This is a genomic window from Mesorhizobium sp. ANAO-SY3R2 (assembly GCF_042466635.1).
GTDB lineage: Bacteria > Pseudomonadota > Alphaproteobacteria > Rhizobiales > Rhizobiaceae > Aminobacter.
Window position 1 is genome coordinate 115,343 of record NZ_CP159953.1, and the last position, 57,671, is coordinate 173,013.

Consider the following 57,671-nt stretch of genomic DNA (forward strand, 5'->3'; position numbering starts at 1 on the left):
ACGCGGCGCGCAAATCAATCTACGATGTCGCGCGCGAAGCCTATTCCCACGGTCGCCGCACCTACTATACCCTGACCGCCGCCGATTTCCGGTGACGGCCCATTTTGAAGTGACACCAGCGACCGCCGGGCAGACATAGCCCTTTGCGCCTGCTATTGACCTCCAATGCTTGGCCAAGGTTCAGCGCACGACCTGTCTCCAGGCCTCCTCCACGAAAAGGCGAGGGACGAGACGTATGAGCTGATTGACCTTCAGCTTCTCCCTTGGGACTGAGAGCCATCGAAGTCCTCGGTGTGGGTTCGGCCCCCATCGAGACTCGTTGTCCGCCGTGTACAACGTCCGCATCTCCGTTAGGCGACCATCTCCACGATGTAGTTCTCCATGGGGTGGCCGCTCAAGCACCTGCTGCACTGCGGCGCTGGTCCGGACACGGATTCAGCGTTAAGATCGAACGTCTCAGCCGAGAGCCCATGATCTTCCATCAGACGTGCGCGTGCATGCGTGCCTTCGAGACCAGCGCGCGCCATGGAGAGCTTCTCGGGTGCCGGCGCGAAGCTGAACGTTCCCGCGGCGGCAGTGGTCAGAAAGGCCTGTGACGATCTAGCCAGACCGGTTTTCGTCGACACGACGAAGTTGGAGTGGGTTCCAAGCCCTGCTGCGGGGGTGGAGCGTCGCATGCTGTTTCGGGTCGGTGATGAGGTGGCGCACGCCACATCCATCGTTCGCTACGCGCCGGAGTCGGCCTTTCCGCGACACGTCCATGGCGGTGGCGGGGAAATCCTCGTGCTGGAAGGGACGTTCCAGGATGAGCATGGTGACTACCCGGCAGGAACCTATTTCCGCAATCCGCCGGGAACCTCGCATGTCCCGGCCGCGAAGGATGGCTGCACGATCTTCGTTCGCCTGTGGCAGTTCCGCGAGGGTGACGACATGCAGATCGTGCGAAGGCCAGGAGACGGCGAGCGTGACGGTCAGCGTCTTGGCGCATCACAGGCTGTCATCCTCTTCGACGACGGCCACGAAGAGGTCCGGATCGAGACCTGGCAGCCCGGCGCGACCGCTTCCATTGGGAACGAACGGGGGTTGGAGTTCCTCGTCCTCGCAGGCACCGCAACGATCGACGGTGAGACGCTGGGCCCTCAGAGCTGGGGCCGCCTGCCGGCAGGCGTAAACCTGACCGCTAAAGTCGGCCCCGAGGAAGTGCGGGTCTGGCTGAAGCACGCTCCGCCGCTCCATCCGGACGTGCTTGAAATGCCCGCACGGCGCTGAACATCTGGCGAATGAACTACAACGGCGCGCGCCCGCACTCGAAACTCGGATGGCAGACACCCAACGAGTTCGCACTGACCTTCCCCACGCGTCGGGCTTTGGCGCTGCGCAATGCGAAAAGCTCCGCGCCAGCGCCAGCCGCTCCACCCGCCATCAGGGCAAAGCCACGCCGGGTACGAACTTAAAATTGGATAAATCTGGGGCAACGTCAGCGCACCATACATTTCAGGGGGCAGGCCAGCGGCTGGCAGACTGTCGGCTGATCCCGCTGCTGCTGCGGCGCTGCCTGCGATACTCATTGCCAACTGGGCGATGAAAACGGACCAGCGGAGTTATTGAGCCTCACGAGCTTCTTCAAGCCGCTCGCTACCACCAAGAGCCCAGCGGGTAAGCGGGCGAGCAATGAGGATAAGCACGACGCCGAAGGCGGCGCTGGTGAGGAAGATGCGCATGAAGGCGTCCGGGAGGCCGGCCGCGTTCCCGGTGTCCATGCCGGATGCGAGCAGTCCGGCCATCAGGTTTCCGAGCGACGAGGCGACAAACCAGAAACCCATCATCTGGCTGGTGAAGCGCTCGGGCGCGAGGCGGGAGAAGGTGGACAGGCCGACCGGGCTCAGCAACAGTTCACCCACAGTGTGGACGAGATAGGTACCGATCAGGAAGAACGCGGAGACCTTCACGCCTGTTGCTGCGGTCTGCGCCGCCGGCACGAGGATCAAATAGCCTAAACCCATCGCGACAAGCGCCAATCCGAACTTCACGAAAACGGGGATGGTCCAGCGGTTTTCGGCATAGATCCAGAACGCGGCGAAGGCCGGGGTCAGCAAGATGATAAACAGGGCGTTGAGGTTCTGGAACCACGAGGTGGGCACGGTGAAACTGCCGAGTTGGCGCCGGGTGAGGTCGTTTGCGAAGAGGTTAAGCGATGAGCCCGCCTGCTCAAAACCCGACCAGAAGAGCGCTGCGGCGACAAAGAGGAGTGCAAGGGCGATCATTCGCCTCTTCTCCGGGCCGGTCAGGTCGCCGGCAAAGTATATGTTCAGGAAGAAGGCGCAGGCCACGGTGATGATGACCATTCCCATGGCCTGCGCGAGGCCCTGTGGGCTGGTCAGGCTGATCTGACCGGTCAGTGCGGCTGCGGCGACCAGCAGCACGACCGCGCCGCCGATCATGCCGGTGAAGATTTGGTCACGCTTGCCGGTGACCGCGTCGGGGTGGAGGTGGACGGCGGGTGCGCCGCCCTTGTCGCGAAGCGAGGTACGGCTGGCATACAGGAAGTTGACGAGCCCGAAGAACATCGCGACAGCGGCAGCGCCAAAACCCCAGTGCCAGCCCCAGTTCTCGCCGAGGTAGCCAGCGATCAGCCCGCCGAGGATCGCACCGATGTTGATGCCCATGTAGAAAAGCGAGAAGCCAGCGTCGCGGCCACCAATGTCGTTCTTGTCATAAAGCAGGCCAACCATGGTCGAGATGTTGGGCTTGACCAGCCCGGTGCCGATGGCGATGCAGACGAGACCAAGGAAGAAGATTGAAGCGACGGAGCCGGAGAACGCGAGCAAGGCGTGCCCGACCATGATGGCGACACAGCCGACGATGATGGCGCGCCTGCAACCCCAAAAGCGGTCGGCGATCCACCCACCTGGCAGCGCCAGTATGTAGGCCGAGGCGGTATAGAGGCCGTAGATTGCCGCAGCGTCGGGGGTTGTAATGCCGAGGCCACCGTTTTGAAGCTGGTCGACGAGAAAGAGGATAAGCAGCGCTCGCATGCCGTAGTAGCTGAAGCGCTCCCACATCTCGACAAAAAAGAGGGCAACTAGCCCCGACGGATACTTCCCGGACATCGGACTCTCCGCGGTCGGCATTCGTTAGAACTATAGCGCGGATCGGATGAAAAAGCGCGTCAGAGCTTTCTGGCGACGAGAGGTCGCGACATCAGGGACTTGCTCGCAAGCCGCCTGCATTCTGACCGAATACAGCGCCGCGCGACTTTCGAGACTCGCCAAGGCAGCTGTAAATTCTTGAAATGCTGCACAATTCCTCAAATTGATTCCAATATGAGGTATTGTATAGCAGGGCCAAAATCCAAAGCTGGTGGCATTTTCTAAATTTTCGTATCTCACGCATGCGCGGTGTCGGTATACCAAACGTGACGGTGGCGGTTGACCGTGACGAGGTCACAGAACCTGCCTGCAGTCCGGTTGTGGGTCGTACCCAGATGTCCAACTAAGAAATGGACAGGATCTCGAGTTCGCGCTGCCCTAGCTGGACAACATCGCCAACTCTTTTGCCAATCAGCGCGATGGCAACCGGTGAACCATGCGATATGGAAGCTTGAGACGGGTCGGCCTCATCTTCACCGACGATGCGAAAGGTCTGAGTTCGGCCATCGTCGCGCTCGAAGGTAACGGTGTGACCGAAGGCGATCACGTCATTGGACGTGGGCACCGGCGTAAGCTGAGCCGTACGGACGCGCTCGGCATAATAGCGCATATCTCGAACGGGAACCGCTGACTGACGTCGCCTCTCGTTGACATCTTCCAACTCGTTGGCGGCCTCGAGAGCCTGTCGAGCGCTGACCAGTTCATCCTGCAGCATCTTGAGGCCTGCCTCCGTGACGAGGTTGATCCGATCGGAGATGGGGCGAGCTGGCAGGATGGTCTCCGATGCTGCCTCGGCGCTTTCCTCCTTGGCAAATGCTACGCTCAATTGGTTGGGACTCCCTGCCGAACACTGTCAGTAATCGGATAACCTGCAGCCGATAACAAATCCGAAAAAATTTGACCGCTGGCTTCGGCAGCAGCGTAATCCCACAAAAGGTGGTTGGTTCTCGGCCCGCTTTCGAGGCAAGGCATCGGCAAAGCAGCTGGTCGCATAGCAATCGTCGCAAATGTGCATCGAAACAGCCGGCCGCCTGCTTTCATCGCGTTCTCGCCCCACCCAAGGCAGGTGCGGACCGATGATCACAATCTGCTTTCCAGCATCGGCGTCTCTTCGCGGCGCAGGGTCAAGACTTCGACACCCATCCTCGTGACGGCAACCGTATGCTCGAATTGGGCGGAGAGTTTCCGGTCGTTGGTCACGACCGTCCATCCGTCGCTCTCGGTCGAGACCTTGCGGGTGCCCTGGTTGAGCATCGGCTCAACGGTGAAGACCATGCCCTCGCGCAGCTTCAAGCCCGTTCCCGGCCGTCCGAAATTGAGCACCTGCGGTTCCTCGTGCATCTCGCGACCGATGCCATGCCCGCAAAATTCTCGCACAACCGAATAACCGTTCCTTTTGGCATGCCGTTCGATCGCGAAACCGATGTCCCCCAGATGTGCTCCGGGACGGACCTGTTTGATGCCTTTCCACATCGCCTCCTGGGCGACCCGCACGAGCCGCGTCGCGGCGGGCGCGGCATGGCCGACCAGGTAGGTCTTGCTCGAATCGGCGATGAAGCCGTTCTTTTCGAGGGTGATGTCGAGGTTGATGATGTCGCCATCACGGATGATCTCGCCCGGACCGGGCACGCCGTGGCAGACGACATGATTGATCGAGCAGTTCAGGACATATTTGAAGCCATATTGCCCCTTGCTCGCCGGACGTGCGGCAAGATCCACGGTGATGAAGCGGTCGACCAGATCGTTGACCTGCAATGTCGACATGCCGGCCAGTTCCTGCCCGTCCAGCATCTCGAAGACGGACGCTAGCATCTTGCCCGATACGCGCATGAGCGCCAGCTCGTCCGGGGTCTTTACCATGTCAGGCGACCGCTAAATCCTGGACATGCACATGCGCCGCTGCGAACTGCATCTTCACGATTTCGTTGAAGGACAGGGTTGGGTTGGCTTCAGCCAGCATGCCGATCTTCATCCAGAACTCGGCCTGCGCATTGATAGACCGGCACATCACTGTGCTGGCCCGGCGGGCTTCCTCATGCAGGTCCTCGTCGATTTTTACGATGCCCATCGACAGCTCCCAAAGCTAACGGATATGCGAACCGTATATGGTTCGTATATCATTCGGTCAATGGGATGCTGAACTGAACCACGCCGGATTTGAGCCGCGTGGGGGCGGAGCGTGGATGACCTACTCAAGGTCGTGAGCTGAATGGCTGCTATTTCCAACTGGATGCCCGATAGCTGCCGATCTGCTTGCGGTGGACCCTTACCCTTTGTCTTGTCTATCGCGACGAACAATTATCGCCACAACGGGACATTGTTACGCCTCTCCAATCGGACCTTTGCGCCACAGTCGGAACCTGCCCAAAGGCGGGTACTCGGCTTGCCAACTGACACTATCTCGCCTGCGTGGCGAGCCAAGCACGGCCGAGAAGGATCGACAGTACCGCATGAAGCCCAGGAGGCCGGCAAACCCACCCGCGAGGCCGAGATAGGCGATCCACGATGTAGAGCGGCCCCGGCCGGCACGCGACACCCAAGGCGATCAGGGCGATGCCTGCGGCGCGCGCAACTGGTATGGCGATGCCGACAAGCTCCTCGCCGAGCAAAATGTACCCGATGATCGATGGGACAATGGGCAGGGCCGCGCCCGTCGCGGCTTCGACGGCAGCGGCGAAAATGAGCACTCTGTTCATCGCATCGATCCGCCCGGTCTTACCAGGAACTTCCGCGACAGCTGAGGGAGTCCCGGGGTGAATTGTCTTTTCAAGTTCCAGCTATTTCAGTTGGAAAGTCAGCTTGTCGATCTTGCCGGTGAACTTGAACGGAGGTTCGTAGCGATACTCGACCATCGCGACCCCAGTGCGGGTGTCCCGGCCGATGTCGAAGGTTTCGTCCTCCGGGAATGTTACTGGAGTGCCGTGTTCCAGCGAGTTCTTGGCCACTTCCTTGCCGTCCACGGAAAGGATGCCCGTGCCTCCCTTGCCCAGATCCGAACCGTCCGACTTGAAATCGAAGACGATGGTGTGCTTGCCTGGTTCCAGCTCGGGCCCTTCCCACATCGTGCGCTTGAGGTCGAGGAGGTTGTAGAGGAACACGACCCGGCCCCTGCCGACGCCGAAGTCGCCCTTGCTCAGGAAAAGACCATAGCCGCCAAACCGCCCACCCTCTGTGACGATCATGCCTTCTGCACCGCCTTCCGGTATCTCGACGTCGGCCGTGATGGTGTAGGACTTGTTCAGGATGCTCGGCGCAGCGCTGGCTGGCACGCCGCTCAGCTCACCCGAATATGTGAACTCCGTCCGTCCTGCCGTGAGGTTCGGGCGCGGGGTGTTCCAGCGCGCGAGCGTCGAATTGTCGAGCGGCAGGACGTCGTATTTTTTCGCCTCGGAATAGAAGAGGTCCTGCATCTGCTTGAGCTTGTCGGGCATCTTGGCGGCGAGGTCGTCGAACTGGGTGGGGTCGTCCTGCACGTTGTAGAGTTCCCAGTTGTAACCGGTGATTACATCCGGGGGCGTCTTGGTGCTCAGTTCCCACGGCAACGTCGCTGGCGTTGTGGCCGCTACCCACCCGTCATGATAGATGGCGCGATTGCCCAGCATCTCGAAATATTGCGTCGTGTGCCGGGTTGGAGCATCGGCATTCGCCTTGTCCCACGTGTACATCATGCTCACCCCTTCGATGGGGCGTTGTTCGATGCCGTTGATCGTATCGGGCTGGGGGATGCCGGCGGCCTCGAGGATCGTCGGCACAATGTCGATGACATGATGGAACTGGCGGCGGATGCCGCCTGCGTCGGTGATGTGCCCGGGCCAGGACATGGCCACGCCCTGTGCGGTTTCCACCGAAGTGTGACGGCACCTGCTTCACCCCCTTGAACGGCGTGTCCATCGCCCACGCCCAGCCCGCCGCGTAGTGCGGGAACGTCCGTTCCGATCCCCAGAACGGATACCACAGGAACTGGTCCTTCACAGGCACGGAAACGCCGTTGAAGGTAGTGAACTCGTTAGGCGTGCCGTTGAGCATACCCTCGGCACTCGCGCCATTGTCGCCGCCAATATAGATGATCAAGGTATTGTCGAGCTCGCCGAGATCGTCGACCGCCTGGATAACCCGGCCGATCTCGTTGTCGGCATAGGCAAGGTAGGCCCCGTAGACATCCACTTGCTTGATGAAAAGCTTTTTCTCTTCAAGATTAAGCGAATCCCATTCCGGCAGCCCCTTCGGCCATAGCGTCAGCTTGGCGTTCTCCGGCATGATGCGAAGGCGCTTCTGGTTGGCGAAAATGGTCTCCCGCAGCTTGTTCCAGCCTTCGTCGAACAAATGCATGTCGCTGATCTTCTTGACCCATTCCGGCGTCGGATGGTGGGGCGCATGGGTGGCCCCCGGCACGTAGTAGACGAGCCAGGGCTGGCCGGGCGCGATTTCCTTGAGTTGCCTGATGTACTGGACGGCTTCGTCGGGCTGTGTCGCAAACTCGTGTTTGGGATGGCATGAAGCCCATTGCGGACAGGACTATGCAGCGAGGATTTCGAACTGCTCGGCAAGGGATGGTGCGGGATTGTAGGCGTACCTTGCCTGTCGTTTCCGCATCATGTGCACCATCTCAACCCCAGACAGGATCGTCGCGGCGCAGGTCATCGACTTGAACCCGAGCATGGATCGGATCCGGCGCTTGACGCGCCGATGGTCCTGTTCAATGCGGTTGTTGAGGTATCGGCTCTTCCGCATACGGATTCGCTTCAGCCGCCGGCGCGATCGATCCTGCAATTGATTTTCGCCGTCGCAGGCAATGATTGCTTCCTGGTTCGTTTGGCTGCCGTCAACGACAACACGATCAGGTCTTCCATGACGCTTCAATGCCTTGCAGATGAAGCGCTTGGCGGCCAACAGGTCACGATGCTCGCTGAAAAAGAACTCGACCGTGTCACCGACGCTGTCGATGGCGCGGTGGAGGTACATCCACCGGCCGAGAACCCGGATGTAGGTCTCATCGATATGCCACTTCCCGGTGACACCTCGCTTGCGCGCGTTGAACCGCTCCAGCAACAATGGTGAGAAGCGGATGACCCAGCGGTGGATTGTGAAGTGGTCGACGCTGATGCCACGTTCGGCCATCATCTCTTCCAAATCACGCAGGCTGAAATTGTAGGCAAGGTACCAGCGCACGCACAGCAGGATTACCGAACGGTCGAAATGACGGCCTGAAAACATGGAACTCTCCAAGGCAAAAGGAGCAGCATCCATATGTCAGCCTTCGTTGACACGCAGTGTGCGACACAACCCTTCCGTCACACCTATCGATCGGATCGCCTCCGCCACCGATTTGCCCTGCGAACTCAGCACGTCAACCTGCCGAAGCTTCGTGACGATCTCTTCCGCAGCGTGTCTCTTTCTGGCCAATTCTTCAGTCCTCCATCGGGCGGCGGGCGCGTACATCAAGGGCCTTGTTAAGTATCCATCGCAGTTCAAGATAGAGTTCCTCAACAACAACCCGCCGATATACGATCTTCTTCCGAAGGTGAAAGGAGCTATCGAGAAGTTGCAGGAGAACCAGGAAGAAAGGTATCCGCGGCCGCAATAGTCGCCGAAACATGGCCAGGAGCACCGGCATTCGCTTAATCGGCGCTCCTGGGTGTGAGACGAGCCGTCGGCCTGTCTGGTTCCGCGGGGCATGTGCTTCTTCGGATGCGGGCAGAACCGCCGGGAGATGGCACCGCAGTTGTCTGGCAGCAGACATCGACTTGCAGTATCGGTAATGGCCGCTTTCGGGCAGTGGCAAAGGCGCACTCAGCGACCGACTTGGGGCGCGAAGCTGTCATGCCGCGGACCTCGCCACCGGCCACCTCGTCCGCATACACCGCCTTTCCAACGCTCCCTAAGCCAAGACTCCAACCACAAGCCGACTGCAGCCCGACATCGCATGCGCCTAGCTCAGTTCGACGAGGTCAGTATCAAGTCGGACTCTGACGTGTATCTCTCAAGAGCGGCGGCCCCTCCGAGGAGCGTTGTTGGGCCGGCGGACGACCCGTACCTTTCCGCTGCTTTCGCATCCGCAGTGGAATTATCGCCACCATCTGTCAATCGGCGCGCAAAACTGGGTCTGACGCAATCTCGATGAAGTCCGGGTCATGCAGCGCCGATCAGCCTGGCTTGCAGGAGATCGAGCTTTCCGCGGCCATACATCTGTCGCTTCACCAGCTTGAGTTTGGTGATCTGCCCCTCTGTCTGCCATTTTGATTGAGGTTCGGTGATCGCGGCGCGGACGGCTGCGCGGTCGCGCGTGATGCCGCTGGCGAAAGACGCGATGAGGCTCGTGCCTGCGTCGGTGATCCACGATTCCAGATCGCACGCGGCCTTCTTTCGGATCATCGTATGGAACCTGTCGATCAGACTGCGGGCGTCGACCAGCGCGGGCACCCCGGCCTCGATAGCAGCAATGGTCACCGTGTCGGATCTGCTCAGATGATCACGCGCCGTCGGCATCAGGCGCGCGATCGTTCTGGCTGACGGTACCTTTTGAAGTTGCTGGTCGGAAGCCCGCTCGGCGCGGCGACGGCGGGTCGCCTATTCGCCCACAACGCGCAAAGAGCCACGAAAGCCCCTGGCTTTCAGGAGTCGCCAGAGTTCAGCGCCATTGCGGCAGCCTGCGCTCGGCAGAACCCCGTTGCGTCATATGGAATCTGTAAGGTAAGGATTATTGTCGCAGAGGGGTTCTTTCCGAGCGTTACAAAAAAATACAGATCAATCCGCCGCCGTCTTCAATATTTTTATGGAGTATTAAATTTTTGATACAAACTGTGTTTATTTCTTTTGATGGAAATTTGCCTTTGAATGATCGGATACATGTTTGTTGTCTTGAAAATATTGTTGGTTGAGATGGATTCGATACTGGTTGCCGATACATGACAATGCAGAATCGAAGCGATCAACCATGCGATAAAAGCGATATACGTGCAGTCATCTTGATCCCGGCATATGGGCAACCCGCCCTGACTGCTGAGACCTTGCACACCGCAATCGGACAACAATGCGATTTTCCATTTGCGGTTGTTGTCGTAAATGACGGTTGTCCTGTGCCGGAAACGCATGAGATTTGTCAGAACTTTGCCGCTTCATATCCCGGCAAGGTCTTCTATCTCAGCAAGGCAAATAAGGGGCTAAGTGCTGCGCGCAATTCCGGACTTGAGTTCTCCCTTCGTGCCTTTCCGGCTCTCGAAGCTGTTTTCTTTCTCGATTGTGACAACCATATCGGTCCTCATCTACTGCGGAGACTGGTGCACGCTTTACGGGCCGGAGATAATCACGCGGGCTGGGTCTATACGGACGTAGACAAATTCGGCTTTGCAAGCTTCAGCGACATGTCGGGACCATATTCTTCGCTTGAACATCTTTTCCGCAGCTTCTGCGAAGCGGGTAGCATGGTTTCGCGGCGCATGCTGGACGCTGGCGCCCGTTTTGATGAAGCAATGCGGAAAGGTGTCGAGGATTGGGATTTTTGGTTGCAGGGCCTTTCGATGGGCTTTCACGGCATTCATGTTGCCAACGCCGGCTTTCATTACAGGCGGCGCGGCGAGAGCATGTTGACTGAGGCCGAGCGGGATATTGCTCCTATTCTCGATTACATCCGTAAAAAGCATACTTCCCTATACTCGATACAGGCGGTTCAGGAACGTGAGATAAGGGGACGGGTCCGTTACGCGGTCTATCATCCGGATACGAGGCTCGTGCGGTACATGACGGCGACTTCCGATCCGTCTGCGCCGATCGTGCTGGAAGAATACTTGCGGTGCCTGCTGCGGGCCGCAGAGAAGCCCGATTATGGAAGCTGCCCCGGTCATCTCATCGTTCTGGAGCAGAATACATATGATCTGCTGTCGGACATGAAGTTGCTGGCTGGTGTTTTCTGGATCCTGGAATGCGCGCTTCAGCAGGCGGCGAGCACGAGTTGCACGATTGATGTGCGGACGTCAGTCTATGTTTCTCTTGCGTGGACATCCGCCGATTTGCCCAGGGCCGATAAACTCTCCGTACCATTCCCGTCACAACCCGTTCATGTATGGGCAGTGGAGGCTGGTGCCTTGCTGGCCGAGCAGTTTCCCGAAGGCGGTTTTGCTTTCGGCAACCACTGGCATACGGTCAAGCCATTTGGCAGCCGTCATTTCACGCTCGAAATCGCAGCTCCAAACGTAACGCAGATAGACGCGTCGCCGATCGCATCGGACGCTTTTGCCGCCTTATCTTCGGCATTGGCAACTGTCGCCGAACAGGGGAGCCGGTCTTTCTGGCATAATGTTCCCTATGATCGCTATCGCGCACAGGCTGCGATGCCTCGAGACTACTATCCGGAGTTTTTTCGAATCTATTCGTCGCTTCCTGTCATGCAGGCCGGGAATGCCATAGCGTTTGTGCTGGATCGGGCCGAACACGACGATATCGCGAAAGCGATACAACTTGCGATATCAGTTCGCGCGCATGGTCTGGTCCCGCATCTCCTATGCTTCGGTTCTACCTTTGCCGGGCCGTCCGCCGATCTGGATGTATTTGCGGAAATCATATCCCTGCCGCTGCCGTCACTGGGTAATCATTCGGACCTTACTCAGAATTACATGGGAACGGATTTACCTTTGCTTGACGGACGAGATCGTCAGGCAGCGCTCGGCACTCTGGCCGCCTTTTCGAAAGTGGTATCGGTTCGAGGCCGTGTGCTGCATCTCTTGGCCGGTTCTTTACGAAAACTGGGTGTGAGGACATGGGCCTTTATTGAAGATGCTAAAGCCGGGGCAATCAATGCGGCTGTTGCCGGCTCGGCTTTTGAACAGGCATACGACGCCATATTTCCGGAAACCGCCGATGTCCTCCATTTGTGTCGGGCCATTGGTTATCCAGCGGGAAAATTGAGGGTTTGGGAAGAACATTTCCCAACTCGGACGATCACTACCGCCATGCATAATTTTCAACAAACAGCTGATGTTTTCTCATGATCGCTGCTTCTTCAAAATTGTTGTCGACCCTCTTTTCAGGGGGCCCAAAGATTGTGATCGTCAGGACAGAGGCCTGCAATGAAGATATCCGCTTGCCCGACCTTCCTGTTGAGTGGCTCGCAACAACCACTGCTGATGGAAGCGTCTTCCGTTTCTCCGAGGACGATGAGCCTGCCTGTCCGGTAGAAATGCCGCCAAGCAACGTTCTGGCGGTCTGGGTCCCACATTCGCATCCATCCGTCGATGCTTTGAAACAGTGGTGGGAGCGCGCCAGCGGAACCAGTCGGGGGCCGGTTTTTGTACACGGTGACGCAACGCATCTTATCGGCGCAGTAGCGGGCCAAACCTTGCGTGAAAACAATCGTTTGACCAGAATGAACCAGACGCTGCTGGAAGATCTGGCGGCACTGCGAGAAGGCCTTGCGCATCACGTACGAGTCCCGCCGGAACTTGAAGTTCTGTTGAAGAATTTACGTGCGGCTCCGCCGCGCCTGATTTTTGAAACGCCTTTCTTCTCTTCAGCTGCCTCCGTAACAGGAGCGATTATTCAACCCTTGCTCACTGGTGCGCGGGGCATTCTCGGGGTCGATCTACATGTGTCGAATGCTGGACTTGGCGCAGGCCATCTACTTGTGAAGTTGCAGGTACCAAGTTCGGGGCTTGAGTTGGCGCTGTGGCGCATACCCTACTCGGAAACCTTTCCCGGATGGCTAGCCTTGCGTCTCCCGGCCGTTTCGGCCCGGATGGATTCGATTGTCGAACTTGCCGTTGAGCCACACGGTGACGGGCAGCCTCCAGAATTGACCTGTTCGCCTGCGGGACTGATGAACGAATATGCGTTCATCGGTTCTGATATCACCGGAAGCATGCTGCGAATGAGAATGTGGGGCGGATTTCCGGGGCTTAGCTATCAATCGCCATCGTCAGACACGTCATTCTCGCCAGCTCTGGTCAAGATTTCCGACCATCTGGTTGCCGCGGCCCAAACAACACGACCGCTGACATGGACTTATCCATATTTCAACTATCTCGGAGCGGGGCGGTTGCTTTTGCGCCCGCTGAAGGTGACCCCCGCGTCGTCAGCCCGCATTTCTCTGCCTGCTCTTCCTGGACTTGCGGCTTTGAATTGCACGGTAAGGATCGATGATGCGCTTTGCACGACAAAGATGCTCGTTCGTTTGGCGGCAAGTCTTCCAGGCCGGAATATCGACGAGGTTGAAGATGGGACGGCAGCACTTGCCGTTACGGAGTGGACAGAATTGTCCGAACCTTTACGAATTTTCGATTTGCGGTTGGCTTTGCCAAGTGTGGTAGCCGAGCCTATCGAGTTGCATCTTTTTTCGCGGCTTCCGGAAGGTGGAAAGCTCGATCATGGCAAGGTCGTTTTCGGTGGTTTCGAGGCGACGCTCAACGAGCGGGCCGCTTTTTCCCATCTTCCTTATTTGCCGCAGGCGGATACTGAAAATTCCTGAGCCTTCTTCGGATGGATCGCCTGATACGGACGTTGTGCCAGGCGCCACGCCACATAGCGGGAGATCCCTTCGTCCAGGGATATGCGTGGACGCCAGCCAAGGTGCGCTTCAGCACGGCTGATATCCAGCACATTTCGCGACACGTCGAAGGAGCGTGTCGGTTTATGATGGATTTCAAAGGGAACGAGATGATGGGCTATTCGCGCGCATATCTCATTGATACTAGTTCCCTGACCTGAGCCGATATTGAAGACGGTTTCCATGCCGGAATAATTCAACGCACGGATAATGGCATCTACGACGTCGTCGATGAACAGATAGTCGCGAACGATATTACCGTCGCCCCATATTTCGATCGGCATTCCCTGAATGATTCGTTCGACAAAAACAGCAATTGCCCCTTGTATTTCTTTATCGGCCTGTCCGGGGCCGAAAGGGTTGGCTAGCCGCAATGTGATGGATGGCAACCCATGCAGGCGGTGAAATAGACGCAGATATTTCTCAGCAGCGAGTTTGGTAATCCCATAGGCGGAGATCGGATCAGTCGGATGATCCTCGGGGATACGGTCCGCATCGGATTGCCCGTATACGGTGCCGCCGGAAGAAATATAGACCAGTTTGGGCAGGCTGTGGCGGCGAGCCGCCTCGAGCAACCTTACAGTTCCGGCAAGATTGACCTGAATGTCGGCAATCTTGTTCTCAATGGAAGCTGCCGGAACCATCGTCCCAGCCAGATGAATACAAGACGAACAGATTGGCAGGATCGAATCCAGCAGACATTCGTCGTCGAAGCTGCCTTGCACGATTTTCAGTTGGTCGGTTGGTGCGATACCTGCGAACCGCCTGCGAACCCGGTCGACCGGAGACCGGCTTAGAACCGTGACTACGTTCCCGTGTGACAGAAGAGCCTTGACGAGATGGGTGCCGATAAAGCCGCCTCCGCCAAGCACGAGACAATGTTGTGGGTGATCCATTTAGCCATCCGCAGCACGATGTTTTCCCATCCAAACGCCAATAATACAGCGGCTGTCAAACGGCGTTCAAAGCTGGGTCTGACTCACATTAGATGATTTTCCATGACGACGTGGTGCTGTTTTCTGAGGGGAATCAGCATCATGGCGAGCATTTTGCGTTTGTCGTCCTTGATCCCAGCCGGATTGATCGTCGAGAGCACCGCCGAGGATCGGGGAGTGGTCGCCTAGTATCGCCTTCAGGGCGGAAGCAGCCTTGCTATCGACGGGCGAAAGGAGGTTTTTCTCAACCTCTTGCGAGATCGAACCGTCGAGACCCTCGATCGCATACAGCCTATCGATGTAGCCTGTGGCGGAGGGGTGCTTGCGAAGGGGCTTCACGATGTTCTTGTACAGGCAACTGAATTCAATATGATTTTCGGTATCATCGATCCATCTCTTGAAATAGAATCCTAGCAGGAAGTGTCGTTTTTTTGGATATTTTATATTGAGCTGGGCGCCTACCAGAAAGTCTTCATCAGATTCAGAAATATTTGAAGAAGATTTTCTCGCCGTTCATCGCGGATGCCTCGGAGACTCTCTCCATCCTATACAACGAGTCTGCCTAATTGTTCCACCGCCAGGTCATTGAAGGTCGACATGTTCGTCAGGGATATTGTGGCTTGTCAGCCGGCTGTGTCGCAAACTCGTGTTTGGGATGGCATGAAGCCCATTGCGGACTGGACTATGCAGCGAGGATTTCGAACTGCTCGGCAAGGGATGGTGCGGGATTGTAGGCGTACCTTGCCTGTCGTTTCCGCATCATGTGCACCATCTCAACCCCAGACAGGATCGTCGCGGCGCAGGTCATCGACTTGAACCCGAGCATGGATCGGATCCGGCGCTTGACGCGCCGATGGTCCTGTTCAATGCGGTTGTTGAGGTATCGGCTCTTCCGCATACGGATTCGCTTCAGCCGCCGGCGCGATCGATCCTGCAATTGATTTTCGCCGTCGCAGGCAATGATTGCTTCCAGGTTCGTTTGGCCATGAGCGTTTCTGACTCGACGTCGTCAGAATACCTCGACACAGGCCGCATAAGCTTGTCGAGCCGCCAACAAATCTGCCCCGGTTACGTGATCGGGGAACCGGGGCGGATCGTCTGACCGTGGCGCTGTGCCGGGGCATCGGCTCGGGCATTATCAACAGCCAGCTAGACCTCAGGCTACACGCCACCGCCGATCGGGACACATGACCCCGCCACGCGTTTCGGCGAAGTGGCCGTCAGCCTTTCTTGGCCATCAGCCGATGCTTAAGCTCTCCCACGATCCCGCGCCGGAACACCATGACGCAGATGACGAAGGTGACGCCGATGATGACCGGAACGGGCAGGTTCGTCATTGCCAGGTAGTTCTGCATCGTAAGTACCAGTCCCGCGCCTACAACCGGTCCCAGAAGCGTGCCCATGCCGCCCAGGAGCGTCATCAGGACGACCTCGCCGGACATTTGCCAGGTCACGTCCGTCAGCGTGGCCATCTGGAACACCAAGGCCTTGGTCGAGCCGGCGAGGCCCGACAGGCCGGCAGACAGGACGAACGCGAGCAGCTTGTATCGCTCCGTGTGATAGCCTAGCGAGATGGCGCGAGGCTCGTTGTCGCGAATGGCACGCAAGGTGTGCCCGAAAGGTGACTGCATGGCACGCCAGATCAGTCCAAAACCGAACAGGAAGATGGCGAGAACCGTGTAGTACATTGCGTATGTGTCGTTAAGATCGATGATGCCGAAGAGGTGACCGCGAGGAATGCCCTGAATTCCATCCTCGCCATGTGTAAACGGCAACTGAAGCGCCATGAAGAACACGAGTTGCGACAGGGCGAGCGTGATCATTGCAAAATAGATGCCCTGGCGGCGGATTGCCAAAAGGCCAAAGGCAGCGCCCAAGGCGACGGCTGAGAGCGTGCCGAGCAGTATCCCGATCTCTGGCGGCAGACCCCAGATTTTGACCGCGTGGCCGGTTATGTAGGCGGCCCCGCCAAAGAAGGCGGCATGTCCGAACGAAAGCAGGCCTGCATATCCGATCATCAGATTGAATGCGCAGGCAAACAGCGCGAAGCACAAGACCTTCATCAAGAAGATTGGGTAGATTGCCAGCGGAGCGACCAGGGCTGCAGCCAGGAGAACGACGGGTACAACCCGCTTGTAGGACCAAGTCGCGGTGGCCGGCTCGATGGCAGGTGCAATAGGGGAGGGTGTCATAGGATCAAGTCTCCGGCTGCCCGAACAGGCCCGCGGGCTTCAGAATGAGCACGATGGCCATGGCCAAGAAAATGACGACGCTGGATGCTTCGGGATAGAACACCTTGGTCAGGCCTTCCAGGAGGCCTAGTCCAAGCCCGGTAACGATGGCGCCGAAGATCGACCCCATCCCACCGATGACGACCACCGCGAACACGACAATGACGAGGTTCGATCCCATCAAGGGGCTGACCTGATAAATCGGGGCGGCAAGCACGCCGGCAAATCCCGCCAGCGCCACGCCGCCCGCATATGTCAGAGCCAGCATGAGTGGCACGTTGATGCCGAAGGCCTGGACCAGCGCAGGGTTTTCGGTCGCCGCGCGCAGGTACGAGCCGAGACGTGTCCGCTCTATCAGGTACCAGGTGCCGAAACAGACGACCAGCGAAACGATGATGACCCATCCGCGGTACACCGGGAGGTACATGAAGCCGAGATTGTACCCGCCTTTGAGGACGTCGGGGATTGCGTAGGGGAGGCCCGACACGCCGTACTGTTGCCGCAGCAGCCCCTCGATGATCAACGTGATGCCGAAGGTCAGCAGCAGTCCATAGAGGTGATCCTCCTTGTAGAGGTGGCGTAGAAGTGCGCGCTCGAATGCGATGCCGATGATGCCGACCATGATTGGCGCGAGCAGCAGGGATACCCAGTAGGAAATGCCGACATAGGTCAGCAACATCCAGGCTACGAACGCGCCGAGCATGTAGAATGCGCCGTGCGCCATGTTTACGACCCTGAGCATGCCGAAGATCACGGCGAGCCCAAGACTGAGCATTGCATAAAAGGATCCGTTGATCAGACCCAGCATGAGCTGGCCGAACAATGCCTGCGCTGGAATTCCGATGATCGTCATCTTGGAAACTCCCAAAGTTCGGTGTCAGAGTCCGAGGTAATGGTTCAGGAGATCGCGCTTGGCGTCGATCTCCTCGTTGTGGATCATGTCGACGATGTGCCCCTCCTCCATGACGTAGTGGCGGTCTGCGATGCTGGAGGCGAAACGGAAGTTCTGCTCGACCATCAAGATCGTGTACCCGCGCTTCTTGAGCGCCAGGAGCGCGGCACCGATCTGGTCGATGATCACCGGCGCCAGACCCTCGGTCGGCTCGTCTAGGAGGATGAGATCGGCTCCCGTGCGCAGGACGCGGGCCATCGCCAGCATCTGCTGCTCGCCGCCCGAAAGCCTTGTGCCCTGCGTCGTGTTGCGGCCCTTGAGATTGGGAAACAGCGCGAAGATCTGCTCGACATCCATGCCGCCGTTCTTGACCACGGGCGGAAGGAACAGGTTCTCCTCGACATTGAGCGAGGAGAATATGCCGCGTTCCTCCGGCACGTAGGCAATGCCCAGGCGCGGGATCCTGTATGGGGCCATCTTGATAAGCTCGGTGTCACGGAACCGGATGGAACCGGATCGCTTCGAGAGTATGCCGAGGATCGATCTCATGGTGCTTGTCTTGCCAGCGCCGTTACGCCCGAGCAGGGTTACGACCTCGCCTTGGTGCACCTCGAAGTTCACGCCATGCAGAACGTGGCTCTCTCCATAGTAGGCGTGAAGATCCGAAACCTTCAGCATGCAATTGTCCTGCGAAACGTCAGACATGGGCATTGCCTCCCGAGCCTAGATAGGCCTCCATTACCTCGGCATTCTTGGACACGACGGAATAGGGTCCTTCCGCGAGGATCTTGCCGCGTCTCAACACCGTGATCGTGTCCGATATGTCGGAGACCACCGACAGATTGTGCTCGACCATTAGGACGGTGCGGTTTGCCGAAACATGCTTGATCAATGCGGCGATCACCTCGATGTCCTCACGCCCCATGCCCGCCATCGGCTCATCGAGAAGCATGACGCTCGGATCGAGCGCCAGCGTCGTGGCCAGCTCGAGCGCCCGCTTGCGCCCATAGGGGAGTTCTCCCGCGACGTGGTACATCCATGGCCCGAGGTTCACGTCTTCCACGAGCTGTTGCGCACGTTCGTGCAGCCCGTGCAGGCTCGCCTCGCTCTTCCAGAAATGAAACGTAGTCCCCAGCTTGCGTTGCAGGGCGATCCGGAGGTTTTCCAGCACGGTGAGGTTAGGGAAAACTGCGGAAATCTGGAATGACCGGACGAGGCCCAGCCTCGCCACGTCCGCCGCTTGCATATTGGTGATGTCGCGTCCTTCAAAGAATATGGTGCCTTTCGTTGGCGCCAGGAACTTTGTCAGCAGGTTGAAGACGGTTGTCTTTCCTGCGCCGTTCGGCCCAATCAGGGCATGGATGGTGCCGCGTGCGACGCGCAAATTGACGTCGTTTACCGCAACGAATCCACCAAAGCTCTTCGTCAAACCGCGCGCCTCAAGGACGATATCGCTGCTTGATCCCATTCCGCTCCTCCCGTCCCACTGACCGGCATGCACTCGCCGCGCCGGCTGCGGACATCACACCCGCGCTCAAGGGATTTCCTCGGCGCGTGCTACTCTCGATTGGTCGGCATCTCCCCACTATGCCGAGCCATTGTTGTCCCCCCCCGTCCCGTCGGTGCATCGTCCGTTTCAAGGGGCAGGATCTGCATAGTCGCAACGGGGTGGAAGGCCCAATAGTGTTTCTGGATGCATCCATAGGCCTAAGTTGCGTCGCCTGCCCCCGAGGTGGGCATCAGGCTCCGCGGAATACCGGCACCTGCATGCCGTTCTCACTCGTGTCGAATGCGACCACCAATGGACTGCCGATGGCGATCGAACCGGGGTCGGTCTCCACGATGTTGGTCAGCAGGATCGGGCCTTCTTCCAGCTGGGCGTATGCCACGATCTGGGGCTGATCCTTGCCGACTACGGTGAAACTGTAAACCGTTGCGCGCCCCGAGGCCTCCTCTAGCTCGACGTCATTGCTGTAGCAGTGAGGGCAGAACGGGCGCGGATACCAGTGGACGCGGCTGCAGCTGTGGCAGCGCGGCACCATGAACACCTTGCGTGAAGCAGCCTCCCAGAAGGCCTTGGTCTGCGGGCTCGGGATAGGCGATGGCCGGCTTTCCGACATGTTTATTCCCTCTCAAGGATAAGCGTAGAGGCAGCGTGTCGGCTGCCAATGATTGCGCCGATGCCGTTGGCCAGCGCGATGTCGCAGTTCTTGACCTGTACCGCTTCATGCGCCTCGCCACGCACCTGGCGCACGGCCTCGATGATCTTGGTGATGCCGCCGCGATTTGCCATGTGGTTGTTGCAGAGGCCGCCGCCGTCGGTGTTGAAGGGCAGCGAGCCGACGCCAGAGATCAGATTGCCATCCGCGACGAACCTGCCGCCTTCGCCCTTCTTGCAGAACCCGAGATCCTCGAGCTGGAGCAGGACCGTGATGGTGAAGCTGTCGTAGATCGACGCATATTTGATGTCGGCTGGCGTACGCCTGGCGTCGGCGAAGGCTCTTGGGCCTGAGACTGACGTTGCCGTGGTCATCAGGCGCGGGTCGCCGGCGCCCATGTGCAGGATCGCTTCGCCTGCGCCGGCCACCCTGACGAGAGGGCGCTTCAGCGACTTGGCGATTTCAGGCCGCGCAACGATCACGGCGGCGCCGCCGTCGCTGACCACGCAACAGTCCAGCCGGTGCAGTGGCGATGCCACCAGAGGCGACGCAAGCACGTCGTCGACCGTCACCGGCTTGCGCAGCATCGCATGCGGGTTGTGCTGCGCATGCTGGGAGGCAGCCACCTTGATCCATGCCAGCTGTTCGCTTGTAGTTCCGAACTCGTGCATGTGCCGTGCGGCCGCCATTGCGTAGAACGCGACCACGTTGGTGTTGTAGGGGATTTCGAACTGAGCGTCTGGTTCAGACATGTCCGCCGAGTTGACCGGCTTCACCGCTTCCTTGGAGGCACGGGGCCTGCCTCCGCAGGTGATAAGCGCGACGTTGCAGCGCCCAGCACGAATGGCATCGCGTGCATGCGACACATGGGCGAGATAGCTCGAGCCACCGACATCGGTCGAATCGAAATGGGTCGGCGTGATGTTCAGGTAGTTGGTCATCGGCAGGGGGCCGAGGCCGGTTGCATCCCCGGCGCAGTAGTAGGCGTCGACGTCGGACATCGACAAGCCAGCATCTTCAAGCGCGCCAAACGCTGCTTCCGCATGAAGCTGCGGAACTGAGATATCCGTCGCCAATCGCGTCGGGTGTTCGTGGATGCCTACAATGTACGCGTCGTCAGTCATGCCTGTTCCCATCAGTAGCGTCGCGTCTGGCCTCGTCCGTGAGGAGTCGCAAAGTGTTATTCGAGTGCCACAGCACTCGCGATATTACAATATGTTGACATATCTTCTTGGTGTGATGCAGGGGTCATCGGCCCTGGCGTTCGTCGGTGGGGTGCGTGGATTACTTTCGGGTGAACTGGTTGGCGAATTCCTAGAAGCGAGTTTTGATCAAAATTTTGATTGTAAAATCAATCGCTTAGTATCTTTGACGGGACGCTGGTTTGACGATCCTGCAATGACGCCGGGGTGGTGCGGTTTGACGTGCTCGGCGGTCGGGGCTGTCTAGCTTGTCGGTATGACAAGGTATTTCCATATATATGAAATTGACTGACCGGGCGGCTCTCACCAGGTATCAATGTATGGTCGTTTCTTGCTGGCGGTTTCCATGCGCTTGGGTGCGGTCCGCAATCCGTGTGACAGCCAGCGACGCGTGTCTGCCGGGTCGATGACATCGTCGATCTCCATGAAGGATGCCGCGTTCATGGCTTTGCCCTGCCGGTACATCTCGGCGACGTATTCCTGGTACCGCTTCTGTCGCAACTCGGGCTCGGCTATGGCGGACAGCTCCTTTCGATAGGCGAGCTGAACTGCGCCTTCGAGACCCATTGGCCCCATCTCGCCGGTCGGCCAGGACACCGAGAGCATCGGGAATCCATATGTGCCCCCGGCCATTGCCTGTGCACCCAGGCCATAGGCCTTGCGCAGGACAATCAGCATCATCGGAACCGAAAGGTTGGCGCCAATCACAAACAGCCTGGAGAAATGCCGGACGGTTGCGGTCTGCTCGGATTCGGGCCCGACCATGAAACCGGGCGTGTCGCACAGCGACAGCAGCGGGATATCAAACGCGTCGCACAACTGCATGAATCTTGCAGCCTTGTCGGCGCCGGGCGCATCGATCGCCCCTCCAAGATGCAGCGGGTTGTTCGCTATCACGCCGATCGGCCGGCCCTCGATGCGCATGAATGCAGTGATCATGCCGGGGGCGAATGCGCGCCTTATCTCCAGCAGGCTGCCGGTGTCGGCGATAGTGGCGAGCACTTCCCGGATGTCGTAGCCACGGAGCCGGTTCTCAGGAACGAGCCGGCGCAGGAGCCGCTGGTCCGGACAGCTCCACTCGGCTACCGTGCCCTGGAAATAGGAGAGGTATTGCTTGGCTACCTGTACGGCCTCTGCCTCGTCTTCCACCACTATGTCGATCACCCCGTTTGGTGCCTGCACCGAAACGGGCCCGATATCCTCCGGCGTGCAGGTCCCAAGACCGGCCGCTTCGATCATTGCCGGGCCAGCCATGCCGATCGACGAATTGCGGGTAGCGATGATGACGTCGCAACCGCCGAGCAGAGCCGCGTTTCCGGCAAAGCAGCGGCCCGAAGAAATCCCGACAATGGGAACCTTCGCGCTCAGGCGGCCGAAGTGCCAGAACGTCGGCAAGTTCAATCCGGCGGCCCCGATGAAGTCGGTGTCGCCAGGCCTTCCTCCGCCGCCTTCAGTGAACATGACAAGAGGCGTCTCCAGCCTCTCGACCAGGCTGAAGAGTCGGTCCTTCTTCTCGTGTGCCTGAAAGCCCTGTGTGCCTGCGAACACCGTATAGTCGTAGGCCAGAACCGCACAGCGGGAGCGATCCACGCCGAAGAGGTTGCCATTGACGTTGCCAAAGCCGGCGATCATGCCGTCGGCGGGGCTAACGCGCTTGAGTTCGTCCAAGGGGCGACGGCCCCGCTGCATGGCAATGATGAGCGAGCCATACTCGATGAAGCTGCCCGTATCGCATAGGTCATCGATGTTTTCGCGAGCCATTCGGCTGCCTGAAGCGTGCCGTTTCGCTACCGCGTCCGGGCGTCCGGCGTCGAGGATGTCCGCCTTGCGGTCCAGCACCTCGGCGAGGTCGGGCCTGATCTCATCCAGATCGTGCGCGTCCTCCTCGACGTTCGCTGCATCGCTCTCAGCGGACGGTTCGATGAAGGCCATCGGGTCGCCGCTTCGCACCAGATCGCCAACCTTGGCGACGATCTGCCGGACCACGCCGGTGGTTGGCGGGCGAACCACGAGCTCCGATTTCATGGCCTCGATGACGATGGCCTCGGTGGACTGGCTGACCGTTGCGCCGTCTTCGGTTCCGATCGCGACGACAAGCCCTGGCATCGGGGCGACCAGCGCCACGGTATTCGGCGGGCCACTCGGTATTTTCCGGTGTGCGGGTTGATCGGCGTTTCCAGGCTCCATGCTGAAGCCGAAAACTTTCGTGTCCTGGGATGGACGGAGTTCGACGAAATTGTCTTCAACGAACCGGGTATGGACCTCGTTCGCCTGTACGGACGCATTCCCAAGAATGCCGCGGAGAAGTCCGATGTTCGTATCGAGGCCGGCGATTCTGAATTCGGCCAGCGCTCGTTGCGCCCGGTTCAGTGCGATCGGAAATTCCAGTGCATGAATGATCACCTTGGCAAGCAAGGAATCGAAGCCCACGCCGTTCTCGTAACCAGCATAACCGAAGGTATCCACCCGGACGCCTGGGCCACCTGGAAGATCAAAAGCATCGAGGCGCCCTACGGAGGGGGTCACGTTTCCGTCCTCCAGAAGCGTCTCCATGTTGACCCGCAACTGCACGGCGAAACCGCTGGTTTTAGGCGGTGCGGCAGGGTCCAGCCCGATAGCGGCAAGGTCCTCGCCAGCGGCCAGGCGGAGCTGCGCCTTGACCAGATCGACCCCGGTCACTTCTTCCGTGACGGTATGCTCCACCTGGAGCCGGGGATTGCATTCGATGAAGATGAATTCGGTCCGGCCATCGGCAGAAACAAGAAACTCGAATGTGCCGAGGCCATTGAACTTGGCCTTTGCTGCCATTTGTCTGGCAGCTGTCACGACACGGGCACGAAGTTCGCTGGAAAGGCTCGGGCTGGGCGCATATTCGACCAGCTTCTGGTAGCGGCGCTGGAGCGAACATTCGCGCTCGCCGAGGTCGACGACCGAACCTGTGCCATCGCCTATGATCTGGATCTCGATATGGCGCACCCGGGGCATGAAGCGCTCGACGTAGATGGCATCGTCACCGAAGGCCGCTGCCGCCTCCGACCGGCATCTCGCCATGGCGTCTTCGAGCTTGGCGGGGTCTGAAACAAGGCGCATGCCGCGACCTCCGCCCCCAGCCGCTGCCTTGACGAGAACGCTGTCGCCCTTGGGAAGGGCGGCGAAAAACGAACGGGCCTCCTCGATTGTCGTTCCGGCCGCCGTGCCGGCAGCAACGGGCACGTCGCAAGCCTCGGCGAAGGCCCTGGCGCGTGCCTTGTCACCGAAGAGGTCGAGTAACTCGGCCCGTGGCCCGACGAAGCGGATCCCAGCGTCCTCCAATGCCCGTGCAAACGCCGCATTCTCGGAAAGGAAGCCATATCCGGGATGTACAGCATCGCAGTTGGCGGCCTGCGCCAGGGCCACCATTTTCTCGATGTCGAGATAGCCGGCGGCCCCGCGCACTGGCAGCAGACGCGCTTGGTCCGCACTCTTCACATGCAGGGAGCGCTCATCGTCCTTGGTGAAGACAGAGACCGTCTCGATGCCCAATTCGGCGGCGGCCCTGGCGATGCGAATAGCGATCTCGCCGCGATTGGCAATCAGCAACCTGGCTATAGCCATATCATGACCTCCGTTGTCACGGCGCAAGGAAATTGAGGAGATGTGTGGGGCCGCGCTCGGCGATCAGATCACTGCGGATCCACGGCCTTCCCAGTAAGGTCTGCGCAGCTCCCGCTTCAGGATCTTGCCCGGTCCGGTGACAGGCAGCGGCTCTGTACGAAACTCTACCGAGCGGGGGCATTTGTATCCGGCAATATGCTTGCGGCAGTGGTCGATCAACTCCTGCTCGGTCACCTCGTGCCCCGCTCGCAGCACCACGATCGCGTGAACCGCCTCGCCCCATCGTTCGTGGGGGATGCCGATGACGACACCTGTCGCGACCGCCGGGTGGGTCGCCAGTGTGTTCTCGACCTCGGACGAATAGATGTTCTCGCCGCCGGAAACGATCATGTCCTTCAGCCGATCGGTGATGAAGACGAAACCATCCTCATCCATGTATGCGGCGTCACCGGTGCGCACCCAGCCATTGACGATGGTCTTGGCCGTCTCTTCCGGCTTGCGCCAATAGCCCAGCATCACGTTGGGGCCACGCACGAGAATCTCGCCATGCGTTCCACGCGGCACCTCGTTGCCGCTAGGATCTGCGACGATGATTTCGCAGCATATGCCGGCCTTGCCGGCTGAGCGCATCCGGATGGCATGCGGGCTGCCGGGCTGATGGTCGCTCGGCTTCAGTGTCGAGATATAGGGTGCCAGTTCTGTCTGCCCGTAACCTTGCTGGAGCTGGAGCCCCGGAAACCGCCGCATCGTCTCCTCGATCTGGGCCTGCGACATCGGGGCCGCTCCGTATGTCAGCACCTTCATCGACGAGATGTCGTATGCCTCCAGGTTAGGCAGATCCAGCAGCATGCGCACCATAGTCGGCACCAGGACCGTGTGGGTCACCCTTTCCCGCTGCACAGTCTCAAGGAAGCGGGTTGGATCAAAGGAACCCAGGAACGCGTTGCACCCAGCACCGATGACGCTGGCGAACAGCGCCTGCACCCCTCCGATGTGGAAGAGCGGCATGACCACGAGGAAGATGGTAGATTCGTCGGACAGCTCGTGTACTTCGTGGCCTATGGCGAACGCACTGGTCCAGACGGCCAAGTGCGAGAGCATCACTCCCTTCGACTTTCCGGTCGTGCCGCCGGTGTAGCAGATCAGCGCCATTGCATTGCCATCAAGCGTCTCGGCTTCGATGGGGGCAGCGGCCTCGATCAGTTGCTCGTAGTTCAGCAACGTTTCGTCAGGCGACGGCTGCGCGCTGACCTCGACGATCGGAATGGTCAGGCCGTCGCGTTCGCGAAGCACTATTGCTCGGTCGCGTAGATTGGAGTCCGCCAGCAAGACGCTCGGTTCTGAATCGGCCAGTCCGTAGGATAGTTCGTCGATCGTCCAGCGGGTATTCAGCGGCACACAGACTGCGCCGAGCCAAAAGCATGCAAAATAGACTTCAAGATAGCGTCCTGAATTCATCGCTAGCAGGGCAACACGGTCGCCCTTGCGTACGCCTAGTTTTGCAAGCGCCCCCGCGAGGCGTCGTACGCGCCAGTCCACCTCCCGCCAGCTGCGGCGCTCATCGCCGTCGATAGTCGCTGTTCTGTCGCCGCCAAGCTGAACGGCTCGCCGGAAGGATTGTGTCATGTACATGTCGAGGCGCCTCCTCCGCGCCTGAGCCATTCCCGCAGCGATGTCAGGAATTTCCTCTAATGTGCAACACTCACTTTTGGATTGTCAACGGCCGAAGCATGGCGGAATAGGCCTTCGCCGAGCTTGCGGCGGCAGCGGCCAAACCCGCCGAATTCTGCTGCTTTTCCCAGAGGCACTTCTGAATTATAGCTTTTTTACATGCTTGAAAACAGCAGCGGTAAATTGGTGCTAGCATCCATCTGTCCTTTGCCGCCTCTTGCCTGGCAGGTGGTGGTGCTCGGCATGAGAGACGGCTAACGCCCTTTCGGGATGTTGGACTTGATTGGACAATTCACAAATGAGTAATACTTTTTAATTCGATTCCGCCGTGGCGGAATGCCACCCAATCCATGAGGAGGGATAGATTGACCATTCGATTTGACGGACGGGTCGCGATCGTAACGGGGGCCGGCAATGGCCTCGGCAGATCACATGCGCTGGGCCTCGCCGCTCTGGGAGCGAAGGTCGTCGTGAATGACCTGGGCAGCGCCACCAACGGTTCAGGCTCCTCGTCGGCGATCGCCCAGGCAGTGGTGGACGAAATCGTCGGCAATGGCGGTGAGGCAATTGCCGATGGCGCCGACGTGGCGGATGAAGGCCAGGTGGCGGCGATGGTTGCCAGGGCCATGGATAAGTGGGGCAGGGTGGACATCTTGTTGAACAACGCGGGTATCCTGCGCGACAAGACCTTCTCCAAGATGGACATGGAAGATTACCACAAGGTGATGGGCGTCCACATGACTGGCACCGTGGTCTGCTGCAAGGCGGTCTGGCCGATCATGCGCGAACAGAACTACGGTCGCATCCTCCTGACGTCTTCCACATCGGGTCTTTACGGCAACTTCGGTCAGAGCAACTATGCGGTGGCCAAGGCCGGCATGCTCGGGCTGATGAATGTGCTGCATCTCGAGGGAGCTAAGAACGACATCAGGGTCACGATGCTCGCTCCGTCGGCGGTCACGCGCATGACCGAAGGACTGCTCCCACAGGAGGCCGAAGCTCTCATGCGGCCGGAAGCCATCACGCCAGGCGTGCTTTACCTGGTGAGCGAAGACGGTCCTTCCCGCTTCATTCTCAGCGCATCGGCTGGCAGTTTCGCACGCATTCTGCTGCACGAAACCCGGCCGGCCTACTTTGGCGACGGCGAACGTACACCGGACGCGATCGCAGCGCATTTCAACTCGGTCGATCCGCACAAGGACGTCTTGTTCATGGAAAATGCTTTCGAGCAGAACAAGAGCCTTGTCGGTGCAGCGGCCGAAAAGCACGGCTTCTCAGTCGCCTTCTGATCGCGCCTCCCCACATGCAAAAGCCGCCGGGCGATGTCCGGCGGCTTTCTTATTGTCCACGAACTGCGATGGCTATTTCTTGATCAATGGGCACTCGGATTGGGACAGCGGACGGAATGCCTCTTCGCCGGGGATCGTCCGGACGAGGTTGTAGTAGTCCCAGCGTCCATTGGATTCGGAAGGCTTCTTGACACGCAGCAGATACATGTCGTGCTGCATCAATCCGTCTTCCCGAAGTTTGGCGTTGCGCGCAAACATGTCGTCGATCGGCATGGTTCGCAGCTTGGCGATGACCTCTTTGCCGCCGTCTAACCCCGAAGCTTCCACGGCCTTCAGATAGTTCAGAACGGCCGAATAGACGCCTGCCTGGATCATGGTTGGACGACGCCCCTCCATTTCCTTGGCAAAGCGATCCGACCATTCGCGTGTACGGTCGTCCATGTCCCAGTAGAACGCTTCGGTGAGGACCAGCCCCTGGGCAACGTCGAGGCCAAGCCCGTCGATGTCGGCGATGGTGGCAAGGAGCGCGGCGATGTTGAAACCAGATTGCGACATGCCCAGCTCCGCGGCCTGCTTCACCGCCAGCGAAAAGTCCGCAGTGGAGTTGGCCAGAGCGATGGTTTTTGCGCCTGATCCCTGAGCCTGGAGAAGGAACGAGGTCATGTCGGGGGTCTCGCGCGGGTGGCGAACCGATCCAACGATTGTGCCTCCCGCGGCCTGGACTGCGGTGGTCGCATCACGCTCGAGATTATAGCCAAAAGTGTAGTCGGCGGTGAGGAAATACCAGTCCTTGTTTCCCTCCAGCGTCATGGCGCGGGCGGTTCCGCTGGCAAGCGCGAAGGTGTCATAAGTCCAGTGAGCGTAGACCTCGGAGCAGTATTTTCCGGTCATATCCGATGATGCTGCACCGGATGAGAGAAGCGCGACGTTCCTTGTCTTCGCTACTTCCAGGGCTGCCAGCGCAATGGAGGTGATCGGCACGTCGAAGATCGCCTTGACGTTGTCTTTGTCGATCCATTCACGTGTGACGACGCTTGCAATGTCGGCCTTGTTTTGGCTGTCGGCCGAAAGCACGACGATCTTTCGTCCGAGAACGCTATCTCCGAAATCGTCGACCGCCATCTGCGCGGCGACAACCGAACCGCGGCCCGACGCGTCGGAGTTTACCCCTGTCATATCGGTGAGGACACCGATGTTGAACGTGTCCTGCGCCAAAGCGGCCTGTGACAGGATGACTGCGAGCGCCAATCCCGCAGTGCTTCCCACAAGTAAGTTGCGTGCCCTGGATTCCATCCAAACTCCCCCTGTTTATTGGAACGAGACGCCGGGCTATTTCACGACTTCGCATGTTGCGAAGCGTTTGAAGCGATTGTGACGAAAGGTTCCCTGGCGCCCACTTTCCCCGTCCAGGCCTTGTGGCAGACGGGATACTGCCCCGCGACTTGATGTTCGTTTATCGAGCCGGTCGGTCAGAAACTCTATGGCGCCAGTCGAATTTGCGTCAATGAGTTGACATTTCACGGACGTGGAAACGTCTTTGCGACGAAGACGGATGCTTCGGTATCAAGCAAAACTGCCCAACTCCGACAACATTGTCCCGAAGAGGCATCCACCCTCAGGGCTCGCGTGGACTGCTTTCGGTATCGATCGTCGTACGGTTCCGATCCGGGAGTTCAGAAAATCCGTCGATGCGCCAGAAGATATGGCGCTTGCCAAGAACTCGGCAAGCGCGGTCGCCTTGCCCGTTTGAACGGGGCGGCAGTCACTCATTGTTTGGCGCGCTTGCGAACTGCATCGGGCCTTGGCAGACGAGGGCGGAGTGTCGCCTGGCAAGGGTATCAAAGCCGTCGATGTATCGGGCAACGGCCGGCATCTGCCCGGTCCGGAAGCGCGTTTGCAGACTTGGTCCCGGAGCGCCAGAAAAGGCGCGCTGGCGGCCGTGTTTCAAACGACCTCGAACCAGTAGTCGATGACGTCGCCGATCCGCTCATCCGCAAATGCCGTCCGGACCCGGGTGCCGACTTTCAGCGTCTCGGCCGCCTTTTTCGGATCTGTCAGGTCGATGCCGCGAAAGAAGCCGCCAAGCGCGGTGTCGCCTCCGTCCAGCATGACATAGCCGAAGGCATAGGGCGGCGGCGGCAGGCCCTGGAATTCCTCATAGACGATCGTGAAGGCTTCGATGACGCCTCCGGGCCCGACCTCGACCCAGTCGGTCGTGGGCTGCAGCGTCTGGTCGGAAAAGGCACGTGGCGGCACCAGCACGCGGCCCGTCTTGCCGCAACGCCGGCCGAAGATCTTCTTGTTGTCGCGAATCTGCGCATAGAACCAGCTTGCTGTCTCGCCGAGTGCGTGACGGTAGGTGATGTTCCAGGTTTCGTTGCGGGTCATGAGTTCCATGGATTTGTCCTCGCTCAGGCCTCGACGACCATTGTTCCGAAAAATTGATGATCTCCGCCATTGCCGCTGGCAATGGCGATTTTTGCGCCCTTGACCTGATGGTCTCCGGCCGTGCCGCGCACCTGCAGTGCGGCTTCTGCAACCCGGATCATCGCGGTGACGGCGATCGCGTTGGTGCAAAGCGTGCCGCCGGACGGGTTGACGGGTATCTCGCCCCCAAGCGTGAACCGGCCCTCGCGGACCTGCTTTGGCGATGCGCCGAGTTCGGCAAGTCCGGCGGCTTCGATTGCGTGGAATTCGGTGTTGCTGAAGGGTGAATAGAGTTCGGCGACATCGACCTGCTTTTGGGGCTCGCTGATCCCGGCCATCCGGTAGGCGCGCTCGAACGACTGGCGCAGGGCGTGGGCATCGGCGTGGTCGGCGGTTTGCCCGCGACCCATCCGGTCGCCGAGATAATAGGTCTCCGAACAATGGCCGACGCCGGTGATCCAGACGGCATCGAGCTTGCGATCCCGAATGTATTTTTCCGAGGCCAGCACCATTGCGCCGCCGCCACTCGATTGCGGGCAGCAATCGAACAGCTTGATTGGCCAGGAAATGCAACGCGATGCGAGGACTTCGTCTATCGTTGTGATCTTGCGCAGATGGGCATTGGCGTTTTTCGACGCATGCATCCGGTTCTTGACCACCACCGCGGCCATATCCTCTTCCGTCATGCCGTATTGGTGCTGATAACGTATGCCCGACATTGCCAGCATCGTAATGGTGCCGAGCGGCAGCGAACGTTCGTAAACCGGATCCCAGATCTTGTTGAGCACAGTCTGGCTATCGCCGCATTCGCCGACCTTGTCGGCACCGGCGGTCAGCACGACGTCGCAAGCACCTGCAGCGATATGGTAGTAGGCCGCGGCAATGCTGGAAATGCCCGTCGCCCCGCCGGTGTTGATGCGCAAGAAGCGCTTGCTGCGCGCACCGACTGCATCGACACCCAGGCGCTCGGCATTGCCGATGCCGACCATTGCATCCGGCGACAGCGAATAGACAACGGCTTCGATGTCATCGAGATCGAGCGCCGCATCGGCGAGTGCCAGGTTGACGGCCTCGCGCACGAGGTCGGGGTAGGAGGCATCGTCGCGGCGTGCCTTGAAGGCCGATTGGCCGATTCCGATAATGCCAATTCGAGGTTGCTTCATGGTCTTTTCCTCAACGGTCCTGGCTGAGAATTGCGACGGTCTGATACTGCATCGCAAAGCCGCTGGCGGCATGTGCGAGCGCAGTGCGTGCCCCGGCGATCTGGTGGATTTGGCTGCGTCCAAGCACCTGGTTGGCCGTCTCGGCGATGCTGATCAGCCCATTGCAGAATGATGCGTTGGCGCTGCGCGCACCGCCCGACAGATTGACCGGCAACGCACCCGACCGTTCGAAACGGCCGGAGGCAATGTCTGCCTGCCATCGATCGCGGCCGGAGAGGCCGAGGCATTCGAGCGCCAGCAGTTGCTGATAGGGTGTGGGATCCGCGACTTCCGCGAGGTCTATGCCATCTGGCCCGCGGCTAAGCCCCGCTTCCACGAATGCACTCTCAGCCGCCTTCTCGAGCGCGGGCGCAGTTGCGAGATCACGGTCGCCGAGAAAGCCTGTCTCGGTCGCCCAGCCCATGCCCCGCACCCAGGCCGCCTTGGAAACTCCGCGTTCCTCGACGAAGTCCTCGATCGCCAGCACCATGGCCACGACGCCGGTGATCGGCTTTGACAGCATGGAAGGTGTCAGCGGATAGCGCGCAAGCTCGGCGGGACGGGATGCAGGCCACCTTTCCGCAAGGCTTACCGCCGCGGCGGCAGCCGAGGGAATACGCGCTTCCATCACGCTGGCCTGCAGGGCAAAGGCGGAGGCCTCATCGAGTGGAAGCCGGCGGTGGAAATAGGGATCGGCGGCCAGCCGTTGCACGTTCGAGAGTGAATCGGCCTCGGTGGTGCTCCAGGAAACCAGGAGCTGGGTCCGGTACTGACCGCTTGCGACCCGCAGCACGCCCAATACGAAGGCATGCTCCCCCGCCGAGGGCGTCGACAGGATGTCGCGATCGACGCCGCCGACCGAGCCCGACGCCGCCATGACCGAGATCGCCCGCCCGTCATACTGGTCGTTGGAGGCAACGACGATTCCGTCGATGTCCTCGATTGTCAGTCCCGCGGAGAGGAGTGCCTCTTGAACCACGGCATAGAGCAGTTCTTCGAGCGACTGCCCCAGGTTCTCCGCGCTTCTGTGAATCGCCGAGCCCAGCACCGCGACTTTATTATTCAGTGCCATGCCTTTCATGTCCCTTCGCGAAGGTATTGAATAGAGCTCAGTACGTCCGGATGGACGTACCAAGGGTGCGCAAAGTATTTGAGTTTTCGCATCGTGCTTATCGATCGAGTGCGATTTTCGAGCCGGTGCGCTCGTGGTTTGCCAGGGCCGCGATGCATCACGGCAGCAACCCGGGCGCTGCGATCACCTCGGCGGCGATTTCCTTGAGAATGCGCCGTTGCAGCTTGCCGGTTGCCGTCGTCGGCAGCGCTTCGCAGACTTCGATATGGTCTGGAATCTTGTATTTCGAGGCCACGTCGCGGCAGTATCCTCTCAGGTCTGCGGCTGTCACCGCGCCTGGTTTCGATTGGACGACAAAGGCGACCACGCATTCGCCGCGCGCTGCGTCAGCGACCCCGACGACCGCCGCTTCGGTGACCGCGGGGTGCTTCAGCAGGATTTCCTCGACCTCAGCCGGGGAGATATTGATACCGGCGCGCTTGATCATCTCGGTATTGCGGCCGACGAAGACGAAGTTTCCGTCTGCATCGAGCCGGCCGACATCGCCGGTGCGGTAATAGCCGTCCGGCGTGATGGCAGCACCCGTCAGCGCGGCGCTCGCACCGCTGTAGCCCACCGTCACGTAGCCCCGGACCTCGACCAATCCGTTCTCTCCAGCCGCGACTGGCAGGCCGGTCTCGAGATCGACGAAGCGCAATTCATTGCCGGGAAGGGGTGGTCCTTGGCAGGCGGTGCGCTTGGCCAATGGCCAGTGATGCCAGGTGACGCAGCAATTGCCGTAGGTTTCCGTAGCGCCGTAGATATTGCAGATCTCTGCGATGCCGAGTCCTTCGGCCGCCGCGACTACCTCGCTTTCCGAGCCGATGGTCAGTCCAGTCCTCAGGCTTGATAGCCTGCTGCGATTGAAATCGGGATGGCGCAGCATCGCCTGGGTCATGCCGGGCAGGGTGTAGAGGGCCGTGCACCGATGCGTTTCGATCAGGTCCATCGCCTCGCCCGGCTCGAACTTTTCCTGCAGGACCAGCGTGGCGCCGTGGCTGAGTGTCGCTGGCAGAGCGTTGGCTGATCCGTAAGACCAGAACAGCGGCGGCGCGACGAGAACGCGATCGCCGGGAAGCAGACCCTGGCGTTCGCCGATGTTGAACCCGTTTTCGACAATGCCGTATTGCTTAAGCCGCACGGCTTTTGGCGTGGCGCTTGAGCCCGACGTGTAGAGTATCAGGCCGTCGTCCGCGGCGCTGGCGGCAGTGCGGGGCGGGAGTGGTTCGACACAAGCCAGTTCGGTTCTTGCGAAGTCTGCGAAATCGGTGAATCCATGGCCTTCGGCCGCATCGATCAGCACGACCTCGCGGAGTGTGGGAAATCGCGATTGTGGATCATCGGGGGAGTACTGCGGCAGCAGCGCAGCGAGATCGGCGGCGAAGTCGCGCTCGGCAAATCGGGCCGCGGCAAAGAGCATCTTGATGTCGGAATCGGCGAGCAGGAACTCGAGTTCGGGCCGTGTTGACCAGGTCGTGAAGGGCACGAGGGTAGCGCCTGCGCCACTTGCGGCCAGGCATAGCTCGATCCACTCTATCCGGTTGGGGATAAGCACACCGATGCGGTCGCCGCGGACGATGCCCTTGCCTGCAAGTGCAGCAGCAAGCAATTGCGCACGCTGGTGAAGCTTGCTGTAGGACACTTGTCGACCTTGCGAGATGATCGCCAGGTGATCGCCGAAGCGATCCGCCTGTTCGCTGATCAAGTCGAAGAAAGTCCTAGCATAAGGCGCTTGCACCTATTCCTCCTAGACGGATGATGTGCGCACGCCCGCTGCCAATGATGTCGCGGCGACGTTCACAACTTGTCGAGTAGGGAGATACTAGCGAGTAGATTCTTATTCGTGAAGTAGCTTAACGTTACCTATTCAGTATACCCCGGTCGCGAAAAGCTCTGGCATGGATTGCCGCTGTGAGGGATGGAAATGACTTGCAGTCAGCGCGTATGCACCAGGTTGAGGATGAGATCAGTCATCAGGTCCGAAATCTTGTCTGCCGAAAGACGTTGGTTTTCACGATACCAGACATAGGACCAACTCACTAAGCCGCCGATCGCCAGTGCTGCGATCTGTCTGTCCGGGATATTGAAGACGCCGTCGTCCATGCCACGCTGCAACAGGACGTTCAGCTTTCGGTCGAATTCGCGGCGCATGTCACTGATGCGCTTGAAGTCAGCCTCGTTGAGGTTCTTTTCCTCGCGCGCGAAGATGGCCATGTAGCGCTGGTTGCCGAGAACCACCCGGGTGAACAATTTTCCCAGCAGGCGCAGGCTGCCGACCGGATCGAGATCGGCCACCAGGACAGCGTCGATCTGGCGAAGCGATTCTTCGATCGATCGCACGCAAATTGCCGCCAGCAGCGTCGCCTTGGAATTGTAGTAGGAATAGATGAAGGGCTTGGTGACGTCGAGCTTGCGGGCGACGTCATCCAGCGTCGCCTTTTCATAACCTTGTTCGTAGAACACCTCGACGGCAGCCTCGAGAATCCGCTGGCGCTTGAGCGCGGCGATCTCCTGCTTGATTCCCGACATTGATCCCCCGCAGGCCCAGGCTTTATTCCAGTCAGTATTTCAAGCTACCAGAGCTAGCACGCTTTGATTTTAAAGTCGATTGCGCGGCCGGGCTGGTGCCCGGCATGAAACTCGGAGGTTGCCAGCGCCTCGTAAAATGACATACTGATAAGTATATTTGAAAACCGATGGGGATTCTGGAGGGTTCGATTGTGGAAAACTGGGGGCGCTGGGGCAGCCGTGATGAGGCCGGCGCACTGAACCACATTGGCGAGGCTGCCATCCGTGGTGCGGCCGGGCTGGTGCGACAGGGCAAGGTCATAAGTCTGGCGCAGGTCATTTCAGCATCCATGCCGGTGCCAAAATCCCGCGCCGGCTTCCAGCATTTCATGGGCCGCGATGGCGGCGATTATGCTGCCGGCCGACCGGCACGGGGCGGCTTCCAGTATGCTGACGATACCGTGCTTCTGCCGCTGCACTCCGGGACGCATCTCGATGCGCTCTGCCATTGCTGGTATGGCGATAAGCTCTACAACGGCTATGCCGCGACTGAGGTGAACAGCAGTGGCGCAAGGCGGCTTGGCATAGACAAGACTGCGGCGGTTGCGACGCGAGGTGTGCTTCTGGACTTTGTCGCCCTGGCCGGTGCGCCGCTGGAGGACGGGTTCAGCATCGGTGCGGACATGCTGCGCGCGGCGATCGCGCGTACCGGCGGCGCGTTGCAGCCCGGCGATGCGGTGCTTCTCCGAACCGGCTGGCAGGAACTGCGCGATGCCGGCGCGCCGATCGACTTCAATGCCGAGCCGGGCATCGATCTGGACGCCGCCATGGTGCTCGCCGAAGTGGGCGTCGCCATGATCGGTGCCGACAACTACTCAATCGAGGTCCTGCCCTTCCCGGAAGGCACCGTTTTTCCAGTCCACCAGCGGTTGATCCGAGATTTCGGTATCCCGCTGTTGGAAGGCCTGGTGCTCGACGAGCTTGCCCGCGAAGCGACGTCGTTCTTTCTGTTCGTCTGCGCACCGCTGAAAATCCGCGGCGCGACGGGAAGCCCGGTCAATCCCATCGTCGTCCTCTGAGCCAGCCAGGCGGTTGCCAGCCAATGTCCCTGCTCAACAGCTTCCTTTCCAACACACGCATCCTCGATCTCTCGCAATATATACCCGGGCCACTCGCCACCTTGTTGCTGTCGGACATGGGCGCCGAGGTGATCAAGATCGAGCCTCCCGCTGGCGATGCGATGGAGCATTTGGGACCGCGCGACGCCGAAGGGCGGCCGGTCTTTTATCGGTCGTTGAACGGCGGCAAAACGGTTTGCCGGCTGAATCTCAAGGATCCGGCCGGCAAGGCCCGGTTTCTGGAGCTGGTGAAGCAGGCCGACGTCGTCGTCGAGGGATTTCGGGCCGGCGTGATGCAGCGCCTCGGGATCGATTATCCTGTGCTCGCCGAGGTCAACCCCGGCGTCATTCTCTGCTCGATCAGCGGCTATGGCGCAGATGGCGCGCTTGCCGCCACGGCGGGCCACGATGCCAATTACTTGGCCCTGATGGGCATGCTCGATCGGAACGGGACAGACAAGCCGGCCTTCTTCGATCCGCCGGTTTCCGATGTCGCAGGGGCGCTGTTTGCCGCTCTGTCAATTAGCGGCGCGCTCCTTGGGCGTCAGCGGACGGGAAGGGGATGCGCAATCGACCTGGCGCTTGCCGATACGCTCATGCCGCTGCAGGTCATGCAGGTGGCTGCATTCGGTGCCAATGCCAAGGTTTTTCCGCGCGAAAGCTACTATTTAAACGGCGGTGCAGCCTACTACCAGACCTACAGGACAGCGGACGATCGCCACGTCGTCGTGGGTGCCGTGGAGCCCAAGTTCTGGTGGGCATTCTGCTTGGCCGCAGATCGCCAGGACTGGATCGCCCGACAGGGGGATCCGATGCCGCAGACGGGTTTGAAGGCAGAACTTGCGGAGTACTTCGCAACAATGACGGCTGACGCCGCCAATGCGCTCTTTTCGCAGGCGGATTGCTGTTTTTCGGTGGTGCGCGATTTAGGCGAGGCATTGCGGTCGGAGCAAGTGCTGGACCGGCGGCTGGTTCAGGTCAGCGCATCGGGCGAACTGCAGAGCCTCTTTCCCGCCAGGGTGAATGGCGAACCACCGGCAAGCCGAACCGAAATGCGGGGCGAGACCCAAGGTTGCCCCATCCAGTCATCGTGAAAGCCATGTGGCGTGGACGCTGGGGTAGTTCAGTTGAGTGTCCAGCGGCAGGCCTGTCAATCAAGGAAATACCGACATGAAACCGATCGCCAGGGATGAAATCTCGTTTGCATTTGACGGACTCAGCCGACCGGAATGCGTGCTCTGTACTGCCTCGGCAGGCGTGTTCATGTCCCATGACCCGATTGGCGTCCTGCACATCGCGCCCGATGGCAGCCGCGGCCTTCATGGCCGCAAGGACAAGGTCGCTTCAGGCCAGTTCACGCCGAACGGCATCGCCTTGAGCAATGATGGCCGACTGCTGATCGCCAATACCGGCCTCGAGGGCGGCGTGTGGCAGGTCGACCGCGCCGGCGACTGTCGGCCATTGCTGATGGAGGTCGATGGAATCCACCTCTACCCTGCAAACTTCGTGTTGGCTGACGCCTTGGGAAGGCTATGGATATCGGTCAGCACGCGTCAGGTTCCGCGTTCCAAAGCCTATAATGCCGATATTCTGGATGGTTATATTGTGCTTTGGGAAAAAGGCACGGCGCGTATCGTGGCCGACGGGCTTGGCTATACCAACGAATGCCGGCTCTCCAACGATGGCGCATTCCTCTATGTCAACGAGACCTTCAAGCGGCGGATTTCTCGCTTTGCGGTTGGCGCAGACGGAACGTTGGGGCCGAGGGAGACCTTTGTCCAACTCGGCTTTGGCGATTTCCCCGATGGCGGAGTGTTCGACGTCGAGGGCCATTACTGGATTACCAGTGTGGTTTCCAACCGTATCTACCGGATAGACCTGGACGGCCGACCCCACCTGGTATTCGAGGATGCCGATAGCGACTATGTCGCATTGGCCGAAACCGCCTACCGAGAAGGCCGTCTTTCCGCGGAGATGCTCTATGCGGATGCCGGCCAGAGTTTCAACCATATTGCCAGCATCACTTTCGGCGGCGCGGATCTGCGCAAGGCCTATCTCGGCACGCTCAAGATGCAGCAACTGCCGTTCTTCCGTGCACCTGTCGCCGGCTCGAAGCCGGCGCATTGGCACTGGTCTTTCTGACGTCTCAGCCGACCGCGCGTCGGACGGCTTCGATTGAATGGAGTTTGCTGCGCGGGCCTGACCGGATCAGCTGGCCCGGCAACTCCCGGCCGACTGCGCGCTCCATTTCCTTGGCGACCGCGACGACACCATCAAAATCGATGCCGGTCTCGATGCCGAGTTCGGCCATCAGATAGACCAGGTCCTCCGTGCAGATGTTGCCAGTTGCCCCCGCCGCGAACGGGCAGCCGCCCAGGCCGCCGGATGCGGATTCGTAGCTGTCGATGCCCAGTTTCAGGCCGGTCATGACATTGACGAGGCCAAGGCCGCGCGTGTTGTGGAAGTGCAGGGTCAGGCGCAGGTCCGGATGGTCCTCTAGCAGCCGGCCGCATACATTTTCGACATGGCGTGGCGAGGCCATTCCGGTCGTATCACCCAGTGTGATTGTTCGCACGCCCATGCCTTTGAGCGTACCAGCAATCGCACTGACAGCGGCAGGCTCGACGTCGCCCTCGAACGGGCAGCCGAAGGCGACGGCGATCGCTGAGCGAAACGTCCGCCCACCGCCGTCGGCAATTTGCGCCACCTGTTCCACCGCCTTGAGCGCGTCGGCAATCGGCATGTTGAGATTGGTCCGACTGTGGCTCTCGGAGGCGGAAATGAAGGCGACCATTTCGTCGGCGCCTGCCTCCAATGCGCGTGCGGCGCCCTTCGCATTCGGCACGAGGGCCGCGATCTTGGCGCCCTGTCCACGGGTTGCGGATACCAGTCCGGCGGCGTCGGCCAACTGCGGCACAGCGCGTGGCGAGACGAAGGATGTCGCCTCGATCCGCCGCAGGCCGGCCGAGATGAAGCCCTTGATGAACTTGATCTTCTGGTCGGTGGGAATGAACCTGCTTTCGGATTGCAGGCCGTCTCGGGTGCCCACCTCGGTGATTTCAATTGTTTTGGGATACATCCGTGCCTCCGGGCCCCGTGGAATGGACCATATCAGCAGAGCTTACACACTTCTGAAAAGTACGGTGTTCTCGTTTTGGAAGGCGTCTGTTCGCGTAAGCTTTTTGGAATACCCCATTCTTGAGATGTTATTGGTGAGGCTAGAGCGCCCCAGTTATAGGCGTAAGTAGACGGGGGAGATGTCAGCCACGTTGACATGCCGTGACTTGATGCCGGTATCGAGTGATGATGGATTGATCTTGGCTGTTACCCAACGCCAGACGGTCGAGAAATATTCGAAGAGCATGCGTCGAACGGCGCGGAGGAGTGGGTATGCAGGTAGCCGATGCACAGCCGGTGGCGGGCGCGATGCCGAAAGCGCACGGAAGGCGCAAGGCTACTTTTGCACAGGAACGCATCGTCTTTGCCATCGCGGCGGCGATGTTCATCGTGTTTGCGATAGCCCTGCCGGGCTTCCTGGATGCCGGTAATCTCCTGTCGCTTGTGCAGAGCGTCTCGATTCTCGGCATTCTCGGAATTGGCATGGCTTTGACTATCATCGGCCGGGGCATCGATCTCGCGATTATTTCGACCATGGCCATGTCCGTCGCCTGGGTACTTTTTCTCATAAGCCAGGGCACGCCGGTCTATCTTGCCATTCTGTACGGCAATATTTTCGTCGTGCTGGTGGGGTTGCTCATCGGGTTTCTCGTCGCCTACGCCGAGATCCCGGCGATCTTCGCCACGCTGGCGATGACCACGGCGATCTATGGTTTCACCCGCGTGGCGCTGGTCGATATCGATCTGGTCTTCCTTCCGGATAGCGCGTCCTGGATGCGGAATTTCGGCGCTGGCTACGTCTTTGGAATTCCGGTGCCCGTTATTGCTTTCGCCGCAGTAGCGCTGCTGGCGCATCTGTTCCTGCGCTACACCAAGCTCGGTGTCTTCATTCGCGCCATGGGTGACAATCCGTTGAGGGCGCGAAGCGCCGGCGTTCCGACCCGGCCGATCATCCTTCTGCAGTATGTCCTGTCGGCCTCTATCGCATTCTTCGCTGGCCTGGTGCTCGCCACACTCGTTTCGACGATGAACACGCGCGTGGTCAATTCGACCATGGTTTACGACGTCATTCTCGTGGTGGTCCTTGGCGGTGTCGTGTTGAGCGGTGGTCGTGGCGGTATCGTCAATGTCATCGTGGGAACGCTGCTGATCGGAATCTTCCTGAACGGCATGACGATCATGAACATCTCGTACTCGGTGCAGAATCTGATCAAGGGCGGCATTCTGCTTATGGCGATCATCATCGACACGATCCTGAATCCCCGTGACGAGCAGACATCTCAGCAGGGCGATATCTAGTTCAAAAAAGTGGAGGGGAAACATGAATAGGATTGCAAAACTTGTCGCGGGAACAATGCTCTGCGTGGGGCTTGGGACAGGCATGGCTGCCGCAGACGGTGGCGGTTTCGACGATGGCATGTCGGCGACTTACCATCTGTCCATGAAAGGCAAGAAGGTCGTCTTCGTGCCCATCTCGATCGGCATGGATATCGCGGCGGGCTTTGCCGCCGGCATGCAGCGGATGGCGAATGAGGAAGGCTTTGATTTTCAGATCCGCGATCCGAACTGGAACATCGACCAGGGCGTCCAGGCAATCACCCAGATCATCGACGAAAAGCCCGACCTGATCGTTGTCCAGAACGTCGACATGCAGGCCTATGCCCGCGTGCTGAAGCAGGCCATGGAAGCTGGCGTGCGCGTTCTGCAGGTCAACGTCAAGGCTACTACCAACACGACCTCGCATGTCGGCATCGACTGGTACAAGAACGCCGAGACCAATGCGCTCAAGCTGGTCGAGAAGTGCAGCCCCAAGAATGGCGGCAACGGCAAGATCGCAGTCCTGCAGGGAACGCCCAACAATCCGACCAATTTCATCGGCATGAAGGCCTTCAAGGATGTCATGGCCGCCAATCCCGAGATGGCGGTCGTGTCCGACCAGGCAGCTGACTGGGATGCCAGCAAGGCGCATTCCGTGGTGTCTACGGTCATTCGCCAGAACCCGGATCTTTGCGGTTACTTTGGCCTATGGGACGGTCAGGATTCCGGGCTCGCGGCCGCTGTTCGCGAAGCAGGGTTGACGGGCAAGGTCTTCGTGGTTTCGCAGGGCGCAGGCGAGAAGGCCGCGTGCGACAAGATCAAGGACGGCAGCTACGATTTCTACGTTTCCTACAATATCAACGAGATCTCGAAGCGCATCAACGACTCCATCGCCGTGATCCTGCAGCACGGCGCGGATGAGACCGTCCGTCCGTTTGCCATCTACATGAACTCGTGGCCGCTCACCAAGGCAAATCTCTCCGAGAGCTCATGTTGGACGCTTGACCAGATCAAGGCCGGCCTCTGACGTCCAGCGACGCAGTGCCTCGGCACTGCGTCTCCATTCCCGGCTTGAGAGTTGAATATCTGCAATGGCGATTTCAGACACTTACGCGAAGTGGCGCTACCGACTGGTGCCCGATCACGTCGTTGGCGAGCTTCTTTCCAAGAACTGGATCGACAACGCGATACCGGTGTTCATCTTGGCGCTCTGCCTGATCGTGTTCGGCAGCGTTATCGACAATTTCTTCTCGCTGGGCACGTTTGCAAATATGCTGCGCCAGATGGGCGAGCTGACTTTCGTCGTGCTGGGCATGACGCTCGTCATTCTTGCCGGCGGAATTGATCTTAGTGTCGGCGCCGTTTTTGCTCTTGCCAATTTCGCCTCGCTGTATCTCCTGAATTACTTGGGAATGTCGGTCTATGCGGCCGTCCCGCTGGTCCTGCTCGTCGGGGCCGTGTGCGGACTGGTCAACGGCATACTGGTTGGCTACCTTCGGCTGCGCGCATTTCTGACAACGCTTGCGTCGTTGATCATCATCGACGCCATCGTCGAAATTCTGACCTTCAACTATGCCAACGACGTCGTCATGAGCTTTCCAGATTCGAAGCTCTGGGACTGGTTCGCTGGCGGCAAGGTCCTCGGTATTCCGGGAAACTTCGTCCTGGTGGTCGCGGTTGCCGTGGCTCTGCACATCTACCTCACGCGGATGCGCAGTGGCTGGCACATCACAGCGGTCGGCGGATCCAGGCGTTCGGCCTACAATGCCGGCATCAATGTTCGCCGCACCGTCTGCATGACTTATGTGCTGTCGGGTATATTTGCCAGCTTTGCCGGTGTTCTCTACGCGGCACGCCTCAACAGCGCGGGTTCCGAGACCGGCTCCGGCCTGGAAGTCATGGTTCTGACCGCCGCGGTGCTTGGCGGAAATTCTCTCGGTGGCGGACGTGGATCCGTCGCGAAGGCCATGCTGGGCACGCTGATCGTCGTGATCCTGACCAACAGCCTGCTTAAGCTTCAGATGCCGAGTGGCTACAATTCGCTTCTGCTGGCGCTGGCGCTTCTTCTTGCCGTGGCTACAGACATTCGCTGGCTGAAGAACAGGCACAAGCTGCTGTCTCGTGTCTATGTTTCTCCGACCTATTTCGCACCCGCGGCGCCGGCGGAGACCGATCCCGGCTCCGGCTCGCGCTATGAGATCAATGACCGTTTGACCCAAGCCGAACCGCTGGCCATCGACCAGGTCGACGGTGCTGAGGACGTGGCATTCGATCGCGATGACAATCTCTACGCGGGCAGCCGGCACGGCGATATCGTCCGCTTCAAGGCGCCTGACTACCGCGAGCGGGAAGTTTTCGCTCATATTGGCGGGCAGCCGCTCGGGTTGCACTTCGACGAGAAGGGCGCGCTGTTTGCCTGCGTCAGTGGTATGGGCCTCTACAAGGTCCTGCCGGACCGCTCGGTCCATCGTCTGGCTGACGAAACCAACCGCAGCCTGTTCTCCATCATCGACGACAGCCGCATGCGCTTTGCCGATGACATGGATTTTGCGCCAGACGGGCGCGTGTTCTTCAGCGAGGCGACGATCCGCTACGACGTCGGTGATTGGGCAACAGATTCCATCGAAGGCCGCGGCAATGGCCGTATCCTTTGCTATGATCCCAGGACTGGCCTCACGCGCACCGTGCTGCCCAAACGCATGTTCCCCAATGGCATCTGCATGACGGGCGATGGCGTGTCGCTGTTGTTCGCCGAGACATGGGCGGGGCGCATCAGCCGTTTCTGGTTCGACGGGCCGAAAAAAGGCAAGGTGGTCACCATCATCGACGATTTGCCGGGCTACCCTGACAACATCCGACGGTCTTCGGATGGGAAGTTCTGGGTTGCGCTGCTCGGCATGCGCACACCTGCCATGGATCTGGCCATGACGATGCCGGGCTTCCGCCGTCGGATGACCCAGCGCGTCGCCTTTGAGGAATGGATTTACCCCAACCTCAATTCCGGTGGCGTGATCAAGGTCGACGTCGACGGCAACGTGATCGAGTCACTCTGGGACCGTGCGGGCGACAGACACCCGATGATCACGTCAATGCGAGAGCACAAGGGCTATCTGTATCTCGGAGGCATCTTCAACAACCGGATCGGCCGCGTGAAGCTTGAAGGAGCAGATCCGACTTTCAACGATCGTGACCTGTATTTCGGGAGGCCGGCGTGACCAGAGCGTTGAGGAATGCGTGGGACGCGCTCTGGGGACGGGGCGAGTACTCGGTCACAGTGCCGCCGATGGATGGAGCGCTTCGGCCCAACACGGCGCTCGATGATGCCGAAACGCTCCTGGAAGCGGAAGACGTGGACAATCTGATGATCCACGACGGCCGGCTTTACTTTACCCAAGGGACCAAGCTGCAACTGCTTGGCGCGGTCGGTGAGGCCCCGGGGACGGTTGCCGATTTCTCATCCGACATTTCGGCGACTGCCATTTCCGTCAGTGGCTCGATTGCCATTGCATTGGACGAAGGCAAGCTCCTTCTTGCGCCTTCTCCCTCGGAGGTGGCGAACGCAACTGCGCTGTCGCTCGGAGGCAAGACGGCCTTCGTGACAGCACTCGCTTTTGATGCCAAGGGTGACCTGTTCATCTGTGTGGGCTCCAAAGTGCACAGGCCATCGCAGTGGAAGCGCGACCTGATGACGCGAGAATTCACCGGGTCTGTATGGCTTCTGGCAAAGGGCGCTGCGCATGCGGTCATGCTGGACGATCGACTGGCGTTCCCGAACGGAATCGGGTTCCTTGCCGATGAGACGCCGGTGATCTCCGAGGCGTGGAAGCACAGACTTCTGAAAAGAACGCCGGCAGGAAAATGGACGCCGTTCATGCTCGACCTTCCTGGCTATCCCGGCAGGATTGCCTCGTCGGGCGATGGCGGACTTTGGCTCTGCGTCTTTGCGCCTCGCAGCCAAATGATCGAGTTCGTGCTGCGCGAGAAGCTCTACCGCAAGCGCATGATCGAGCGGATCGATGAGCAATACTGGGTCGCTCCGGCCATGCGTAGCGGCAAGAGTTTCAAGGAGCCGCTGCAGGGAGGCGGTGTCAAGCACCTCGGTATTCGCAAGCCTTGGGGGCCGACCCGTTCCTATGGCCTGGTCGTCAGGTTCGATAGTGACGGCTTGCCAACGGGTAGCCATCACAGCCGCTCGGACGGGAACCGTCACGGCATCACGAGCGCGGTCGAGTGGGATGGCAAGACCGTGGTTGCAAGTAAGGGCGATGGGGCCTTGATCGCCCTTGTCGATTCCAGCCTGGCAGGTGTGGCATGACTGCTCTTATCGAACTGCAAGATGTGACGAAGGCATATCGCGGCGTCGCGGCTCTGAAGAAAGTCAACTTCACGCTGCGCAAGGGCGAGATCCACGCGCTTCTCGGCGAGAACGGGGCGGGAAAATCGACGCTGACCAAGATCATGGCTGGCGTAACGGACATCAGCAGCGGCAAAATGCTGCTGGACGGCAAGGATGTCTCGTTTTCCACGCCTGCGGAAGCGTTGAAAAACGGCATTGCCATGGTTTTTCAGGAGACCAGCCTGGTGCCGTCGATGTCGGTCGCCCAGAATCTCTATCTTGGCGACGAAAAGCTCTTCAACCGTCTGCGTGGCCTCTACATCGCAGCCCAGCAGTTTCTCCAGTCGCTGAACTTCAACGTCGATCCCTGGGCGAACGTGTCGACGCTGGGTGCCGCGAAGAAACAGATGGTCGAGATCGCAAGAGCCGTGCGACAGAATGTGCGCGTCATCATCTTCGACGAACCGACCGCATCGCTCACCCCGGAAGAGAAGCATCACTTCTTTTCGCTGATCGCGCGGCTCAAGGAGCGGGGTGTCAGCATCATCTTCATCTCGCACGCGCTCGAGGAGGCGCTGGAGATTTCCGACCGGATCACCATCCTGCGCGATGGCGAGCTCGTCGCCTCGGACGAAACGTCCAAATTCGATCGCGACAGCATCATCCGCGCCATGGTGGGCCGAACCCTCTCCAGCCAACTCTATTCGAACGAAAAGCGCAAAGTTCGCCGCGGTGGCGAGCGCATCCTGAGCGTCCAGAACCTCTCCATGGGTGCCATGGTGCGCAACAACAGCTTCTCGGTCTATGCCGGCCAGATCACCGGCATATTCGGCCTGATCGGCTCCGGGCGCACGGAAACGGCAAAAGTTATCGCCGGCGTGCACAAGCGCAACGCCTTTCATGGCGGCGAGGTGAAGTTTGAAGGCGAGTCGGTTCGCTATCGGGTGCCCCGTCCCGCGGTGAAGGACGGGATCGTCTATGTTACCGAAGATCGCAAGCTGGAGGGCTTCTTTGAGACAATGTCGATTGCCGACAACATTTATTCCAGCCTGCTCGGCGCAGGCCTCAACACTGCGGCGGTGGTTCGCAGATCCGATGCACGCGTTCTGGCTGACGAATGGACCAAAAAACTAAATATTCGAGCCATCGATTCCAACGCCCACGTGATTGAGCTTTCGGGTGGCAACCAACAGAAGGTCGTCATCGCCAGCAGCCTCGTTCAGCGTCCGAAACTGGTCATCTTTGACGAGCCGACCCGAGGCGTCGACGTAGGTGCAATCGCCGAGATCCACGAGATTATCGGGCGCCTGGCTGACGACGGGTTGGCCGTTATGGTGATTTCTTCCTACCTTCCGGAGATCCTGAACCTGTCGGACAGGATCCTGGTCTCACGGCTAGGACGCGTCGTTGAAGAATTCACGCCCGGCCAAGCCACCGAAGAACGCATCATGTATGCGGCGGTTCACTGACGCATCTTAGCCGACGGCTCCAACGTCGTGCGCCATCCCGTCGGCGCCTTACGAGATCGCCCTAACTGTGCGATCTGGCCCGCGGTCGACAAACATGGTTGTCGGCCGCCGATGGCGATTGTCTTGCCAAAAACTGTATCTCCCTCCCTGGGTGCCTCCTCAATTGCCTTGAACGTCAAGGGCAGGCGCATCCGGGCGCCTTCCTGCGCGGTAGTTTTTGATGTCGGCTCTGGCCCATGTGTTCATGTTATAGCCATATCGTGAAATAATAGGTCAGTAGTGCTGTCCGATTGCTCGGGACAATGCTATATTTCTCCTGCGCTGGAGAGAGGGAGGATTTGAGGTCTTTCTCCGGCATGGACAATGTCCTCGCCCTTGGTTTGGGCGATGTGTCGAACGTCTCTCGGAGGAAGCATTGCGATGGCCGCGCCACTTCTCAAGAAAACGATCACCAAACTCGATCTTCTGAGCCTGAGGCTATTCCTGACGATCTGCGAGGAGCGAAGTATCGGCCGAGCAGCCGAGCGGGAATGTATCACTCCATCTGCCGTGACCAAACGGGTCCAGGATCTGGAGTACCTGTTCGACGTAAAGCTACTCTATCGCAGCGCCAAAGGTACCGTGCCGACCCCGGTGGGCGAGGCGCTTGCGCAGCATGCGAGGGATATTTTCGAGCTTGTCGGGAAAATCCGCACCGATCTCAGCGAGTTCTCGGAAGGCGTCAAAGGACATATCCGTATTGCCGCGACCGCCTCTGCGCTTACGGGGTTTGCCACCGCCGACATGCGCGATTTCGTCAACCTTTATCCTCAGGTCGACCTGGATGTACGCGAACTCATGAGTGCGGACGTTCTGCACGCCGTGGCGACGGGTACGGCCGATATCGGCATCTACGCGAGCCACCCATCGATCGGCGGAGATGTAGAGTCGTTTTTCTGCCGGCACGATGAGTTGCAGTTGCTTGTGCCCAAGGACAGCCCGCTCGCAAGCCGCAGTTCCGTCTCGTTCGCCGAATTGTTCGACTACGATTTCATTTCTTTGCAGGAAAACAGTTCGGTGATGAGCCAGCTGCGCAAGGCGGCAACCGGCACCGGGCGGCAGTTCAATCCTCGTTACGTCGTGCAGTCCAATGAAGTCGCGCGATCCATGGTTGCGGCAGGATTCGGCATAACCATCCTGCCCATCCACCTGAATGGAGCTTGCAATCCGGCGCAGATCGCAACGGTTGCGCTATCAGACGCATGGGCAAAGCGCGAGATTCGCGTCTGTGCCCGGCGGGACATGCATTTGCCCGCCCAGGCACGCCTTCTGCTGGATTTCTTTTTGAACCAGGACAGGCGAACGGAGCCTAGAAAGCCGGAAGTCGTCAAAGGCGGTGTGGTCAAACTGCGCAGTGTGGGTTGAACGACCGCGACACCGGCTCTGCTGATCCGACAACATTTCTCTGGCCCACGAGGCCAGCACCCGCTGTGCTCGTGCGGCGGGAGAGAGCAACTATGTCACCGCGGACGCGGGACTGACGAGTTTGGGACAAGAACATGTCGTTCAATGGCGTAAGAATAGTCGATCTCACCCGCGTGATTTCAGGCCCCTTTTGTTCGGCGCTGCTTGCCGATCTGGGTGCCGACGTCATCAAGGTCGAATCCCCTGGAGAGGGCGATCCACTGCGGGGGCAGGGCTATATCGCAGGCTCGATGAGCACGTATTTTGCCAACTACAACAGGAACAAGCGGGGGATCGCGATTGATCTCTATTCGGCAGCCGGCAAGGAGGTTCTTGAGCGGCTGCTTTCGGATGCCGATGTTCTGATCGAAAATTACCGGCCTGACGTCATGACGCGCATGGGATTTTCGCCGGAAAGGCTGAATGAGATCAATCCCAGTCTCATTCACTGCAACATCAATGGTTTCGGTGTCGATGGTCCCTATGCTGATCGACCGGCCTTCGATTTTGTCGTCCAGGCGATGAGCGGCTTCATGGCGACCAACGGCGCGGAAAATGATCCTCCCATGCGTTCCGGCACGCCGATCGCGGATCTTGTCTGCGGACTCTATGCCGCCCTTGGGGTTGCGTCTGCGCTCCACAATCGGTCGCGCGGCAATAGCGGCAGAACGATCAATGTCAGCATGCTGGCGAGCCTGATGAGCATGCTGTCCTTCCATGCTACGGACTACCTCAACTCCGGCAAACTGGTCAGCAGATCCGGCAACGATCATGGCCTGGTTGCGCCGTATGGGCTGTTCGGAACCGCTGATGGCCAGATTGCCGTTGCACCGTCCAACGGCACCTTCTACGCGCGGCTGGTCAAGATACTGGAGCTTCCGGAACTGAATGACGATCCGCGTTTTGGGACGAACGCTGACCGAATGGCCAGGCGCAGTGAAATCAACGCACTTGTCGAAGCGAAGACAAAGACAAGGACAACCGCATACTGGATTGACGTACTCAATCGCGCCGGCGTGCCATGCGGTCCGGTATATGGCATCGATCAGGCATTCTCGGATCCACAGGTGGTCAGCCAAAAGGTCGCCGTTGAGATAGAGGCCAACGATATGCCGCTGCGAATTCTTGGCTCTCCGATCAGGTTCGCAGGCGAAGAAGACTTCATCCGCCTGCCGCCACCGCGGCTGGGCCAGCATACGGACGAGATTCTCATGGAGCTTGGGTTCAGCAGTGGCGATGTGGCGGCTCTGCGAGAGCAGAGGGTCATTTGAGGGCAGGAGAAGCCTGACCTCACCTACGCCAACTTCGTCCAATCGGAAGGGACCGGATGGACATTTACAAGAATGCCCGTCTGACGCACGGCGTCGGGAGGAAATGGCGCTGTCGGTAGTCAAAGGGCTTGCCGACTAGGCCGACATCTACAACTGGCACAGACCGCACCGGACCTCGAAAACGCCGGTCAGTCGCTTCCGACTGACCGGCGGCTATTTGCCGAGGCTCTACCGCTAGTCAGCGTTTGTGAGAATCCAATCGGCCGCCCTTTCGGCGATCATGTAGGTGGCGGCCATCGTATTGGCCGATGGCATTGACGGCATGATCGATGCGTCGGCGACACGCAGGCCCTCCACGCCATGAACGCGCAGGCGGTCATCGACCACTGCCCGCTGGTCATGTGCCGGTCCCATGCGGCATGACCCCATGAGGTGGAAGACCGTCGATCCCATCCTGCGGGCATAGTCGAGGATCTCGTCGTCGGTTTCTACGCTGCTCGGCGGTCCTTGCCGGCTGTCGAAATAAGGTTGTAGCGGTTTGGTTTCGAGCAGTCGCCGGGCCAGCCTGACACCGCCAATGACCGCCAGCCTGTCGATTTCGGAGTGCAGATAGTTCGGCTGGATAGTTGGATGAGCGCGCACATCCCTCGATTTTATCCGCACATGGCCGAGGCTTTCAGGTCGCTGCTGCCAGACACCACAGGTCATGCCATCGAAACTGTCGAGCAGGCCGGCGACGCCTTCCTTGTAGCTGGCCGGCGTGAACGTCATCTGCAGATCGGGTGCGGAAAGTGACTCGTCCGACTTCCAGAAGACATGGGCGAGTGAGGGACTTACAGACAGCACGTTCGGTCGGCCCATTGCCCAGCGAAGCGCTTGCGCAACCAGCGGCACGCCGGTCACCATGCGATTTATGGTCCTGATGTCCTTGACCTTTGCAACCACCCGTACCGCCCAGTGGTCGCGCAGGTTCTCGCCGACGCCGGAAAGTGCATTGACCGGCGTGATTCCATGGGAGGCGAGCAGATCAGCCGGTCCGATACCAGACAGTTGCAGGAGTTTCGGACTGTTGATCGCACCGCTCGAAACGATAACTTCGCGCCCCGCCGCAAGCTTCTGCTCGCTGCCGTCGGGCCGGAAGAAGGTGACGCCGACCGCCCTGCGACCCTCGAAATCAATGCGCGAAACCTGCGCGTTGGTGATCAGATGGAAATTCGCACGCTTGCGGGCGTTCTTCAGGAAGCTCCGGGCCGAGCTGCGCCGCAGGCCCTTGTAAATCACTCGTTGGTAGTATCCGACGCCTTCCTGTCTGGCGCCGTTGTAGTCGTCGTTGCGGGGAATGCCGAGGCTCTGCGCGCCCCGAACGAAGGCGTCGCAGAGTGGATGATGCCAGTCGAGATCCGTCACCATCAGATCACCTTCGTTGCCGCGATAGTGCCCGTCGGATGGTGCCATCCGCCTTTCGCTGCGACGGAAGAACGGCAGGAGCTCGTCATAGCTCCAGCCCCGGTTCCCCATCTGCGCCCACATGTCGTAATCTGCGGCCTGGCCGCGATTGTAGACGAGGCCGTTGATGGAACTCGATCCTCCGAGCGTCCGTCCCTGCGTCGTGGAAATACTCCTGCCGGCGCTGCCCTCGGACGGTTCGGTCTTGAACTGCCAAGTATAGGCCGGATTGAACAGCGTTTTTATGTAGCCGGCCGGCAGATGGATGAGCGGGTGGCGATCCGGCGGGCCGGCCTCGATCAGGCAGACCGAGTTTGCGGGGTTTTCCGACAATCGATCCGCCAGCAGGCAACCAGCGGTACCTGCGCCTACGATGATGAAATCGAATTTCTGCGCGATGCTGTTCACCGTCGCTCCCCGCGTTACTTTAGCCGATGTATCCTCCCTTGTAGGGCATATGGCCCAGATAACAGAGTATAGTGCTAAACGCATTTCGACAGCCCGCTGCTTCCGAATTGCGAATTGTCTTTCCCAAGAGCAGTCTCTCAATATCTTTGCTTGAGTTAAGGGAGGGGTCGGATGCTGGCGCGTGTGGGATATGTTGACGGATCGGTTTGCGAACTCGAAAACGCGACAATCGAGACAGCGGTCGAGTTGCTCTCACAAGCCGCGCAGTCTGTCAGGCGAACGAGCAGCTTCGAGCGCGCTGCGATTCTTGACAAGGTCGTGGTTGCACTGTCCATAAACGCCGAGGAAATCGCCCAATCGCTGGCGGATGAGAGCGGGTTCCTGACTGTCAAGGACATGCGGCTGGAAGTTCAGCGGTCGATCGAAGTGTTCACGCTGGCAAGCGCCTATGTGCGAACCGGCACCTCGGAGATCCTGAACGTCGATGCCGTCGCGCGCGCGCGTGGCGCGTTCAGCTATGTCAGGCGCGAACCGATCGGTCCCGTTCTGGGTATCACAGCCTACAACGGGCCACTGCTGATTGCTGCGCACAAGATCGCGCCGGCGATTGCCGCAGGAGCGCCCATCCTGATCAAGCCGTCGCCGCGCGTGGCGGGTGCGGCAATTCGGCTGGCGCAGGCGGTGGTCGAGGCAGGCTGGCCGCAAAAGGCCATCGCCGTGCTCGATATCGACAATGAAGCCACGATGTCGCTCGTCAAGGACCCACGACTGCCGGTAATCAGCTTCACGGGCGGCGATGTCGGCTGGAAGATCAAGGAGGCCGCGCCGCTGAAGCGCGTGCATCTTGAGCTGGGTGGCGTTGGCGCCGTGTTCATCGCAGCCGACGGCAATGTGCAGGCGGCGGCAGCCGAATGTGCCGCAGGCGGTTTCGTGCGGTCCGGTCAGTCGTGCATTTCCGTGCAACGCATCTATGTTGCACGCCCCAATTATGATGCCTTCATCGACGCCTTCGTCAGCGCGGTCGAGGGAATGGCGCGCACAGAGGGCAATCCGAATGCGATTGGACCCATGGTTGACGAGGGTGCGGCCAGAAAGGTGGAGTCGTTCATCGCCGACGCGGTCTCGCATGGGGCGAAGGTCGCCTGCGGCGGCGTGCGCGAACAGGATTATATCGCCCCGACCGTGATCACCGGCGCCAACGGCAAGATGGCGGTCATGCGCAAGGAAGTGTTCGGGCCGCTCGTCGCCGTTTCGCCTGTGGACTCCATCGAGGAGGCTGTCAGCGAGATGAATGCGGTCAGCGGCGCCATACATCATGGCGTCTATACGGCGGACCTCGATCTCGCCTTTCGCCTCTGCGATGAGATCAGGGCAGGGGGCGTCATCATCAACGGGCCAAGCACCTGGCGCGTTGATAGCATGCCCTATGGCGGCACGGGTACGTCGGGGTTTGGTCGCGAAGGGGTCCGCTATGCGGTAGAAGAATATACGGAGCCGAAAGTTATCGTGATGCGGCCAAGCAAACCGCTTTAGTTGCATGACCCCAAAAATCGGGAACGATTTTCGGAAGGGATCATGCACAAACTAAAAGTGCTAAGGGTCCTTTGCGGGTCCAGAAGGACGCGCGTCGCTGTACATGTGCGCATCGGACGCCCTGGCGAACACAAATCTCAGCTCGAATGGTATCAACCCGAAGCGCTCAACGCGTCGGGTTGATCTTTGCCAATAGCTTTCGTGCTGCAACGAGATGGGGTGTGTCTATCATCCGGCCCTGGTAACGGAAGGCTGCACCTCCGCCATCGCGTGACAGCGCCAAGATCGCCTCGGCTTCGGCGATCTGGTGGGCGCTCGGCGTGAATGCCCGGTTGATTGCAGCCACCTGCGAAGGGTGGATGGCGAGTTTGCCGGTAAAGCCCATCACGCTGGCGTCTGCGGCTTCTTCGACAAGGCCCTCGGCATCGGCCAAGGCGGTGAAAGGCGTATCCACGATGCCTATCCCGGCCGATGCCCCCGCCAGCAGGGCCAGCGATCGCACAGTCCTGAAAACGTCCAGCATCATGCCATTCCGGTCCCGGGTCGCATGCGCGCCGAGTTCCGTCGCAAGATCTTCCATGCCCCAGAAAAGCGCCCGAACCCGCCTATGCGCGTGAGCTATCTCATGCATTCTGAAAATCGCGTCCGGCGTCTCGGTTGCGATCGGTATGATGCCGGTCGTTCCGGCCTCGATGCCGAACCGAGCCTCCTGCTCATCTAGCATCTCGGCGATCCGAAGCACATCTGCGGCCGAGCCGACCTTCGGCGCGACATAGGCGGCGGGCCTGCCCTCGATCGTGTCAGGAATGTCATCGACGGCCAGCCCTGTCGCCAGGCAGTTGATGCGCACGACACACGGCGTAGCGACATGCGACGCGCGTGCCTCCTTCAACGCCGAGGCAACCTGCGCGCGGGCGGCGGCCTTGTTTTCCGGGGGCACGGAGTCCTCTATATCAAAGATCAGCACGTCGGCGCCGCTGTCCCAGGATTTTGCGATCTTGCGTTCGGAGTCACCGGGGACAAACAGCCACGATCGAGCCGCGGAGAGACTGTCGTTCATGTCGTTTCTCGTGTCTCTCGCAATTCACGCAACGGAATGGCGCGCTTGCTCGTCCCGCCTGTAGAGTTCGTTGAGAATTTCCTGCCGGTTCCCGTCGAGCGCTGGCGCCGGCGTGCGCACTGCGCCCGGTGTGCCGCTGAATCTCGGTACGACATCGTGCATGGGAAGGGAGCCCAGTTCCGGGTCCTCGAAATGGAGGATGGAGCCACGCGCTTGCACATGGGGGTCGAACATCACCTGTTCGGCGTTGTAGATCGGCCCGACAGTGACCTCGAGCGAGTTGAAGAATTCGAGGTTCTCGTCCAGCGGCCTCTCTGCGACAAACGCACCAATGATTTCGTCGAGCAGATAGACATTGGCGACACGCTGTTCATTTGTCTTGAAGCGCGGGTCCTCGCACATGTCGGGTCGGCCAATCGCGCGAAAGAGGCGCATTGCCATTTCCGGCGTCGAGGCGGACAGCGCTACAAATCCACCATCGCTGGTTTCGTAGATGTTGCGAGGCGCCGATAGTTTGGTGTGATTGCCGGTGCGCAATGGAACCTCTCCGGTGGCCTTGAACACGGCCTGGTCGGCACCCAGGATCGCCAGGATCGGCTCGAGCAGCGAGACGTCGATCTCCTGGCCCTTGCCCCCGTTGACTTCGACCTCCCGCAGGGCGACGAGCGCTGCGGATGCGCCGTGCAGGCCGGCGATGGCATCGGCGAGACCAAGGCTAGGCAGCAAGGGCGGCCGGTCGGGGAACCCATTTTTGAACGCAAATCCGGAAGTCGCTTCGGCCAACGTGCCAAAGCCCGGCTTGTTGCGATAGGGTCCGGTCTGCCCCCAGCCACTGATGCGAAGCACGACGAGTTTCGGCTGCAGCTTCAACAGTTCTTCGAGGCTGAAGCCCAGCCGGTCGAGAACGCCAGGCCGGTAGTTTTCGACCAGGACCTGGGCCGAAGAAACCAGCCTCCTGAAGATATCGCGACCCTCGTCACTTTTCAGGTCGATAACGATGCTGCGCTTGTTGCGCGCATAGACCTTCCACTGAACCGATATGTCCCGGAGCTTCCAAGCGCGCAGCGAGTCGCCTTCCGGTGGCTCGATCTTGATGACATCGGCGCCCATGTCCGCAAGAACATGGGTCAGCATGTTGCCGGCAACAAGCCGCGACATGTCCAGTACCCGCACGTTGTCCAATGGGCATTTCGCACCAGCCGCATACGCGTTTGTCACACCGTTTTCTCCTTGCCTTTTATGGCTCAGGTTTAGGTGAGGACCGGAGACGGCGGAAATATCTTCCTCCGAATGGGTCATTGGAAAAAGCTTTTGCGAGCGAAGATCCATCCAGGATTGAAGCGCCATGGGAAGTTCGTTTGCACGCGATCGCCTCGCGTGCAGCGAACTATAGTTGCGGGGGGCGCCGACCATGAACAATGGCCGCGTCGCGTCCTTCGCGGGCACGCGACGGGCCGGTCATGGCATTTGTGCTGTTATTCCAGACCGGTAATTTAGGCGGCGTCGGCGAGGATCAAATCGGCCGCCTTCTCGCCGATCATGATGCTCGGCGCATTGGTGTTGCCGGTGGTCAGGAAGGGCATGATGGAGGCGTCGGCAACGCGCAGGCCGTCGAGGCCACGCACATTGAGACGCGGATCGACGACGGCCATTTCGTCGATGCCCATCTTGCAGGTGCCGACCGGATGATAGAGTGACGAACCTTCCCGGCGAGCGAAGTTCTCGATGTCCTCGTCGGTCGTCATCTCGCGGCCTGGCCTTGTTTCTGTCACGACGTATTTGGCGAGCGAGGGCGCGGCAAAAATCCGGCGTGCATGATGGAAGCCGGCAATCATTGCCCTGATGTCATCGCGATCGGTTAGATACCCATATCGGATGCGCGGTGCGGCTCGGGGGTCCGGATTGTCGACCAGGACAGTTCCTCGGCTGCTCGGTCTGGTCGGGCAGATCGCCACGGTCATGCCGGGCGTTGAATCAAGTACCAGAGCCTTGCCGAACACATAGCTTGCAGGCGTGAAAAGCAGCTGGATGTCAGGGCTTTCAAGGCCTTCGCGGCTGCGGCAGAAGACCATGGCGCTGGTGACCCCAAATGTCAGCGCACCGTTGCCCGCAGCGCCGAACTTGAGGACTTCACGGACAAGACGCCAACCGCGTGAAAGCTCGTTGAGGCTGATCAGGTTCTTGACCTGGCTGACGAGCCGTATGGTGAAGTGATCCGACAGATTTTTGCCGACGCCGCGCGAGGCGACAACAGGAGTGATGTCGAGGCTCTTGAGGTGGTCGGGGTCGCCGATGCCGGACAGCTGAAGGATTTGCGGTGATCCGATCGCGCCTGCTGACAGGATGACTTCGTGCCTGGCGCGGACTTCGCCCGCCTGGCGGCCTCGCAAGAAACGCACACCGGTGCAGCGGCCATTTTCTACAATCAGCGATGTAACCGTGGTATCGGGCTGGACCACGACATTCTTGCGGCCAGCCGGCGTTGACAGAAATGTGCGATAGGTCGAGCCGCGCAGCCTGCCGCGTCTGGTCATCTGCGCGTAGCCGACGCCTTCCTGGCGGTCCCCGTTGATGTCGGGCGTATAGCCAAAGCCGGCTTCCTGAGCGGCTTTCACAAAACTATGCGTCAATGGCAAAATGGTGCGGTAGTCCTCGACCTTGAGCGGGCCGTCTTTGCCACGATAGGTCGAGTCGCCACCTGACTGATAGGACTCGGAGCGCTTGAACAGCGGCAGGACGTTTTCATAGGACCAGCCCTGGCAGCCGAGCTGCGCCCAGCCGTCGTAGTCGGCCGGATTGCCACGGACATAGAGCATGCCGTTGATCGAACTGCTGCCGCCGAGCACCTTGCCGCGTGGCGTATGGATTGGACGGCCATGCGTCCCGGGCTCCGGATCCGATGCATACATCCAATTGTAGCGCGGGTTGTAAAGCAGGTGTCCGACGCCGGCTGGAATATGGATCATCGGATTGAGGTCTTTCGAGCCGGCCTCAAGCAAGATCACTGTTTTGCCGGCCTCAGAGAGCCGGGCGGCGATCACGCAGCCGGCTGATCCTGCCCCCACAACAATATAATCCGCGTCCATACGTGTCTCCTCCGCCCCGTCCTACAACACTCAAGCATGGCAGGGAACCAATCTGTTTTGACCGTACTGAAGAGCACAGACACCTACCGTGGCAAAATAGAAATGATCGCTATGGTCATAGGTTTCTGCTATGGCCCATGCTTGCTCGGGCCAATTGGGAGGCACATATGGAACTGAGGCAGCTGCGATATCTTATTTCGATCATCGATTTCGGCAGCTTTTCGAAAGCCAGTGGCCAATTGAATGTCGCCCAGCCAGCCCTTAGCCAGCAAATTGCCAATCTTGAAGCAGAGCTCGAGACGCCCGTTCTGATACGCAGCGCGCGCGGGGTGGTGCCGACCGAGGCGGGCGTCCGTCTCTATCGGCAAGCTCGCATAATTCTGAGTCAGGTCGAGCAGGCGATCGCCGGAGCTCGCCTTTCTGAATTCGGCGATCAGTTTACAGGGGCGGTTTCCGTCGGTCTGCCGACGTCGACATCGACCATGATCGCGCTTCCGTTGATCAAGAAGATGCGGGAGCGATTCCCCCAAATCCACTTGCGCATCGTAGAAAATCTCTCCGGTTACCTGCTCGAAATGCTGCTGAAAAACAGGATAGATCTGGCGGTCAATTTCAGCGAGGAAGCTGTGACCGGCCTTTCTGTCGAGCCGATGATTGAAGAAGATCTGTTCCTCGTCACCTCTGACCCAAAAGACGCCGACGTCCCAATTCGCCTGAGCGATGTCGCGAGCCTTCCGCTTTCCGTTCCCGGCCTGCCGCACAAGATGCGGTCACTCATCGATTCCGTCTGCGAGCAGCAAAAAATCAGTTTGAATGTCATCGCAGATGTCGATTCCCTTCCGGTATTGAGAAATATCGCGGCGTCCGGCATGGCAAATGTCATACTGCCGCAGTCGGCGCTGGCGGCCCCTGCCGCCCTGGGGAACCTCTATAGCCGGCCGATCATCGAGCCGCGTGTCAGTCGGCCTGTTTCGATCTGTCGCTCCGAAGGTGCTCCCAAGAGCAGGGCGATCGACGCAACACTGGATGTTCTCCGGCAATTGGTCAAAGAGCTTATCCTGGATGGAACCTGGCGCGGCGTGCGGCTGCACGAGGAGCTTGCAGATCGGGCGCCGAGCAAGGACCTGGAGCCGCGCTACAAGGCGCGCATGGCCACCAAGGTC

44 protein-coding genes and 3 pseudogenes (2 of these 47 running past the window's edge) are annotated in these 57,671 nt (G+C 59.6%); 18 read left to right on the plus strand and 29 right to left on the minus strand.

Translation table 11 applies throughout. The features are described 5' to 3' along the window. The 3 genes from ABSY17_RS01810 to ABSY17_RS01820 form a co-directional block, all read left to right on the plus strand. On the plus strand, positions 1-95 hold the 3' portion of the coding sequence (locus ABSY17_RS01810) for a DUF1488 domain-containing protein (protein WP_378941603.1). The gene continues 181 nt to the left of window position 1, outside the view; the window shows 95 of its 276 coding nt (coding positions 182-276); its start codon lies off the left edge, out of view; the stop codon is at positions 93-95. Between the two features lie 481 nt (positions 96-576). Next, on the plus strand, positions 577-1,269 hold the full coding sequence (locus ABSY17_RS01815; RefSeq protein ID WP_378941721.1) for a cupin domain-containing protein: 693 nt from the start codon (positions 577-579) through the stop codon (positions 1,267-1,269). Positions 1,270-1,280: 11 nt separating this feature from the next. Continuing rightward, a complete protein-coding gene (locus tag ABSY17_RS01820) occupies positions 1,281-1,454 on the plus strand; it encodes a hypothetical protein (RefSeq protein WP_378941606.1) in 174 nt (57 codons plus the stop codon). A 147-nt stretch (positions 1,455-1,601) separates the two neighbouring features. On the opposite strand, the gene ABSY17_RS01825 is transcribed toward ABSY17_RS01820, so the two are convergent. The 7 genes and pseudogenes from ABSY17_RS01825 to ABSY17_RS01855 all read right to left on the minus strand — a co-directional run. Then, on the minus strand, positions 1,602-3,110 hold the full coding sequence (locus ABSY17_RS01825) for a peptide MFS transporter (protein ID WP_378941608.1): 1,509 nt from the start codon (positions 3,108-3,110) through the stop codon (positions 1,602-1,604). Positions 3,111-3,492: 382 nt separating this feature from the next. After that, on the minus strand, positions 3,493-3,975 hold the full coding sequence (greA, locus tag ABSY17_RS01830; RefSeq protein WP_378941610.1) for a transcription elongation factor GreA: 483 nt from the start codon (positions 3,973-3,975) through the stop codon (positions 3,493-3,495). A 254-nt stretch (positions 3,976-4,229) separates the two neighbouring features. After that, the gene (gene map, locus ABSY17_RS01835) at positions 4,230-5,009 is read right to left on the minus strand and encodes a type I methionyl aminopeptidase (RefSeq protein ID WP_378941612.1); all 780 of its coding nucleotides are present in this window, start codon (positions 5,007-5,009) and stop codon (positions 4,230-4,232) included. 1 nt (position 5,010) lies between these two features. Further along, positions 5,011-5,217: a ParD-like family protein gene (locus ABSY17_RS01840; RefSeq protein ID WP_378941614.1), complete on the minus strand. Its 207-nt coding sequence runs from the start codon at positions 5,215-5,217 to the stop codon at positions 5,011-5,013. 709 nt (positions 5,218-5,926) lie between these two features. Continuing rightward, positions 5,927-7,610 (minus strand): annotated as a pseudogene (locus ABSY17_RS01845) (sulfatase-like hydrolase/transferase); the annotation flags it as partial. A gap of 54 nt (positions 7,611-7,664) precedes the next feature. Further along, a complete protein-coding gene (locus ABSY17_RS01850) occupies positions 7,665-8,363 on the minus strand; it encodes an IS6 family transposase (RefSeq protein ID WP_378941724.1) in 699 nt (232 codons plus the stop codon). Positions 8,364-9,278: 915 nt separating this feature from the next. Beyond that, positions 9,279-9,803: pseudogene (locus tag ABSY17_RS01855) on the minus strand (transposase); the annotation flags it as partial. A gap of 251 nt (positions 9,804-10,054) precedes the next feature. On the opposite strand from ABSY17_RS01855, the gene ABSY17_RS01860 reads away from it, so the two are divergent. Together ABSY17_RS01860 and ABSY17_RS01865 are read left to right on the plus strand one after the other, a co-directional pair. Continuing rightward, positions 10,055-12,133: a glycosyltransferase family 2 protein gene (locus ABSY17_RS01860; RefSeq protein WP_378941617.1), complete on the plus strand. Its 2,079-nt coding sequence runs from the start codon at positions 10,055-10,057 to the stop codon at positions 12,131-12,133. Beyond that, positions 12,130-13,605 carry a DUF6212 domain-containing protein gene (locus ABSY17_RS01865; RefSeq protein ID WP_378941619.1) on the plus strand — a complete coding sequence of 492 codons (1,476 nt, stop codon included), beginning with the start codon at positions 12,130-12,132 and terminating at the stop codon, positions 13,603-13,605. Before ABSY17_RS01860 ends, ABSY17_RS01865 begins: the two co-directional genes overlap by 4 nt. On the opposite strand, the gene ABSY17_RS01870 is transcribed toward ABSY17_RS01865, so the two are convergent. From ABSY17_RS01870 to ABSY17_RS01920, 11 genes and pseudogenes are all read right to left on the minus strand, one after another. Continuing rightward, the gene (locus ABSY17_RS01870) at positions 13,572-14,579 is read right to left on the minus strand and encodes an NAD-dependent epimerase/dehydratase family protein (protein ID WP_378941622.1); all 1,008 of its coding nucleotides are present in this window, start codon (positions 14,577-14,579) and stop codon (positions 13,572-13,574) included. The genes ABSY17_RS01865 and ABSY17_RS01870 overlap by 34 nt on opposite strands. 66 nt (positions 14,580-14,645) lie before the next feature. Continuing rightward, entirely contained in the window at positions 14,646-15,107 is a 462-nt protein-coding gene (locus ABSY17_RS01875; RefSeq protein WP_378941726.1) for a DUF4238 domain-containing protein, read from the minus strand. 193 nt (positions 15,108-15,300) lie between these two features. Next, a pseudogene (locus ABSY17_RS01880) lies at positions 15,301-15,600 on the minus strand (DDE-type integrase/transposase/recombinase); the annotation flags it as partial. Positions 15,601-15,838: 238 nt separating this feature from the next. Continuing rightward, complete coding sequence (locus tag ABSY17_RS01885) at positions 15,839-16,810, minus strand: branched-chain amino acid ABC transporter permease (protein WP_378941624.1); 972 nt, start codon at positions 16,808-16,810, stop codon at positions 15,839-15,841. Positions 16,811-16,814: 4 nt separating this feature from the next. After that, positions 16,815-17,702, minus strand: a complete 888-nt coding sequence (locus ABSY17_RS01890) for a branched-chain amino acid ABC transporter permease (protein ID WP_378941626.1) — start codon at positions 17,700-17,702, stop codon at positions 16,815-16,817. Positions 17,703-17,726: 24 nt separating this feature from the next. Further along, complete coding sequence (locus tag ABSY17_RS01895; RefSeq protein WP_378941629.1) at positions 17,727-18,446, minus strand: ABC transporter ATP-binding protein; 720 nt, start codon at positions 18,444-18,446, stop codon at positions 17,727-17,729. Next, positions 18,439-19,209: an ABC transporter ATP-binding protein gene (locus ABSY17_RS01900; RefSeq protein WP_378941728.1), complete on the minus strand. Its 771-nt coding sequence runs from the start codon at positions 19,207-19,209 to the stop codon at positions 18,439-18,441. The genes ABSY17_RS01895 and ABSY17_RS01900 overlap by 8 nt, the downstream gene beginning before the upstream one ends. A 271-nt stretch (positions 19,210-19,480) precedes the next feature. Beyond that, positions 19,481-19,861, minus strand: a complete 381-nt coding sequence (locus ABSY17_RS01905; protein WP_378941631.1) for a Zn-ribbon domain-containing OB-fold protein — start codon at positions 19,859-19,861, stop codon at positions 19,481-19,483. 2 nt (positions 19,862-19,863) lie between these two features. Then, positions 19,864-21,024 carry a thiolase domain-containing protein gene (locus ABSY17_RS01910; protein WP_378941634.1) on the minus strand — a complete coding sequence of 387 codons (1,161 nt, stop codon included), beginning with the start codon at positions 21,022-21,024 and terminating at the stop codon, positions 19,864-19,866. Positions 21,025-21,405: 381 nt separating this feature from the next. After that, positions 21,406-24,696: a carboxyl transferase domain-containing protein gene (locus tag ABSY17_RS01915; RefSeq protein WP_378941731.1), complete on the minus strand. Its 3,291-nt coding sequence runs from the start codon at positions 24,694-24,696 to the stop codon at positions 21,406-21,408. A gap of 63 nt (positions 24,697-24,759) precedes the next feature. After that, entirely contained in the window at positions 24,760-26,358 is a 1,599-nt protein-coding gene (locus tag ABSY17_RS01920) for a class I adenylate-forming enzyme family protein (protein ID WP_378941636.1), read from the minus strand. 374 nt (positions 26,359-26,732) lie between these two features. On the opposite strand from ABSY17_RS01920, the gene ABSY17_RS01925 reads away from it, so the two are divergent. Beyond that, positions 26,733-27,656, plus strand: coding sequence for an SDR family NAD(P)-dependent oxidoreductase (locus ABSY17_RS01925; protein WP_378941638.1), 924 nt, complete (start codon positions 26,733-26,735; stop codon positions 27,654-27,656). 72 nt (positions 27,657-27,728) lie between these two features. On the opposite strand, the gene ABSY17_RS01930 is transcribed toward ABSY17_RS01925, so the two are convergent. From ABSY17_RS01930 to ABSY17_RS01955, 6 genes are all read right to left on the minus strand, one after another. Next, positions 27,729-28,904: an ABC transporter substrate-binding protein gene (locus tag ABSY17_RS01930; protein WP_378941641.1), complete on the minus strand. Its 1,176-nt coding sequence runs from the start codon at positions 28,902-28,904 to the stop codon at positions 27,729-27,731. Positions 28,905-29,600: 696 nt separating this feature from the next. Beyond that, a complete protein-coding gene (locus tag ABSY17_RS01935; protein WP_378941643.1) occupies positions 29,601-30,053 on the minus strand; it encodes a Zn-ribbon domain-containing OB-fold protein in 453 nt (150 codons plus the stop codon). Positions 30,054-30,067: 14 nt separating this feature from the next. Next, on the minus strand, positions 30,068-31,246 hold the full coding sequence (locus ABSY17_RS01940) for a thiolase family protein (protein ID WP_378941646.1): 1,179 nt from the start codon (positions 31,244-31,246) through the stop codon (positions 30,068-30,070). A gap of 10 nt (positions 31,247-31,256) precedes the next feature. After that, complete coding sequence (locus tag ABSY17_RS01945) at positions 31,257-32,357, minus strand: hypothetical protein (RefSeq protein WP_378941648.1); 1,101 nt, start codon at positions 32,355-32,357, stop codon at positions 31,257-31,259. 157 nt (positions 32,358-32,514) lie between these two features. Beyond that, on the minus strand, positions 32,515-34,101 hold the full coding sequence (locus ABSY17_RS01950; protein WP_378941651.1) for a class I adenylate-forming enzyme family protein: 1,587 nt from the start codon (positions 34,099-34,101) through the stop codon (positions 32,515-32,517). A 230-nt stretch (positions 34,102-34,331) separates the two neighbouring features. Next, a complete protein-coding gene (locus ABSY17_RS01955) occupies positions 34,332-34,925 on the minus strand; it encodes a TetR/AcrR family transcriptional regulator (RefSeq protein WP_378941654.1) in 594 nt (197 codons plus the stop codon). Between the two features lie 167 nt (positions 34,926-35,092). Between ABSY17_RS01955 and ABSY17_RS01960 the strand changes: the two genes are divergently transcribed. From ABSY17_RS01960 to ABSY17_RS01970, 3 genes are all read left to right on the plus strand, one after another. Next, entirely contained in the window at positions 35,093-35,983 is an 891-nt protein-coding gene (locus tag ABSY17_RS01960) for a cyclase family protein (RefSeq protein WP_378941656.1), read from the plus strand. 23 nt (positions 35,984-36,006) lie between these two features. Continuing rightward, positions 36,007-37,116, plus strand: a complete 1,110-nt coding sequence (locus ABSY17_RS01965; protein ID WP_378941658.1) for a CaiB/BaiF CoA transferase family protein — start codon at positions 36,007-36,009, stop codon at positions 37,114-37,116. Positions 37,117-37,192: 76 nt separating this feature from the next. Then, positions 37,193-38,164, plus strand: coding sequence for an SMP-30/gluconolactonase/LRE family protein (locus ABSY17_RS01970; RefSeq protein WP_378941661.1), 972 nt, complete (start codon positions 37,193-37,195; stop codon positions 38,162-38,164). Positions 38,165-38,168: 4 nt separating this feature from the next. Here the strand turns inward: ABSY17_RS01970 and ABSY17_RS01975 are convergent, their stop codons facing one another. Continuing rightward, positions 38,169-39,101 carry a hydroxymethylglutaryl-CoA lyase gene (locus ABSY17_RS01975; RefSeq protein ID WP_378941664.1) on the minus strand — a complete coding sequence of 311 codons (933 nt, stop codon included), beginning with the start codon at positions 39,099-39,101 and terminating at the stop codon, positions 38,169-38,171. A 347-nt stretch (positions 39,102-39,448) separates the two neighbouring features. Here ABSY17_RS01975 and ABSY17_RS01980 point away from each other — a divergent pair, with 347 nt between their 5' ends. The 7 genes from ABSY17_RS01980 to ABSY17_RS02010 all read left to right on the plus strand — a co-directional run bounded on the left by ABSY17_RS01980 (position 39,449) and on the right by ABSY17_RS02010 (position 48,975). After that, positions 39,449-40,438 (plus strand): ABC transporter permease, encoded by a 990-nt coding sequence (locus ABSY17_RS01980; RefSeq protein WP_378941733.1) that lies wholly within the window; start codon positions 39,449-39,451, stop codon positions 40,436-40,438. 22 nt (positions 40,439-40,460) lie between these two features. Further along, positions 40,461-41,483, plus strand: coding sequence for a sugar ABC transporter substrate-binding protein (locus ABSY17_RS01985; RefSeq protein WP_378941666.1), 1,023 nt, complete (start codon positions 40,461-40,463; stop codon positions 41,481-41,483). Between the two features lie 64 nt (positions 41,484-41,547). Further along, a complete protein-coding gene (locus ABSY17_RS01990; protein WP_378941669.1) occupies positions 41,548-43,671 on the plus strand; it encodes an ABC transporter permease in 2,124 nt (707 codons plus the stop codon). Further along, entirely contained in the window at positions 43,668-44,771 is a 1,104-nt protein-coding gene (locus ABSY17_RS01995; protein ID WP_378941671.1) for a strictosidine synthase, read from the plus strand. The genes ABSY17_RS01990 and ABSY17_RS01995 overlap by 4 nt, the downstream gene beginning before the upstream one ends. Next, entirely contained in the window at positions 44,768-46,261 is a 1,494-nt protein-coding gene (locus ABSY17_RS02000) for a sugar ABC transporter ATP-binding protein (protein WP_378941673.1), read from the plus strand. Before ABSY17_RS01995 ends, ABSY17_RS02000 begins: the two co-directional genes overlap by 4 nt. 420 nt (positions 46,262-46,681) lie before the next feature. Next, positions 46,682-47,665 carry a LysR family transcriptional regulator gene (locus ABSY17_RS02005; protein WP_378941676.1) on the plus strand — a complete coding sequence of 328 codons (984 nt, stop codon included), beginning with the start codon at positions 46,682-46,684 and terminating at the stop codon, positions 47,663-47,665. A gap of 134 nt (positions 47,666-47,799) precedes the next feature. After that, positions 47,800-48,975 carry a CaiB/BaiF CoA transferase family protein gene (locus ABSY17_RS02010; protein ID WP_378941678.1) on the plus strand — a complete coding sequence of 392 codons (1,176 nt, stop codon included), beginning with the start codon at positions 47,800-47,802 and terminating at the stop codon, positions 48,973-48,975. A 234-nt stretch (positions 48,976-49,209) separates the two neighbouring features. On the opposite strand, the gene ABSY17_RS02015 is transcribed toward ABSY17_RS02010, so the two are convergent. Next, on the minus strand, positions 49,210-50,829 hold the full coding sequence (locus tag ABSY17_RS02015; RefSeq protein WP_378941680.1) for a GMC family oxidoreductase: 1,620 nt from the start codon (positions 50,827-50,829) through the stop codon (positions 49,210-49,212). A 171-nt stretch (positions 50,830-51,000) separates the two neighbouring features. On the opposite strand from ABSY17_RS02015, the gene ABSY17_RS02020 reads away from it, so the two are divergent. Next, positions 51,001-52,362: an aldehyde dehydrogenase family protein gene (locus ABSY17_RS02020; RefSeq protein WP_378941683.1), complete on the plus strand. Its 1,362-nt coding sequence runs from the start codon at positions 51,001-51,003 to the stop codon at positions 52,360-52,362. Between the two features lie 166 nt (positions 52,363-52,528). Here ABSY17_RS02020 and ABSY17_RS02025 read toward each other — a convergent pair whose 3' ends face one another. From ABSY17_RS02025 to ABSY17_RS02035, 3 genes are all read right to left on the minus strand, one after another. Beyond that, positions 52,529-53,422, minus strand: coding sequence for an HpcH/HpaI aldolase/citrate lyase family protein (locus ABSY17_RS02025; protein ID WP_378941685.1), 894 nt, complete (start codon positions 53,420-53,422; stop codon positions 52,529-52,531). 24 nt (positions 53,423-53,446) lie between these two features. Next, on the minus strand, positions 53,447-54,640 hold the full coding sequence (locus ABSY17_RS02030; RefSeq protein ID WP_378941688.1) for a CaiB/BaiF CoA transferase family protein: 1,194 nt from the start codon (positions 54,638-54,640) through the stop codon (positions 53,447-53,449). A gap of 275 nt (positions 54,641-54,915) precedes the next feature. Continuing rightward, positions 54,916-56,508, minus strand: coding sequence for a GMC family oxidoreductase (locus ABSY17_RS02035; protein ID WP_378941690.1), 1,593 nt, complete (start codon positions 56,506-56,508; stop codon positions 54,916-54,918). 167 nt (positions 56,509-56,675) lie between these two features. Between ABSY17_RS02035 and ABSY17_RS02040 the strand changes: the two genes are divergently transcribed. After that, positions 56,676-57,671, plus strand: the 5' portion of a protein-coding gene (locus ABSY17_RS02040) for a LysR substrate-binding domain-containing protein (protein ID WP_378941693.1). 36 nt of this gene lie beyond the right edge of the window; 996 of the gene's 1,032 nt are visible here — the first part of the coding sequence; the start codon lies at positions 56,676-56,678; the stop codon falls past the right edge of the window.

Bases quoted from the DNA above. Each gene is read 5' to 3' on its own strand.
- ABSY17_RS01820 (WP_378941606.1), top strand. From the start codon at position 1,281: ATGAACTACAACGGCGCGCGCCCGCACTCGAAACTCGGATGGCAGACA.
- ABSY17_RS01825 (WP_378941608.1), bottom strand. From the start codon at position 3,110: ATGTCCGGGAAGTATCCGTCGGGGCTAGTTGCCCTCTTTTTTGTCGAG.
- map (WP_378941612.1), bottom strand. From the start codon at position 5,009: ATGGTAAAGACCCCGGACGAGCTGGCGCTCATGCGCGTATCGGGCAAG.
- ABSY17_RS01840 (WP_378941614.1), bottom strand. From the start codon at position 5,217: ATGGGCATCGTAAAAATCGACGAGGACCTGCATGAGGAAGCCCGCCGG.
- ABSY17_RS01850 (WP_378941724.1), bottom strand. From the start codon at position 8,363: ATGTTTTCAGGCCGTCATTTCGACCGTTCGGTAATCCTGCTGTGCGTG.
- ABSY17_RS01860 (WP_378941617.1), top strand. From the start codon at position 10,055: ATGACAATGCAGAATCGAAGCGATCAACCATGCGATAAAAGCGATATA.
- ABSY17_RS01865 (WP_378941619.1), top strand. From the start codon at position 12,130: ATGATCGCTGCTTCTTCAAAATTGTTGTCGACCCTCTTTTCAGGGGGC.
- ABSY17_RS01870 (WP_378941622.1), bottom strand. From the start codon at position 14,579: ATGGATCACCCACAACATTGTCTCGTGCTTGGCGGAGGCGGCTTTATC.
- ABSY17_RS01885 (WP_378941624.1), bottom strand. From the start codon at position 16,810: ATGACACCCTCCCCTATTGCACCTGCCATCGAGCCGGCCACCGCGACT.
- ABSY17_RS01890 (WP_378941626.1), bottom strand. From the start codon at position 17,702: ATGACGATCATCGGAATTCCAGCGCAGGCATTGTTCGGCCAGCTCATG.
- ABSY17_RS01895 (WP_378941629.1), bottom strand. From the start codon at position 18,446: ATGTCTGACGTTTCGCAGGACAATTGCATGCTGAAGGTTTCGGATCTT.
- ABSY17_RS01900 (WP_378941728.1), bottom strand. From the start codon at position 19,209: ATGGGATCAAGCAGCGATATCGTCCTTGAGGCGCGCGGTTTGACGAAG.
- ABSY17_RS01905 (WP_378941631.1), bottom strand. From the start codon at position 19,861: ATGTCGGAAAGCCGGCCATCGCCTATCCCGAGCCCGCAGACCAAGGCC.
- ABSY17_RS01910 (WP_378941634.1), bottom strand. From the start codon at position 21,024: ATGACTGACGACGCGTACATTGTAGGCATCCACGAACACCCGACGCGA.
- ABSY17_RS01915 (WP_378941731.1), bottom strand. From the start codon at position 24,696: ATGGCTATAGCCAGGTTGCTGATTGCCAATCGCGGCGAGATCGCTATT.
- ABSY17_RS01920 (WP_378941636.1), bottom strand. From the start codon at position 26,358: ATGGCTCAGGCGCGGAGGAGGCGCCTCGACATGTACATGACACAATCC.
- ABSY17_RS01935 (WP_378941643.1), bottom strand. From the start codon at position 30,053: ATGGAACTCATGACCCGCAACGAAACCTGGAACATCACCTACCGTCAC.
- ABSY17_RS01940 (WP_378941646.1), bottom strand. From the start codon at position 31,246: ATGAAGCAACCTCGAATTGGCATTATCGGAATCGGCCAATCGGCCTTC.
- ABSY17_RS01945 (WP_378941648.1), bottom strand. From the start codon at position 32,357: ATGGCACTGAATAATAAAGTCGCGGTGCTGGGCTCGGCGATTCACAGA.
- ABSY17_RS01955 (WP_378941654.1), bottom strand. From the start codon at position 34,925: ATGTCGGGAATCAAGCAGGAGATCGCCGCGCTCAAGCGCCAGCGGATT.
- ABSY17_RS01960 (WP_378941656.1), top strand. From the start codon at position 35,093: ATGGGGATTCTGGAGGGTTCGATTGTGGAAAACTGGGGGCGCTGGGGC.
- ABSY17_RS01965 (WP_378941658.1), top strand. From the start codon at position 36,007: ATGTCCCTGCTCAACAGCTTCCTTTCCAACACACGCATCCTCGATCTC.
- ABSY17_RS01970 (WP_378941661.1), top strand. From the start codon at position 37,193: ATGAAACCGATCGCCAGGGATGAAATCTCGTTTGCATTTGACGGACTC.
- ABSY17_RS01975 (WP_378941664.1), bottom strand. From the start codon at position 39,101: ATGTATCCCAAAACAATTGAAATCACCGAGGTGGGCACCCGAGACGGC.
- ABSY17_RS01980 (WP_378941733.1), top strand. From the start codon at position 39,449: ATGCCGAAAGCGCACGGAAGGCGCAAGGCTACTTTTGCACAGGAACGC.
- ABSY17_RS01985 (WP_378941666.1), top strand. From the start codon at position 40,461: ATGAATAGGATTGCAAAACTTGTCGCGGGAACAATGCTCTGCGTGGGG.
- ABSY17_RS01990 (WP_378941669.1), top strand. From the start codon at position 41,548: ATGGCGATTTCAGACACTTACGCGAAGTGGCGCTACCGACTGGTGCCC.
- ABSY17_RS02000 (WP_378941673.1), top strand. From the start codon at position 44,768: ATGACTGCTCTTATCGAACTGCAAGATGTGACGAAGGCATATCGCGGC.
- ABSY17_RS02005 (WP_378941676.1), top strand. From the start codon at position 46,682: ATGGCCGCGCCACTTCTCAAGAAAACGATCACCAAACTCGATCTTCTG.
- ABSY17_RS02010 (WP_378941678.1), top strand. From the start codon at position 47,800: ATGTCGTTCAATGGCGTAAGAATAGTCGATCTCACCCGCGTGATTTCA.
- ABSY17_RS02020 (WP_378941683.1), top strand. From the start codon at position 51,001: ATGCTGGCGCGTGTGGGATATGTTGACGGATCGGTTTGCGAACTCGAA.
- ABSY17_RS02025 (WP_378941685.1), bottom strand. From the start codon at position 53,422: ATGAACGACAGTCTCTCCGCGGCTCGATCGTGGCTGTTTGTCCCCGGT.
- ABSY17_RS02035 (WP_378941690.1), bottom strand. From the start codon at position 56,508: ATGGACGCGGATTATATTGTTGTGGGGGCAGGATCAGCCGGCTGCGTG.